General features: G+C 66.1%; 63 protein-coding genes and 1 tRNA gene (2 of these 64 running past the window's edge). 35 read left to right on the forward strand and 29 right to left on the reverse strand.

Features of this window, described 5'->3' with window-relative positions:
• Positions 1-36 carry the 3' portion of a leucine--tRNA ligase gene (gene leuS / locus ACP97_RS12330; RefSeq protein ID WP_049998099.1) on the forward strand. It extends 2,610 nt beyond the left edge of the window, so the window shows 36 of its 2,646 coding nt (coding positions 2,611-2,646); its start codon lies beyond the left edge, outside the window; the stop codon is at positions 34-36.
• Between the two features lie 186 nt (positions 37-222).
• Positions 223-537: a hypothetical protein gene (locus ACP97_RS12335; RefSeq protein ID WP_237561159.1), complete on the forward strand. Its 315-nt coding sequence runs from the start codon at positions 223-225 to the stop codon at positions 535-537.
• Between the two features lie 21 nt (positions 538-558).
• Here ACP97_RS12335 and ACP97_RS12340 read toward each other — a convergent pair whose 3' ends face one another.
• Genes ACP97_RS12340 through ACP97_RS12350 form a run of 3 tightly spaced genes read right to left on the reverse strand, consistent with a single transcriptional unit; the run spans position 559 to position 2,083 of the window.
• Positions 559-978, reverse strand: coding sequence for an Hsp20/alpha crystallin family protein (locus ACP97_RS12340; protein ID WP_049998100.1), 420 nt, complete (start codon positions 976-978; stop codon positions 559-561).
• A gap of 40 nt (positions 979-1,018) precedes the next feature.
• Entirely contained in the window at positions 1,019-1,825 is an 807-nt protein-coding gene (pheA, locus tag ACP97_RS12345) for a prephenate dehydratase (RefSeq protein WP_049998101.1), read from the reverse strand.
• Positions 1,826-1,882: 57 nt separating this feature from the next.
• Positions 1,883-2,083, reverse strand: a complete 201-nt coding sequence (locus ACP97_RS12350; protein WP_049998102.1) for a DUF7835 family putative zinc beta-ribbon protein — start codon at positions 2,081-2,083, stop codon at positions 1,883-1,885.
• A 234-nt stretch (positions 2,084-2,317) separates the two neighbouring features.
• On the opposite strand from ACP97_RS12350, the gene ACP97_RS12355 reads away from it, so the two are divergent.
• The 3 genes from ACP97_RS12355 to ACP97_RS12365 all read left to right on the forward strand — a co-directional run bounded on the left by ACP97_RS12355 (position 2,318) and on the right by ACP97_RS12365 (position 4,496).
• Entirely contained in the window at positions 2,318-2,848 is a 531-nt protein-coding gene (locus ACP97_RS12355; RefSeq protein WP_049998103.1) for an HIT family protein, read from the forward strand.
• Between the two features lie 39 nt (positions 2,849-2,887).
• Positions 2,888-3,847 carry a cation diffusion facilitator family transporter gene (locus tag ACP97_RS12360; protein WP_049998104.1) on the forward strand — a complete coding sequence of 320 codons (960 nt, stop codon included), beginning with the start codon at positions 2,888-2,890 and terminating at the stop codon, positions 3,845-3,847.
• A gap of 238 nt (positions 3,848-4,085) precedes the next feature.
• Entirely contained in the window at positions 4,086-4,496 is a 411-nt protein-coding gene (locus ACP97_RS12365) for an SHOCT domain-containing protein (protein ID WP_049998105.1), read from the forward strand.
• A gap of 1 nt (position 4,497) precedes the next feature.
• Here the strand turns inward: ACP97_RS12365 and ACP97_RS12370 are convergent, their stop codons facing one another.
• Positions 4,498-5,214 carry a glycosyltransferase family 2 protein gene (locus ACP97_RS12370; RefSeq protein WP_049998106.1) on the reverse strand — a complete coding sequence of 239 codons (717 nt, stop codon included), beginning with the start codon at positions 5,212-5,214 and terminating at the stop codon, positions 4,498-4,500.
• A 130-nt stretch (positions 5,215-5,344) separates the two neighbouring features.
• On the opposite strand from ACP97_RS12370, the gene ACP97_RS12375 reads away from it, so the two are divergent.
• Both ACP97_RS12375 and ACP97_RS12380 read left to right on the forward strand, forming a co-directional pair.
• A complete protein-coding gene (locus ACP97_RS12375; protein WP_049998107.1) occupies positions 5,345-6,502 on the forward strand; it encodes a glycosyltransferase family 2 protein in 1,158 nt (385 codons plus the stop codon).
• A gap of 67 nt (positions 6,503-6,569) precedes the next feature.
• On the forward strand, positions 6,570-7,832 hold the full coding sequence (locus tag ACP97_RS12380; protein ID WP_049998108.1) for a glycoside hydrolase family 26 protein: 1,263 nt from the start codon (positions 6,570-6,572) through the stop codon (positions 7,830-7,832).
• On the opposite strand, the gene ACP97_RS12385 is transcribed toward ACP97_RS12380, so the two are convergent.
• Positions 7,829-8,797, reverse strand: a complete 969-nt coding sequence (locus ACP97_RS12385; RefSeq protein WP_049998109.1) for a glycoside hydrolase family 26 protein — start codon at positions 8,795-8,797, stop codon at positions 7,829-7,831. The genes ACP97_RS12380 and ACP97_RS12385 overlap by 4 nt on opposite strands.
• A gap of 129 nt (positions 8,798-8,926) precedes the next feature.
• On the opposite strand from ACP97_RS12385, the gene ACP97_RS12390 reads away from it, so the two are divergent.
• Together ACP97_RS12390 and ACP97_RS12395 are read left to right on the forward strand one after the other, a co-directional pair.
• Complete coding sequence (locus ACP97_RS12390; protein WP_049998507.1) at positions 8,927-10,015, forward strand: DUF7282 domain-containing protein; 1,089 nt, start codon at positions 8,927-8,929, stop codon at positions 10,013-10,015.
• Between the two features lie 45 nt (positions 10,016-10,060).
• Positions 10,061-11,065: an AAA family ATPase gene (locus ACP97_RS12395; RefSeq protein ID WP_049998110.1), complete on the forward strand. Its 1,005-nt coding sequence runs from the start codon at positions 10,061-10,063 to the stop codon at positions 11,063-11,065.
• On the opposite strand, the gene ACP97_RS12400 is transcribed toward ACP97_RS12395, so the two are convergent.
• The gene (locus tag ACP97_RS12400) at positions 11,066-12,040 is read right to left on the reverse strand and encodes a methyltransferase domain-containing protein (RefSeq protein ID WP_049998111.1); all 975 of its coding nucleotides are present in this window, start codon (positions 12,038-12,040) and stop codon (positions 11,066-11,068) included.
• Between the two features lie 123 nt (positions 12,041-12,163).
• Between ACP97_RS12400 and ACP97_RS12405 the strand changes: the two genes are divergently transcribed.
• A complete protein-coding gene (locus ACP97_RS12405) occupies positions 12,164-12,733 on the forward strand; it encodes a TATA-box-binding protein (protein WP_049998112.1) in 570 nt (189 codons plus the stop codon).
• Here the strand turns inward: ACP97_RS12405 and ACP97_RS20465 are convergent, their stop codons facing one another.
• Positions 12,734-12,904 (reverse strand): hypothetical protein, encoded by a 171-nt coding sequence (locus ACP97_RS20465; RefSeq protein ID WP_202593608.1) that lies wholly within the window; start codon positions 12,902-12,904, stop codon positions 12,734-12,736.
• A gap of 105 nt (positions 12,905-13,009) precedes the next feature.
• Between ACP97_RS20465 and ACP97_RS12410 the strand changes: the two genes are divergently transcribed.
• Positions 13,010-13,384, forward strand: a complete 375-nt coding sequence (locus ACP97_RS12410; protein WP_049998113.1) for a DUF7473 family protein — start codon at positions 13,010-13,012, stop codon at positions 13,382-13,384.
• Here the strand turns inward: ACP97_RS12410 and hisG are convergent.
• Both hisG and ACP97_RS12420 read right to left on the reverse strand, forming a co-directional pair.
• A complete protein-coding gene (gene hisG / locus ACP97_RS12415) occupies positions 13,381-14,226 on the reverse strand; it encodes an ATP phosphoribosyltransferase (protein WP_049998114.1) in 846 nt (281 codons plus the stop codon). The genes ACP97_RS12410 and hisG overlap by 4 nt on opposite strands.
• A 24-nt stretch (positions 14,227-14,250) precedes the next feature.
• The gene (locus ACP97_RS12420) at positions 14,251-14,655 is read right to left on the reverse strand and encodes a hypothetical protein (protein ID WP_049998115.1); all 405 of its coding nucleotides are present in this window, start codon (positions 14,653-14,655) and stop codon (positions 14,251-14,253) included.
• A 152-nt stretch (positions 14,656-14,807) separates the two neighbouring features.
• Between ACP97_RS12420 and ACP97_RS12425 the strand changes: the two genes are divergently transcribed.
• Positions 14,808-16,097, forward strand: coding sequence for an amidohydrolase (locus ACP97_RS12425; RefSeq protein ID WP_049998116.1), 1,290 nt, complete (start codon positions 14,808-14,810; stop codon positions 16,095-16,097).
• Here the strand turns inward: ACP97_RS12425 and ACP97_RS12430 are convergent, their stop codons facing one another.
• Complete coding sequence (locus ACP97_RS12430; RefSeq protein ID WP_049998117.1) at positions 16,098-17,627, reverse strand: PQQ-dependent sugar dehydrogenase; 1,530 nt, start codon at positions 17,625-17,627, stop codon at positions 16,098-16,100.
• A gap of 141 nt (positions 17,628-17,768) precedes the next feature.
• Here ACP97_RS12430 and ACP97_RS12435 point away from each other — a divergent pair, with 141 nt between their 5' ends.
• Together ACP97_RS12435 and hjc are read left to right on the forward strand one after the other, a co-directional pair.
• Entirely contained in the window at positions 17,769-19,043 is a 1,275-nt protein-coding gene (locus tag ACP97_RS12435) for an adenosylhomocysteinase (protein ID WP_049998118.1), read from the forward strand.
• A gap of 2 nt (positions 19,044-19,045) precedes the next feature.
• Entirely contained in the window at positions 19,046-19,471 is a 426-nt protein-coding gene (gene hjc / locus ACP97_RS12440) for a Holliday junction resolvase Hjc (RefSeq protein ID WP_049998119.1), read from the forward strand.
• Between the two features lie 166 nt (positions 19,472-19,637).
• Here hjc and ACP97_RS12445 read toward each other — a convergent pair whose 3' ends face one another.
• Entirely contained in the window at positions 19,638-20,297 is a 660-nt protein-coding gene (locus ACP97_RS12445) for a potassium channel family protein (RefSeq protein ID WP_049998120.1), read from the reverse strand.
• A gap of 157 nt (positions 20,298-20,454) precedes the next feature.
• On the opposite strand from ACP97_RS12445, the gene ACP97_RS12450 reads away from it, so the two are divergent.
• Positions 20,455-21,234, forward strand: a complete 780-nt coding sequence (locus tag ACP97_RS12450; protein WP_049998121.1) for an NAD-dependent epimerase/dehydratase family protein — start codon at positions 20,455-20,457, stop codon at positions 21,232-21,234.
• Between the two features lie 44 nt (positions 21,235-21,278).
• On the opposite strand, the gene ACP97_RS12455 is transcribed toward ACP97_RS12450, so the two are convergent.
• Together ACP97_RS12455 and ACP97_RS12460 are read right to left on the reverse strand one after the other, a co-directional pair.
• Positions 21,279-21,350: transfer RNA gene (locus ACP97_RS12455), tRNA-Thr, on the reverse strand.
• 43 nt (positions 21,351-21,393) lie between these two features.
• Positions 21,394-22,041, reverse strand: coding sequence for a DUF7114 family protein (locus tag ACP97_RS12460; protein ID WP_049998122.1), 648 nt, complete (start codon positions 22,039-22,041; stop codon positions 21,394-21,396).
• A gap of 59 nt (positions 22,042-22,100) precedes the next feature.
• Between ACP97_RS12460 and ACP97_RS12465 the strand changes: the two genes are divergently transcribed.
• Complete coding sequence (locus tag ACP97_RS12465; RefSeq protein WP_049998123.1) at positions 22,101-22,790, forward strand: enoyl-CoA hydratase/isomerase family protein; 690 nt, start codon at positions 22,101-22,103, stop codon at positions 22,788-22,790.
• On the opposite strand, the gene ACP97_RS12470 is transcribed toward ACP97_RS12465, so the two are convergent.
• Both ACP97_RS12470 and ACP97_RS12475 read right to left on the reverse strand, forming a co-directional pair.
• Positions 22,787-23,629, reverse strand: coding sequence for an NAD+ synthase (locus ACP97_RS12470; protein WP_079977627.1), 843 nt, complete (start codon positions 23,627-23,629; stop codon positions 22,787-22,789). The two genes, ACP97_RS12465 and ACP97_RS12470, sit on opposite strands and share 4 nt — an antisense overlap.
• A gap of 82 nt (positions 23,630-23,711) precedes the next feature.
• The gene (locus tag ACP97_RS12475) at positions 23,712-24,554 is read right to left on the reverse strand and encodes a DUF63 family protein (protein WP_049998124.1); all 843 of its coding nucleotides are present in this window, start codon (positions 24,552-24,554) and stop codon (positions 23,712-23,714) included.
• Between the two features lie 80 nt (positions 24,555-24,634).
• Between ACP97_RS12475 and deoC the strand changes: the two genes are divergently transcribed.
• Positions 24,635-25,258, forward strand: coding sequence for a deoxyribose-phosphate aldolase (gene deoC / locus ACP97_RS12480; RefSeq protein WP_049998125.1), 624 nt, complete (start codon positions 24,635-24,637; stop codon positions 25,256-25,258).
• Here the strand turns inward: deoC and ACP97_RS12485 are convergent, their stop codons facing one another.
• Positions 25,259-25,534, reverse strand: coding sequence for a hypothetical protein (locus tag ACP97_RS12485; RefSeq protein ID WP_154020004.1), 276 nt, complete (start codon positions 25,532-25,534; stop codon positions 25,259-25,261). It abuts the gene before it with no gap.
• 110 nt (positions 25,535-25,644) lie between these two features.
• Entirely contained in the window at positions 25,645-26,520 is an 876-nt protein-coding gene (locus ACP97_RS12490; protein ID WP_049998127.1) for a DUF7351 domain-containing protein, read from the reverse strand.
• A gap of 107 nt (positions 26,521-26,627) precedes the next feature.
• On the opposite strand from ACP97_RS12490, the gene ACP97_RS12495 reads away from it, so the two are divergent.
• The 4 genes from ACP97_RS12495 to ACP97_RS12510 all read left to right on the forward strand — a co-directional run bounded on the left by ACP97_RS12495 (position 26,628) and on the right by ACP97_RS12510 (position 30,234).
• On the forward strand, positions 26,628-27,122 hold the full coding sequence (locus ACP97_RS12495) for a dual specificity protein phosphatase family protein (RefSeq protein WP_049998509.1): 495 nt from the start codon (positions 26,628-26,630) through the stop codon (positions 27,120-27,122).
• A 74-nt stretch (positions 27,123-27,196) separates the two neighbouring features.
• Positions 27,197-28,441 carry a tRNA (N(6)-L-threonylcarbamoyladenosine(37)-C(2))-methylthiotransferase gene (locus ACP97_RS12500; RefSeq protein WP_049998128.1) on the forward strand — a complete coding sequence of 415 codons (1,245 nt, stop codon included), beginning with the start codon at positions 27,197-27,199 and terminating at the stop codon, positions 28,439-28,441.
• A 167-nt stretch (positions 28,442-28,608) separates the two neighbouring features.
• Positions 28,609-29,526 (forward strand): ribonuclease Z, encoded by a 918-nt coding sequence (gene rnz / locus ACP97_RS12505; protein ID WP_049998129.1) that lies wholly within the window; start codon positions 28,609-28,611, stop codon positions 29,524-29,526.
• 30 nt (positions 29,527-29,556) lie between these two features.
• Positions 29,557-30,234 (forward strand): carbonic anhydrase, encoded by a 678-nt coding sequence (locus tag ACP97_RS12510; protein ID WP_049998130.1) that lies wholly within the window; start codon positions 29,557-29,559, stop codon positions 30,232-30,234.
• 15 nt (positions 30,235-30,249) lie between these two features.
• Here ACP97_RS12510 and ACP97_RS12515 read toward each other — a convergent pair whose 3' ends face one another.
• Positions 30,250-30,522 (reverse strand): hypothetical protein, encoded by a 273-nt coding sequence (locus ACP97_RS12515; RefSeq protein WP_079977628.1) that lies wholly within the window; start codon positions 30,520-30,522, stop codon positions 30,250-30,252.
• 100 nt (positions 30,523-30,622) lie between these two features.
• Between ACP97_RS12515 and ACP97_RS12520 the strand changes: the two genes are divergently transcribed.
• Positions 30,623-32,599, forward strand: coding sequence for a DUF460 domain-containing protein (locus ACP97_RS12520; RefSeq protein WP_049998131.1), 1,977 nt, complete (start codon positions 30,623-30,625; stop codon positions 32,597-32,599).
• Here ACP97_RS12520 and ACP97_RS12525 read toward each other — a convergent pair.
• Positions 32,596-32,784 carry a DUF7470 family protein gene (locus ACP97_RS12525; protein ID WP_049998132.1) on the reverse strand — a complete coding sequence of 63 codons (189 nt, stop codon included), beginning with the start codon at positions 32,782-32,784 and terminating at the stop codon, positions 32,596-32,598. The genes ACP97_RS12520 and ACP97_RS12525 overlap by 4 nt on opposite strands.
• Positions 32,785-32,865: 81 nt before the next feature.
• A complete protein-coding gene (locus ACP97_RS12530; RefSeq protein WP_049998133.1) occupies positions 32,866-33,933 on the reverse strand; it encodes a zinc-dependent alcohol dehydrogenase family protein in 1,068 nt (355 codons plus the stop codon).
• Positions 33,934-34,127: 194 nt separating this feature from the next.
• Here ACP97_RS12530 and ACP97_RS12535 point away from each other — a divergent pair, with 194 nt between their 5' ends.
• The 5 genes from ACP97_RS12535 to ACP97_RS12555 all read left to right on the forward strand — a co-directional run bounded on the left by ACP97_RS12535 (position 34,128) and on the right by ACP97_RS12555 (position 37,054).
• Positions 34,128-34,664: a hypothetical protein gene (locus ACP97_RS12535; protein ID WP_049998134.1), complete on the forward strand. Its 537-nt coding sequence runs from the start codon at positions 34,128-34,130 to the stop codon at positions 34,662-34,664.
• Positions 34,665-34,705: 41 nt separating this feature from the next.
• Complete coding sequence (gene eif1A, locus ACP97_RS12540; protein WP_049998135.1) at positions 34,706-34,990, forward strand: translation initiation factor eIF-1A; 285 nt, start codon at positions 34,706-34,708, stop codon at positions 34,988-34,990.
• A 102-nt stretch (positions 34,991-35,092) separates the two neighbouring features.
• On the forward strand, positions 35,093-35,944 hold the full coding sequence (rio1, locus tag ACP97_RS12545; protein ID WP_049998136.1) for a serine/threonine-protein kinase Rio1: 852 nt from the start codon (positions 35,093-35,095) through the stop codon (positions 35,942-35,944).
• Positions 35,945-35,969: 25 nt separating this feature from the next.
• A complete protein-coding gene (locus tag ACP97_RS12550) occupies positions 35,970-36,461 on the forward strand; it encodes a GNAT family N-acetyltransferase (protein ID WP_049998137.1) in 492 nt (163 codons plus the stop codon).
• Positions 36,462-36,505: 44 nt separating this feature from the next.
• A complete protein-coding gene (locus ACP97_RS12555; RefSeq protein ID WP_049998138.1) occupies positions 36,506-37,054 on the forward strand; it encodes a KH domain-containing protein in 549 nt (182 codons plus the stop codon).
• Here ACP97_RS12555 and ACP97_RS12560 read toward each other — a convergent pair.
• Positions 37,051-37,680, reverse strand: a complete 630-nt coding sequence (locus ACP97_RS12560; RefSeq protein WP_049998139.1) for a TetR/AcrR family transcriptional regulator — start codon at positions 37,678-37,680, stop codon at positions 37,051-37,053. The two genes, ACP97_RS12555 and ACP97_RS12560, sit on opposite strands and share 4 nt — an antisense overlap.
• Positions 37,681-37,735: 55 nt before the next feature.
• Here ACP97_RS12560 and ACP97_RS12565 point away from each other — a divergent pair, with 55 nt between their 5' ends.
• Entirely contained in the window at positions 37,736-38,743 is a 1,008-nt protein-coding gene (locus ACP97_RS12565; protein ID WP_049998140.1) for an ABC transporter ATP-binding protein, read from the forward strand.
• Positions 38,740-39,621, forward strand: a complete 882-nt coding sequence (locus ACP97_RS12570; RefSeq protein WP_049998141.1) for an ABC transporter permease — start codon at positions 38,740-38,742, stop codon at positions 39,619-39,621. The genes ACP97_RS12565 and ACP97_RS12570 overlap by 4 nt, the downstream gene beginning before the upstream one ends.
• Here the strand turns inward: ACP97_RS12570 and ACP97_RS12575 are convergent, their stop codons facing one another.
• Positions 39,622-40,440 carry an MBL fold metallo-hydrolase gene (locus ACP97_RS12575; protein ID WP_049998142.1) on the reverse strand — a complete coding sequence of 273 codons (819 nt, stop codon included), beginning with the start codon at positions 40,438-40,440 and terminating at the stop codon, positions 39,622-39,624.
• 2 nt (positions 40,441-40,442) lie between these two features.
• Entirely contained in the window at positions 40,443-41,795 is a 1,353-nt protein-coding gene (locus ACP97_RS12580) for an ATP-binding protein (RefSeq protein ID WP_049998143.1), read from the reverse strand.
• A 114-nt stretch (positions 41,796-41,909) separates the two neighbouring features.
• Between ACP97_RS12580 and ACP97_RS12585 the strand changes: the two genes are divergently transcribed.
• Positions 41,910-43,046: a thiolase family protein gene (locus tag ACP97_RS12585; protein WP_049998144.1), complete on the forward strand. Its 1,137-nt coding sequence runs from the start codon at positions 41,910-41,912 to the stop codon at positions 43,044-43,046.
• Positions 43,047-43,221: 175 nt separating this feature from the next.
• On the opposite strand, the gene ACP97_RS12590 is transcribed toward ACP97_RS12585, so the two are convergent.
• From ACP97_RS12590 to ACP97_RS12605, 4 genes are all read right to left on the reverse strand, one after another.
• Entirely contained in the window at positions 43,222-43,647 is a 426-nt protein-coding gene (locus ACP97_RS12590; RefSeq protein ID WP_049998145.1) for a universal stress protein, read from the reverse strand.
• Positions 43,648-43,925: 278 nt separating this feature from the next.
• A complete protein-coding gene (locus ACP97_RS12595; RefSeq protein WP_049998146.1) occupies positions 43,926-45,803 on the reverse strand; it encodes a cation:proton antiporter domain-containing protein in 1,878 nt (625 codons plus the stop codon).
• 75 nt (positions 45,804-45,878) lie between these two features.
• A complete protein-coding gene (locus tag ACP97_RS12600) occupies positions 45,879-47,810 on the reverse strand; it encodes an AMP-dependent synthetase/ligase (protein WP_049998147.1) in 1,932 nt (643 codons plus the stop codon).
• An 85-nt stretch (positions 47,811-47,895) separates the two neighbouring features.
• Positions 47,896-48,798, reverse strand: coding sequence for an MBL fold metallo-hydrolase (locus tag ACP97_RS12605; RefSeq protein ID WP_049998148.1), 903 nt, complete (start codon positions 48,796-48,798; stop codon positions 47,896-47,898).
• Between the two features lie 80 nt (positions 48,799-48,878).
• On the opposite strand from ACP97_RS12605, the gene serS reads away from it, so the two are divergent.
• Entirely contained in the window at positions 48,879-50,258 is a 1,380-nt protein-coding gene (gene serS / locus ACP97_RS12610) for a serine--tRNA ligase (protein ID WP_049998149.1), read from the forward strand.
• A 54-nt stretch (positions 50,259-50,312) separates the two neighbouring features.
• Positions 50,313-50,660, forward strand: a complete 348-nt coding sequence (locus tag ACP97_RS19935; protein WP_154020005.1) for a hypothetical protein — start codon at positions 50,313-50,315, stop codon at positions 50,658-50,660.
• A 1-nt stretch (position 50,661) separates the two neighbouring features.
• Here the strand turns inward: ACP97_RS19935 and ACP97_RS12615 are convergent, their stop codons facing one another.
• Entirely contained in the window at positions 50,662-50,982 is a 321-nt protein-coding gene (locus ACP97_RS12615; RefSeq protein ID WP_049998150.1) for a nuclear transport factor 2 family protein, read from the reverse strand.
• 85 nt (positions 50,983-51,067) lie between these two features.
• On the opposite strand from ACP97_RS12615, the gene ACP97_RS12620 reads away from it, so the two are divergent.
• Positions 51,068-52,072, forward strand: coding sequence for a hypothetical protein (locus ACP97_RS12620; protein WP_049998151.1), 1,005 nt, complete (start codon positions 51,068-51,070; stop codon positions 52,070-52,072).
• On the forward strand, positions 52,069-52,575 hold the full coding sequence (locus tag ACP97_RS12625; protein WP_049998152.1) for an FxLYD domain-containing protein: 507 nt from the start codon (positions 52,069-52,071) through the stop codon (positions 52,573-52,575). The genes ACP97_RS12620 and ACP97_RS12625 overlap by 4 nt, the downstream gene beginning before the upstream one ends.
• A 95-nt stretch (positions 52,576-52,670) precedes the next feature.
• Here ACP97_RS12625 and ACP97_RS12630 read toward each other — a convergent pair whose 3' ends face one another.
• Positions 52,671-52,913: a ferredoxin gene (locus ACP97_RS12630; protein ID WP_049998153.1), complete on the reverse strand. Its 243-nt coding sequence runs from the start codon at positions 52,911-52,913 to the stop codon at positions 52,671-52,673.
• 81 nt (positions 52,914-52,994) lie between these two features.
• Here ACP97_RS12630 and ACP97_RS12635 point away from each other — a divergent pair, with 81 nt between their 5' ends.
• On the forward strand, positions 52,995-53,651 hold the start of the coding sequence (locus tag ACP97_RS12635) for an ATP-dependent DNA helicase (RefSeq protein WP_049998154.1). Its footprint extends 1,572 nt past the window's final position; 657 of the gene's 2,229 nt are visible here — the first part of the coding sequence; the start codon lies at positions 52,995-52,997; its stop codon lies beyond the right edge, outside the window.

The raw sequence follows: 53,651 nt of genomic DNA on the forward strand, positions 1-53,651 counted from the left end.
CCCGGTCGGCCCGCCATCGAGATCCACGAGGACTAACCTCTCACCAGTCGAAAACCATAGGAGCTGCTCGATCAACTCTTCGTCGATGGGTTCGTTCACCACCGTGGTCCAATCGCGCCTCCGCGGGCGTCTCGCCACCTTTCGGCCGCGATTCGGCTGGCAGACCGAACGGTACATCGCTGGCACGCCGGGTGTACAGACGATCACGCCGCCCTCGTCGAGTTGGAGTGGCGGCGGGCCGACCCGGCGGACAACACCGCGAAACTGTTCCGACATCTCGCCGAGGAGACGCTCGCTGCCGGCTCCATCGACGTGTTTCAGGTGTTCACTGACTACTACGACCTCACGAACGGTGGCGTCTCGTCGAAACGACTGAACGCCGAGTTCGTCGGGGAAATCGGTGCCGACGCGCTCGACTCGTTTCGCTATCACGCCGTCGAGTTCGCCCTCGACCCGCCCAAACGCGGCGGCGACCGACCCGCCGGCTGGGAGGACGTGACCGACGAGACGGCTCGAAAGATCGCCGAACGGCTCTGAAACGAGGGAAATCGGACTCTCTCAGTCGATGTCGATGCTGCGCGAGTCCCCGTCGCCCGTGGCCTTCGGGAGCGTCACCGTCAGCACGCCGTTGGTGTAGGCGGCGCTGGCTGCGTCCTCTTCGACCTCCTCGGGCAGCGAGAGCGAGCGACTGACCGACCGGCGGCGGCGCTCGCGGCGGAGATAGTTACCCTCGCCCGCCTCGGTGGATTCGTCGCGCTCGGCGCTGATTCTGAGAGTTCGGTCGGCCACCGAGAGGTCGATGTCCTCGCGCTCGTAGCCCGGCAGGTCGGCGGTGACCTCGAAGCTGTCCTCGTGGTCGGCGAGGTCCACCGAGAGCGACTGGGTCGCCGGCATGGACATCTCGTCGAACTGGCCGAACTGGTCGTTCATCCGCTCGAACATCCGCTCGATCTCCTCGAAGGGGTTGCGTCGGGACATTCACCACGAGTTACGGCCGCGACGGCCTTAAATCTCACACTCACTCGACGACGTGTTCGACGTCGTACGAACCGAGCCGGCGCACCCAGCCCTCCGCGGCGAGGTCCTCGACGACCGCGATGGCCTCCTGTGTGCGTTCCTCGTACAGGCCGGCCTCGACGTCGATGTGGAAGACGTAATCGCCGAGGCGCTCACCGCTCGGTCGCGACTCGATGCGCGTCATGTTGATGCGCCGGTCGGCGAACGGTTCGAGTAGATCGAGCAGGAGTCCGGGGTAATCGTCGTTCGGGTAGACGATGAGCGAACTCTTGCCGCCGCCCGTCGAGCGCTCCTCGATGGGGGCGACGACGACGAACCGGGTCGCGTTCGAGGTGCGGTCCTGAACGTTCTCGGCGAGTACCCTGAGTTCACCGCCGGCCGTGTCGGGATGGCCGATGGCCGCTACCGCCGAATCCTCACGGGCGCGTTCGACGCCGCGGGCGGTGCTCGTGACCGATTCGAGCGCCACCTCGGGATATTCGGCGTCGAGATAGCTTCGACACTGCGCGAGCGCCTGTGAGTGGCTCGCCACCGTGGTGAACTCCTCGTGCTGGGCGAGCAGCGCGTGGCGAACAGGAGTAATGAGTTCGCGCACGACCGCCACCTCGTACTGGGCGAGTGCGTCGAGACTCTCGGTCACGGAGCCTTCGATGCTGTTCTCGACCGGGACGATGCCCCGCTCGGCGTCACCCGCGGCGACCGCCTCGACGATGCCGGTGACGGATTCACGGAAGTCGATGTCGTCGCCGACGGCCTGCGCTGCGCGGTGGGAGTACGTGCCGGCCGGCCCGAGCGTGACTGCCTCCATTGGCGGCATCTGTTTACCGCCGGGTAAAAGTTCGTCGTGTCGGCGGACCGAAAGCCACTACGCGTTGTTCATCCGCAGCGCCGTCTCGCTGCCGCAGGCCATACACTCGGTGATGCGGTAGGGTTCACGCGAGAACTCGCGATTCTCGTGTTTGTCGCTCTCGGTGCGCAGCTCGATCGAGACGCTGTGAGGGGTGTCGTGGCCGCAGTCTTCGCAGGCTTCAGTGAGGTCGCTTGCCGATCGCGTCTTGGTTGACATCACCCGTCTCTCGGGTCGAGACCGGCATAAACACCGGAAGCCGTTCGCCTCGGTTTCTTTCGGTTTCAACGGGTCATCGCAAGAAAGCCACGTAGAGCCGCGGAAACACCCGATCTCGACGAACCGTTTTCGTGGCGTGAACGGTGGAACGATCGCAAACGGCCAAAAAACTTATTACAATTGGATTTCGGCCGCGATACCAGCGGTTAAATCGCTCCCTTGGATACGGCGTGCATGGACGAACTGTTCGCGCCGTGGCGCATCGAATGGGTCGAGCGCGAGGACAACGCCGACGGCTGTGCGTTCTGTGCCCTCCCCGAGCGCGGCGCGGACAGGGAGTCGAGAATCGTCGCCCGGAGCGAGCACGCCTTCTGCCTCCTGAACAACGCACCCTACAATCCGGGTCACGCGATGGTGATTCCGTACCGTCACACCGGTGAGTACGCGGACCTCACCGACGAGGAACTGCTCGACCACGCGCGCCTCACCCAACGGACGTTGCGAGCCATCGAGGAGGGTCTCGACCCCGACGGCGCGAACACGGGCATGAACCTCGGGAACGCGGCCGGCGGCTCCATCGGCGACCACCTCCACACGCACGTCGTCCCGCGCTGGGCGGGCGACACCAACTTCATGGCGGTCGTCGGCGAGACGCAGGTCATCGTCGAGGCCATCGCGGACACTTACGACCACCTCCACGGGGCGTTCGCCGACCAGGAGGGCACTCGCGTCGACGGGGCCGACGACGCCGTCCGTATCGCGTAGGCCGAAGCGTCTTTGTCCGCGCTCGCCAACCTCACGGTGATGAGCCGTGCGAGTGCGGTGCGGCGGATCGGTCTCGTCGTGCTCGCCGCGAACGTCGTGCTCGCCGCCGCCAAGGGCTGGGTCTGGCTCGGTACCGGGAGCCTCGCGGTCGGTTCGGAGGCCGCCAACAGCCTCGTCGACGCCGTCTATGCGACCGTCGTGCTCGCCGGACTGTATCTCACGACCCAACCGCCCGACAGCGAACATCCTCACGGCCACGAGCGCATCGAACCGTTCGTCGCGCTCGCCATCGCGCTCGGTATCTTTCTGACCGGCGGCACGGTCCTTTTCCAATCGGTGTCGGCCATCCTTTCGGACACCGTGACCGCCACCGAGAGTCCGACCGCGATCGCGGTGCTCGGCGGCGCGGCGCTCGTAAAGGCTGGACTGTACCGCTACTCCCTCTCGGCAAGCAACACCCACGACTCGCCGGCGCTCGCGGCGACCGCGCTCGACAACCGCAACGACGTGCTCACGGCGGGGGCGGCGCTTTTCGGCGTGCTCGGCGCGCGCTTCGGGGTTCCACTGCTCGACCCGCTCGCGGCGGCGCTCGTCTCCGTCGGAATCCTCTATACGGGTGTCGAGGTCGTCCGGGACAACGTACCCTATCTGGTGGGCGGCGCACCCTCCGAAACCCTCCAGCGGCGCATCCTCCGACGCGCGCTCGCTCACCCAGATGTTGAGGGTGCTCACGACGTCATCGCCCACTACGTGGGGCCTGAAATCGACGTGAGCCTCCACATCGAGGTCGAGGGCGACCGCACGCTGCGGGAGGCTCACGCCATCGAGAGTGCGGTCGTCGAATCGATCCGCGCGCTCGAACGCGTCGACGACGTCTTCGTCCACATCGACCCGAAGGAACTCGGCGAATGGAAACGCGACCCGACTACCGACAGACTGGTTCGCGGGACCGACGAGCGACCGGACGACGAACCAAAGGTCGACGGCGGTCGCGGATAGTCGTCGTTCCTCTGCAATCCATACGGTTGCGGTCGACGCGCGCCCGTGTACGTGGTCTGTCCGAACGGGATCGCTCGAAACGGCGAAGTCACTTCGTGATGGGGCGGAATATCTCCCGTTCTGGCTGCAAGTCGGGCTTTACTCGGCGACGAAAGACGGTTCGCGTCCGAAGCATACGTCGACCCGAGGAGTGATCCTGGGGGTGTAGATTTTTGTTCTCCAGTCGAAACATAGGGGTATGAGTACCGTTCGCGAACGCGCCGTCGAGAACGCGACCGAGATCGCCTCGATGATCGTGCTCGGTCTCGGGTTGCTCGCGCTGTTCACCGGCTGGCCGCCGATCCCGTTCTGGCTCGTCTTCGCCGTCGGTTTCGCGGTGGTCGTGCCCATCGTCGCCGTTCTCGCCGGCGAGGACGAATCCGATGGGGAGGAGGGCCGTGACGACCGGTGGGCGAACGGCGACAGCCACCGCGAGGACTCGTCCACTGGGACCGACGGGGACCCACTCGAAACGCTGCGCGAGCGCTACGCGCGCGGCGACCTCACGGACGAACAGTTCGAGCGCAAACTCGACGCGCTGTTCGAGACCGACAGCCCGGAAAACGCCGCCGAGTGGCGAAGTCGCGACCGACTCGAAGAGGAATCGTAGGCTACTGTCCGGCGGCGATCTCGATCACCCACCCGGCGCGCTGGGCGATGCGGCGGACGGTTTCGAGGCGTGACTCGCCACGGATGGGGGTGTTGAGCGACTGGCGCACCAGCCAGCCGAACGATTTCCCGTCGAGTCGCCACCAGCGCACGTCCGCCCGCCCGAGCAGGTAGGACTTTTCGACGTAATCACGGAACGACTCGACGTAGGTGTGTTCGACGAGCAGTTCGGGCACGTACTGCATGCGGTACTCCCGTCCGATGCGCTCGGCGAGCTCCGACTCCTCGTGGCCCCAGTCGAAACTCTCCTCGTCGAAACCACCGACCGAGTCGAGGACCTCCTTTCTGATCGCCATGTTGCAACCCGGCAGCATGTCCGTGGGTTTGGTCTCGTCACCCTGGTCGTACCACGGCAGTTCGAGGTCGGCAAAGGGGGCGTCCGCGGGCTGGCGCACCCGACCGGCGACGGCGGGATAGGCGTCGAGCGCCACGCTCGCCGTCCGGAGAAAGCCTGGACATGGTATGGAATCGTCGTCGAGGAAGACCAGTTTCTCGCCGCGTGCGTGTTCGATGGCGACGTTGCGCGCGTGGGCCGCGCCCTCCTCGCGGCGGACGAGCACCTCGTAGTCGTCGAACGAATCGCGCGCGAGGCGTTCGACCGGCGCTATCGTCGCTCCTTCGGGCAGCGTCGTCGGGACGACGACGCTCACTGCGACCATTACTCGCCGGTTCGTGAGCCATCGGAAAGCCCTTGCGAGTTACGCGCGACTCGGTGGACGATATGCGGGAGACTCCCGCGGAGCGCGCAGTCAGCAACACTTAATGTGTCGGCTGGCGTTCATTGTGCCAATGGTCGGACAGGTAATCGAGACCGTGCCGATGGTGCTCTCGGTTATCCTGTGGTTAATCGTTCTGCTGTCTGTCTGTTCGGTCGCCTACTGGACGTATCTACTGGTCGTCGTCGGTCGGGGCTACGAATCGCCGCCGCCCGAACACGGCCCGTCGGCGGTACAGGTGCGGATCCTAACTGTGGATTCGGCGGCCATCGTCCAGGAGAGCGTCGATGCGATCCCCGATTCGATCACCGACCGCCACGTCGTCGCCGAGGAACCGATGGAGATCACCGGCGCGACCGTCCACGTCGTCCCCGAGGCGTTCGAGTGCGAGGCCATCCGGAAGGGTCGCGCACTCGAATGGGCACGCCGGAACGTCCCCTGCGAGCGCGAGTACGTCCTCTATCTCGACGAGGACAGCATCATGACCGACTTCGAGGGCATCCCCGACGCCGACGTTGTGCAGTTCAGGGAGCGCCCGCGCCGCAGCGGCTCGTGGCTCACCTACCTCGCCGAGATCTTCCGCATGGGCTTTCAGGTCGAACAGCGCGCCTTTCCATCACTGTCCGTGCCGCTGTACGCCTGGGGCGGCGGCATCGCCATCAGGAACGACCTCGAAGGCTCCATCACGTGGGAGACACCGACGATGATCGAGGACACCACCTTCGTCTGGAACGCGGCCGCCGGTGGTGGCGTGGACTTCGCGCTCGCCCGCGCCAAATTCGACACGCAGGCCCCGCCGACGGTGCGCGCGATGATCAGCCAACGGAGTCGCTGGCTGGCCGGCTCCCAGCAAGAGAGCGGGCTGCTCGCGCCGGCCTACCGCCTGCTCACCACCGTTCGCAACCTCGCGTGGGCGCTCTCGCCGGCGGTCCCCTTCCTCACGCTCGTCCCGCTGTTCGTGCCGGGAACGATCGCCTTCGAGGCGGCGTTCCAGGTCGTCTCGGTGGTCGTCTTCAGTTTCGTCCTCGTCTGGTCGGCCCTCGGCGTGCGCTACTACGACGAGTCGTGGCCCGTCGGGGCGGCGCTCGTTATCCTCTCGCCGATCGTCAGCCTGCTGCACTCGCTGGGGGCGTTCGTTGGGTTCGTCTCGCCGCCGACGGACTTCTCGGTGACGCGGAAGGTGAAGCCCGAACTCGTCGAGCGCACCGAGCGCGAGGCCGAGGGCGACTGATTTCGTTCATCGATCTCCCGTGTATCACAATGTTTAACCGAACCGCCGGCAATCGCCAAGGCACTAGATGAATCGCCGGACGTTCCTTCGGACGACGGGTGTGGCCGCCATCGCCGGCGCGAGCGGCTGTTCGACGCCGTTCGATTCGTTGCCGATACCGAACGCGAGCGACAGCAACGGCTCGGGCGAGACGCCGACGCCGGAACCGACGCCGACGCCCGAACCACCGGAGACCCGGTCGGGAGCGGCGCTAACGGGTGTGTACGCTGGCGGCGACGGTCTCGCGGCGAACCTCGGAGCCTACAGCAACTGGCTCGGTCAGAAGCCGGCGGTCGCGGTCGTCTTCGTCGATGCCTTCGGCCCGACCAGCGCGAAGCGCGGGTTCGTCGAGGGCGCGCTGACGAACATCTGGAAGGCGGGCCACGTCCCGCTGCTGTCGTGGCAGCCCTTCGAGGCGAAGAAAAACCAGACCAGCGAGACCATCGAGCGCGCCATCGCGAACGGCGAGTACGACGACCAACTCGACGAGTGGGCGAGCCTGCTCGAAGAGTGGGCGCGACCACGCGGCGGGAAGACGCGCGGGCGGCGGTTCTACCTCCGGCCGGCCCACGAGATGAACGGCACGTGGTTCCCGTGGAGCGCCGTCGATTCGACACGCATCGAGGCGACTGCCGCGCCCCAGCCGGGCAACGCGAGCGGCGAGAACCCCGCGGCGGGCACGCCCGACGACTACGTGAAGATGTGGCGACGGTTCCACGGGGCACTCGGCGAGACCGCACTCGACGAGTCGGACGTCCAGTGGATCTGGTCGCCGAACGCCGACGAGATCGGCGGTATCCGTGCCGAGCGCTACTACCCCGGCGACGAGTACGTCGACTGGGTGGGTCTGGACGGGTTCAACTTCGGCGGCAGCCAGTCCTACTCCGAGTGGCGCACGCCGGAAACGCTGTTCGATCCGATGTTGACCCGGATGCGCGAACTGACGGACAAACCCGTGGCGCTGACCGAGTTCGCCTCCTCGTCGGTTCCCAACTCCGGTAACGGCTATCAACCGGAGAAAAAGGCCCAGTGGGTTCGGGACGTGTTCGCCTACATCAACGAAAACGACATCAAGATGGCCTGCTGGTTCAACGTCGACAAGACTGGGGCCGACGAGACCGACTGGGCGGTCTTCGGCGGTACGCGCGGTACGTCCCGCGTCACCATCGGCGGCGAGAAACATCCGGTCTACGAGAGTTACAAGGGGACCGTTTCGTCCAACGAGTATCTCGCCGCGCTGACGGACTATCCACCGCTCCTGACCGACGACGAGTTCGCCGGGACGTTCTAACGACCGCGGAAGGTCGTCTCGTCGATGGGTAGGGCGGTCGATGCACGCCCGGCCAGCGCCTCGCGGTAGGCCGGGTAATACGCATAAGAGTCGCCACCGGCGGCGACGCCCTCGGTGCCACGTTCCCCGCCGAAAATCGCCCAGTCGGTCTCCTTGTCCTCGTTGAACCAACAGCAAAGCTCCGCCCGACCGTCGAAATAGTCGAAGGCGTCGCGTATCCACTCGGCCTTGCGTGCGGGGTCGTGGCCGTCGGCGGTGAGCGACGAACAGCCGACCTCGGGCACGCAGAGCGGCTTTTCGAACGTCTCCAGTCGCCCGATCATCTCCCCGAACACCGCTTCCGGCGTGCGCCAGTCAGACCACTCCCGACTCGCTCCCCAGTTGAACCCGTCGATGCCGACCCAGTCCACGTACTCGTCGCCCGGATAGCACGCCTCGGCGCTGTAATCGCCGACGTCGTCGTGGTTGACACACCACACCCACTGGAGTTGCTCGGGGCCGATTCCCGCGCCGGTGAGCGCGTCGTGGACGTGTCGCCACATCTCGACGTAGTCGGCGGGCGTCGAATCGCCGACGGTCGGACTCCACGGATACCAGTCGCCGTTCATCTCGTGGGCGAGCCGGAGGTAGCACCGGCGATCGGCGGCGCTCTCTCCGCCGGCCAGCCAGTCGGCCAGCCGCCTCGCCCAGTCGTCGAGATAGGCGTCGAACTCGCCGGCGGCGATGCGGCGGGCGATATCGGGGCGGGTATCGGCGGCGAGATAGGGTTCCCACGTGAGCAGCGGCACGCGCCCCGAATCCCAAATCCGGGGCAGAAGGCGCTCGAACAGCCCGTCGAGGGCATCGCGTCGCCACGGCGTAAAGAAGGTTTGAACGGCGTGACGCGTCCCGAGCCAGCGTTCCATCGCGTCGAGGAGGTCGGTTCGATCGGGGTCGGTATAGACGCCGTACAGCGGCGCACTCATCGCCGACCCGCGGAGACGGCGTTCGGGCGGTGCGTGTGGTATTTGCGGGACATATCGCCGTGTTTTTATCCGCGCCGCGCTTGAGGCTGCTGATTGGGTCTGCGGCGGTCCACGACGTCGAGAAAGTACATGAACGCCCTCCATCGGAGCGTCGTCCTCCTGGTCGCCCTGCTCGTAGCGACTGCGCTCGCGCCCGGTGGTGCCGCTGACGTCGTCTCGGGACCAGTAGGCGGCGACGGTTCGCCCCAGCAGGGAGCGGCGAACGCGAGCGCGAACGTCTCGGTGACGCTCGAAAACCAGACGCGCGCCGGACGATCGGTGTTCGTCGACCGGGCGACGCTCCCGGAGGGTGGGTTCGTCGTGCTCTCGGAACCCGGCCCCAACGGAAGCGTCGTCGGCGTGAGCCTGCCGCTCGCCGCCGGCACCCACGAGGGGAAGGTGACGCTGCGTGGCGTCCCCGGTAGCGATCTGAACCGCACTCGACTGGGTGCGAACACCACGCTCGTCGCCACCCTCCATCGAGATTCGAACGACAACGGCCGCTTCGACGGATTGCTCGCGCCGGGCACCGACGAGCAGTACACGAACGACACGACCGCCGTCGCCGACCGCGCGACCGTCTCGATACCCGACGAAGAGCGCCCGACGAACGCCTCGGTGGCGCTCTCGAATCAGACCTCGAACGGCACTGCGGTCACCGTGGACGCGGTGACGTTGTCGGAGGGGGGCTACGTTGCCGTCCACGACGGCGACCCGAACGCGACCGAGACGGTGGTCGGTACGACCGACTACCTCGCCGCCGGCAGCTACGAGAACGTCACGGTGGCGCTCGACGGTGACGAGAACGACCCCGCGCTGACCGACTCCGGGCGTGTGAGCGCCGTCGTCCACGAGGACACCGACGGCGACCGGGCGTTTCAGTACGTCTCGTCGGGCGGCGTCGAGGACCAACCGGCGCTCGAAAACGACTCCGTGGTGGCCGACACGGCATCGATCGTCGTCGAGCGGCCATCGACGCCCACGCCGACCGCGACGCCCACACCGACCGCGACGGCGACGGAAACGCCCACTGCGACACCGCGACGGGAGATCGGAAACGAGGACACGCCCTACGGCGGCGAGAGCAAGGGTCGTGAGGGGATCCTGGAAAACCCGCTCTTCCCGCTGCTCGCGGGCGTGTTCGCGCTGTTCGCCGTGCTCGCGGCCGTCAAGCGCTAACGTCGAATCGACCGATTCATCCTTCTCGCGGGCGTACGGTCGACAATGGACGGGCCGCTGTGGACCGACGAACACGCACCGGCGCTCGCGGACCTGCCCCAATCGACCGTCCGCGAATCGCTCGACCGGGCCGTTGCGGAGCCGCTGAACCTGATTTTGCACGGGCCGCCCGGAGCCGGCAAGACCGCCGCCGTACGCGCACTCGCTGACGAAATCCACGCCGACCCCGACAACGACCTCGTGGAACTCAACGTCGCGGACTTCTTCGATAGGACGAAAAAGGAGGTGAGCGAGGACCCGCGATTCGCCTCGTTCATCACACCGAAACGCCGCCGGAACTCCTCGAAGGCCGACCTCATCAAGCACGTCCTGAGTGAGTCGGCGAGCTACGCACCCGTCGCGGGCGAGTACAAGACCATCCTGCTCGACAACGCAGAAGCCATCCGTGAGGACTTCCAGCAGGCGCTCCGGCGGGTGATGGAGCGCCATCACAAAACCGCGCAGTTCGTCGTCACCACGCGCCAGCCCTCGAAGCTCATCCCGCCGATCCGCTCGCGGTGTTTTTCTATCCCTGTTCGCGCGCCGACGACCGACGAGATCGTGCGAGTCCTCGAGGGCATCGTCGCCGCGGAAGAGGTCGCACACGATTCGAACGGATTGGAGTACGTCGCGGGCTACGCCGACGGCGACCTCCGGCGGGCAATTTTGGGCGCACAGACCACGTTCGAGGCGGAGGGCGAAATCACGATGGACGCCGCCTACGAAGCCCTCGGGAGTGTGGGCAACGACGAGCACATCGAGGAGATGATTCTCGCGGCCGAAGGCGGCGAGTTTCAGGACGCCAGAAAGACGCTCGACGACCTGCTCGTCGAGGAAGGGTTGAGTGGGGACGAAGTGCTCGACGACGTCCTTCGGGTTGCGCGCTCGCGCTCGGTCGGACCGCCGCCCGCGGAACTCCACCGCCTCGCGGGCGAAGTCGACATGGACCTCGCCGAGGGGACGAGTGACCGCCTACACCTCTCGCATCTGCTGGCCGAACTCGGCCGGTAGTCACGAAAGCACCGCGATATGGCGGGTTAGCGATCGATGAACGCGGCGTTCGAAGGTTTCTTCGACCTCCCAGCCCGCAGCGCGTGCCGCGTCGGTCCACGGGCGGTCGCCGACGATCACTGTCCTTGGGGCGACCCGGTTGGCTTCGGCGAGCGCGCCCCGGACTACCTCGTGGAGGTCGCCCTCGATCTTCGACTGGCGGCCGTAGGGCGCGTCGAAGACGACCCCATCCACAGCGTCGTCGGCCAGCGGGAGGTGCGTCGCGTCGGCCCGTCCGGTGGCGAATTTCGACCCCGACTCGCCATCGAGGTAGTGGGCGAGGTTCGTCGCCGCGCCGCGAGCCATCTTCGACTGGGCGTCGAAGCCGACCACTCGCGCGCCGACCAGTCCCGCTTCGACGAGAATACCTCCAGTGCCGCACATCGGGTCCAGTACGACCGAACCGGGTCGTGCGCCGGCGATGTTCGCGAGTGCGCGCGCGAACAGCGGTCCCATCGATCCCGGCTGGAAGAACGGTTTCTCGGTGGGTGCGCGCGATCCGAACCCGCGCTGGCTCTCGGCGGCGAGCCAGCCCACGGTACAGGAATCGTCCGCGAAGAGCGCGCGCAGTTCGTTGTCGGGGGCGTCGAGATCGACGGTGTAGCCGCGATCGGTGAGCACGCCGCCGAGGCGGCGCTCGGCACGCTGGGTGTCAATGTCGGTTGTTCGGCGCACGTCGCGTGCACGGACTGCAACGGTCCCATCGCGGTCGAGCGGGGCGTCTTCGAGCAGCGCGCGGGCGCTCTCGACGGTCGCCTCGCCTCGCCCGACGAGTCGACTCACCCGGAGCGTGTATGCAAGCGTTCGGAGGCGCTCGGGATCGACTGCACGGGCAAGTGCGAGGCCGGTAGCGAGCGACTCGATCCCCTCGGCAGCGCTCGCGGCCTCGCACGTGGCGAAGGCGTCGTCCTCGCCGCCGAGTTCGAGCACGTACACCCGTTGACGTTCGCGCTCGCGGGCATGTCGCTGTCGGTCGCCACCGATACACCTCGAATTTCGTATGTGTCAAATGAAAGCACCAACCTTTATAAGTCTTAAATACGAGTTTTAAGACGAGTCATGTCTGCCCAGGACCCGAAGGAGACAATCAACATCGAAAACGTCGTCGCCTCGACTGGCATCGGTCAGGAACTCGACCTCCAGAGCGTGGCGATGGACTTGGAGGGTGCGGACTACGACCCCGAGCAGTTCCCGGGACTGGTCTATCGCACCCAGGAGCCCAAATCCGCCGCGCTGATCTTCCGCTCGGGCAAGATCGTCTGCACCGGAGCCAAGAGCACCGCGGACGTCCACGAGAGTCTGGAGATCGTCTTCGATAAGCTCCGCGACCTCGAAATCGAAGTCGAGGCCGACCCCGAGATCGTCGTCCAGAACATCGTCACGAGCGCCGACCTCCAGAAAACCCTCAATCTCAACGCCATCGCCATCGGTCTCGGATTGGAGAACATCGAGTACGAACCCGAGCAGTTCCCCGGACTCGTCTACCGTCTCGACGACCCCGAGGTGGTCGCGTTACTCTTCGGGTCGGGCAAACTCGTCATCACGGGCGGGAAGGAACCCGCCGACGCCGAACACGCGGTGGACAAGATCACCGACCGCCTCGACGAACTCGGACTGCTCGACGGGTAGTCACTCCCGGAACGCCGGATCGATTATCTCGGCGACGGCGACCACGTTCGTTCCACCACACTCCGGACACCGCTCACCCTCGACCAGCGACCCACAGTCCGCACAGCCACGCCGCCCCCAGTCGTCGGCCTCCACACTCGACTCCCGTCTGAGCTCGTCCGCGGTTGTCATATGTGAACACGATACGTCGTGTGAGAGCAATACCCTTTCGGCCCCGCAACGGCCGTCGTCGCCCCGAAAGGGCAGACACAAACCGAGTCGGCGACAACGGCCACTATGACCGCGAGCGCACTCGCGCAGGTCAGCCCGGCGGCGGGGAGCGCGCTCGCCTACGTGGGCACCTTTCTGCTCGCCGCGGGCGTCTACTCGCTGACCGCCCACATCGCAGCCCGGAACGTCCTCGGCGACGTCCCGCCGAAGCGGGCGCTGTTGGTCGGGCCGGTGCCGGCCGCAATTTCACTGCTGCTCCAGCAATATGGCCCGCTGGCCTTCTTGCTCGCTATCGCTACCGATTTCGTTCTCATTCGCTACGTCTATCGGCTCAAGATCCGGACGACGGCGCTCGTGACGTTCGTCCACCTCGTCGTCAGCATCCTCGTGTTGTTCGTCGTCCTGAGCGCCTACCGGCTCGCGGGCACCGCTCCGGGCTAGTCGACGAGACGCTCGATCTCGGTCACCAGAACCCCGCTCGCGCCGAGTTGCTTCACGTCGTTGATCGTCTCGAAGACGTCACGCTCCTCGACGACCGCATGCACCGCGACGCTCCCCTCGCCGGCGATGTTCATAACTGTTGGTCCGCCGAGCCCCGGAATCACGTCCCGTATCTCGTCGAGTCGGTCTTCGGGTGCGTTCATCATCAGATACCGCTTGCCCTCCGCCGAGAGCACCGAGCGAAGCGCCGTCTCGACCTCCGCCAGTTTAGGGTCGTCGGCCGCGTCCTCGCGGGCGAACAGGTGGGCCGAACTCGACAGGACCTCCTCGATGACGTCGAGCCCGTTGACCCTGAGCGTGGTGCCCGTCGAGGTGATGTCGATGATAGCGTCGGCCATCTCGACGTGGGGCGTGAGTTCTGTGGCCCCCGACACTTCTACGACCTCGGGGTCGATGCCGTGGTCGGCGAAGAACGTGCGGGCGATGTGGGGGAACTCGGTGGCGACGGTCTTCCCGGCGAGGTCGGCGACCGACTGCAGCGAGCTGTCGTTCGGTGCGGCGAGCACCAGCCGACAGCGGCCGAAGCCCAAGTCGAGACGTTCGTCCAGCGCGACGCCGGCCTCGCGGACCTGGTCCAGTCCGGTGACGCCCGCATCGGCCGCGCCGTCGGCGACGTACTCGGGGACGTCGGCGGCACGGACGAATAAAACTGTGACGTCGGGGTCCACGGTGGAGGCGTAGAGTTGGCGCTCGGCACCGTTCTCGATGTGGAGACCGGCGCGTTCGAGGAGATCGATGGTAGGGTCGTGCAGGCGGCCCTTGTTGGGCACGGCGAGGCGCATATATCCGAAGGGGGTGATGACGGCTCAACTGCCTTTCGTTACCGCGCGAGCCACGACGCCGAGGAGGTGTCCAATCGTCCCGAACAGCGTGCCGTAGCCGACGGCGACGCCGAGCGCCGTGAGCAGTCCGTAGGATGGGTCAAGCGCCAGAAACGACGTGTAGCCGGCGATCGGCGAAGCGGCGAGCGCACAGCCGACGATAACGCCACCGCGACGGGCGGCGTTCAGCCCGGCGACCGCGACCGAGAGCGAAACGGTGGCGAGACCGCCGGCGACGAGGACGGCGGGGAACAGCCCGCTCTCGTGGGCGAGCGCGACCGCGAGCAGTTCGGCCAGCCAGAGTGCGGGCACGAGCGCGAGCGACCGCCGGGCGGTGGGGCCGTCGCCGACCAACACCTGTCGGAGCGAGAGCCGTTCCGCCATGGCCATAGCGAGCATAACACGTCTGTTCAAATAATTTCTCGGATGGTATGAACGATTTACTGATACGGCGAATTCGTCTTTCGACGGAGCGAAACGGCGTCCACGATGCGGGCAGCGTGAACCCGTAGATTCACGCCGTCGGGCACGAATCACGGACCATGACGACGCTCGAAATCAGCGGCGGACGGCTGCTCCGACCCGATATGACCGTCGAGCGCGGCGACGTGCTCGCGGACGAGGACTCCGGCGAGATTCTGGCCGTCGGCGAGACCTCTGCTGGCGATGAGACGCTCGACGCGAGCGGCGGTCTCGTGATGCCCGGCCTCGTCAACGCCCACACCCATATTGCGATGGCGCTACTGCGGGGCTACGCCGACGACAAACCCCTCCACGAGTGGCTGCGCGAGGACGTCTGGCCGGTCGAGGGCGTGCTCGAACCCGGGGACGTCCGCGCGGGGGCTGAACTCGGACTGCTCGAAAGCATCGAGTCGGGAACCACGGGACTGTGCGACATGTACTTCCACGTGCCCGCAATCGCCGACGCCATCGAACGGGTCGGGCTTCGCGCCCGCGTCGGCCACGGCGTCGTCACCGTCGGGAAAGACACGGACGAAGCCCGCGCGGACTTCGAGGAAGGGCTGGCCGTCGCACGCGCGCAGGACGGCGCGGCGGGTGGACGAGTGTCGACGGCGTTCATGCCCCACAGCCTCACCACCGTTTCGGGCGCGGAACTCGACGAATTCGTTCCCGAGGCCCGTGACGCCGGCATACCTATCCACCTCCACGCGAACGAGACGCGCGATGAGGTCGCCCCCATCGTCGACGAACACGGCGAGCGACCGCTCGAATACGCCGCCGCGCACGGACTGCTCTCATCTACTGATTTCATCGCCCACGGGACCCACCTCGATGCGACCGAAATCGAGCTGCTCGCCGAGACGGGGGCAGGCGTCGTCCACTGCCCGGCCTCGAACATGAAGCTCGCGAGCGGCATCGCCCCCGTTCAGGCGATGCTCGATGCGGGTGTCACGGTTGGACTCGGTACCGATGGCGCGGCCTCAAACAACGACCTCGACATGTTCGACGAACTGCGCGACGCCGCGATGGTGGGCAAGCTCGCCGCCGAGGACGCCAGCGCCGTGGACGCTGTCACGGCGGTGCGGATGGCGACGGCGGGCAGCGCCGACGTGCTCGGGTTCGAAACGGGGAGAATCGCCGAGGGGAAGAAAGCCGACATCGCCGTGCTCGACCTCGACAAGTCCCATCTGACACCCGAACACGACCTCGTGAGCCACCTCGCCTACGCCGTCACCGGGAGCGACGTGCGCCACACTGTCTGCGACGGGGCGGTGCTGATGCGCGACCGCGAGGTGCTCACGCTCGACGCCGAACGGGTGCGAAAAGAGGCCGAAAAGCGGGCAACGGCGGCCGTCGAGCGCGCCGGCTGATCACTTGAGCGCTCGTGCGCCGAGAGCTGCCAGTCCCGCAAGCGCCGCGAGCACACTGAAACCCGGTCCTTCGGTGCTGCTCGTGCCGTTCGCCGCACCCGTCGCATTTGTTCGATTCCCCCTGGCTGCGGTCGGCGCGCCGGCGGTCCCGTTTCGTGTCCGGTTCGCCGCCGATGCGGGGACGAGTTTGTGGACCCCGCCGCCGAGGTCACCACCGGCAGTCAGCGCGTAGAGCTCGCCGGCACCGTCGCGACCGATCGCGATGAGGTGGGCGTTCAGTTCGCCATTCCTCGCCCCGGCGATGCGGAGTTTCTCGAACGACCGCAGCCCGTTTTGGCTCGGATCGGCGACGAACAACGATCCCTGGGGCTTGCCGGCGCGGATGCTGTAATCGCCGAAAACGTACTGGCCATCGAGCGCGTCGACGCTGCCCGTCGAGACGTAACCGCCGATGACCGAACTCCCGATCGGTTCGTCGTTACGCATGTGGGGATACTCGATGATGGGGCCGACGAGTCGTTCGCCACCGCGGACGTCCGGCGGCGTTTCGGTGGGACAGGAGGTGATGTCGCCGTTCGGGCTGAAACAGTGGGTTCCCTCGCGGACGTTCCAGCCGTAGTTCTTCCCCTTCTCGACGACGTTGACTTCCTCGTAGCGGTCCTGTCCGACGTCGGCGACGTAGAGTGTGCCGTCGGAAAATCCCATCCGCCACGGGTTGCGCAGCCCCCACGCGAAGTGCTCGTCCAATCCCTCCTTACCCACCAGCGGGTTGTCGTCCGGAATCCCGTAGGGTTTGTCGCCCGTTCGGCTATCGACGTCGATGCGGAGCATGCTCCCCAGGAAGTTCTCGGTGACGTCCTGGCCGTTGCCGCCGTCGAGTGCGCCGTACCAGTCGCTCGCGTGGCCGGTGCCCATGTCGTTTGCCGCGCCGCCGTCGCCGAAGGGCACGTAGAGATAGTCATCGGGTCCGAACGCGACTGCGCCGGCGTTGTGGTTGCTCTGGGGTTCGGGCACTTCGAGCAGTCGGCGCTCGGTGTCGGGCCGGCCCGCACTCAGGTCGTCGGTGGCACGAAATTCCGCGAGCACCGCGACGTGTGAGTGGGTCGTCGGGGTGTCGTCGGTGGGTGGTCCGCTGTATCGTAGATAGAACTTCCCATTTTCCCGAAAGTCGGGATGAAAAGCCAGTCCCAACAGTCCCTGTTCGCCCTCGACGGGCGTCATGCGGTCGCTGACGTCGAGGAACGGTTCGCCCTGTGCGTTCGATGCGACCGTGTACATCCCCCCGGTGCGTTCGAGCACGAACCGGCGGTCGCCGCCGGGCTCTGGAGCGAAGTCGATGGGCTGTTCGAACCCGTCGGCGACGGTGTCGAGACCGACCGTCGGCCCGCGCGGGACGGGCGACCGTTGCTGGAAGGAACTCGCGCGCGCACGACCGCCGGCGAGCGTGAGGGCGGCCGTGCCCGCCGTGAGACCGAGAAAGCGGCGGCGTGACGCCGACGTGGGGGCTTGGTCGGGTGTGTACTCGTCCATCGTCAGTTGTCGTCCGTGAGGAGTGCCCGCGCGGCTAAAGTCCTGCCGACAGGCCGCCACGTCGACGCGCCGCGGTGGGTCGTTCTCGACCGTCCGATGGGCTTCGGTAGCGTTTTGAGCGCGCTACCATTCGATACGGACATGACTACGGAGCCGATCACCGCACGCCTCGCAGAGCCCGAGAGCGCGCGCGAGTCCGGCCGTCAGAAGATCGACTGGGCGCGCCAACACATGCCGATCTGCGCCGCGCTGCGCGAGGAGTTCGAGGAGACGCAGCCACTCGACGGCGAGCGACTCGGCATGGCGATGCACGTCGAGGCCACGACCGCGGTCCTCACCGAGACGCTCGCGGCCGCCGGTGCCGAGGTCGCCATCACGGGCTGCAACCCGCTCTCGACGCACGACGACGTGAGCGCGGCGCTCGACGCACAGGAGGGAATCACTTCCTACGCCGAGCGCGGCGTCGCGGACGACGACTACTACGCGGCCATCGAGGCCGTCATTTCCCACGAACCGACCATCACCGTCGACGACGGGATGGACATGGTCGCGGCCATCCACGACGACCATCCCGAACTGATCGACTCGATTCTGGGTGGCTGCGAGGAGACCACCACGGGGGTCCACCGCCTGCGCGCGATGGACGACGACGACGCGCTCGACTATCCCGTCTTCGCGGTCAACGACACGCCGATGAAGCGGCTGTTCGACAACGTGCATGGCACGGGCGAGTCCTCGCTCGCGGCCATCGCCATGACGACGAACCTCTCGTGGGCGGGCAAGACGGTCGTCGTCGCCGGCTACGGCTTCTGTGGTCGGGGCGTGGCGAAGAAGGCCGCCGGCCAGAACGCGAACGTGGTGGTCACGGAGGTCGACCCGCGGCGGGCGCTCGAAGCCCACATGGAGGGCTACGAGGTGCTTCCCATGGAAGAGGCCGCCGCCGAGGGCGACGTGTTCATCACGACCACTGGGAATCGTGACGTGCTCACGGGCGAGCACTTCGAGCGGATGAACGACGGCGCGCTGCTGGCGAACGCGGGCCACTTCGACATCGAGATCGACCTCGACGCGCTCTCTGAACTGGCCGACACAAGTCGTGAAGCGCGCCCCGGCGTGCGCGAGTACGAACTCAGTGATGGCAGACGTCTGAACGTGCTCGCGGAGGGTCGGTTGGTCAACCTCGCCGCTCCTGTGGCGCTCGGCCACCCGGTCGAGGTGATGGACCAATCGTTCGGCGTACAGGCCGTCTGCGTACGCGAACTCACGAACGAAGAGTATTCAGCAGGCGTTCACGACGTGCCCGACGAGTTGGATCGGGAGGTCGCCGAGATCAAACTCGACGCCGAGGATCTCGCCATCGACGAACTGTCGAGCGTGCAGACCGAGTACATGGGTAGCTGGGATCACGGGACGTAGCCATGTCACACGCCAAGGGCGACCGGCGCGAACGCGAACTCGTCAATCGCCTCGACGCGGCCGGGTTCGCGGTGATGCGTGCACCGGCAAGCGGCAGCGCCACCGAGCGCGAACTGCCCGACGCGCTCGCCGGCGACGGCGAGACGTTCTACGCCATCGAGGCGAAATCCTCCTCGGGGAACCCCATCTACCTCACGGGCGAGGAGGTCGAGGCGCTGGTCTTCTTCGCGCGGAACTTCGGCGCGAAACCCCGGATCGGCGTGCGATTCGACCGCGAGGACTGGTATTTCTTCCACCCGAGCGACCTCCACGTGACCGACGGCGGCAACTATCGCGTGAAAAAGGAGACGGCACTCGAATCGGGAACCGACTTCGACGAACTCACCGGCGGTTCCTCGCGCACGCGCCTCGACGACTACGACCGCTGACGGTTCCCGCGCCGCCCGTCGTGCGCACGTCTGACGTGGAGTTAAGTGCCGGTCGTCCGTCGTCCCGAACGGGCGCGCACCGCCGGTTTCACTCCCCATCCTCCCCACTCGCGCGCCCCACGGTCCCCGCCCCGGCGGCCCTCCCTTTTCGTTTTCCGTTCGAGAGCTACGCCTCGGCTTGGAGCATCTCGCGGACGGTCGTGACCGCATCCGGGCGAGCCATGAGCGCGAGCTGGTCGCCCGCCTCGATCGCCGTTCTAGGTAGTGGAATCGTCATCGACTCGCCCGCCCGCCCGTGGGCGTACACCCGTGCTTCGTCGGGCACGTCGAGGGCGACGACCCGCTCGCCGACGACGGGCGACTCGTCGGGCACGGTGAGCGTGGCCGCCGAGAGCGTCTCGGTGATGTCGGCGAGCACGCTGAAATCCCCGCCCAGGAGGGCGGTCTTCGCGCTGGCTGCGCCGAGCTGTTCGGGGTAGATCAGTTCGTCGACACCCTCGCTGTACTCGCGGTAGACCTCCTCGGAGAACTCCTCGCTGATGCGGAGGACGGTGCGACAGCCGTGGTCGTTGGCGACCGCACAGACCGCGAAGTTGATCTCGGGGTCGCCAGTGAGTCCGCCGACCGCGTCGGCTCCATCGAGGTCGGCCGCCGCCAGCACCTCCGTCGCGGCACCGTCACCCTCGACGACCGTGAACCCGTCCTCGCGGGCGCGTTCGACTTTCGCCGGGTCGTTCTCGACGACGACGACCTCGTGGCCCTCCGTGGCGAGGAGGTCGGCCGTCCGGATGCCGACGCGGCCATACCCAACGATGACATATCTCATGACCAACGTAGCAGGTCGGGGGTGAAAACCTTGTCTGCTCTCGACACCTGAGATCGATCGGCGAGCGTGAGACGGGTGTGGACGACGAACGGGCGATACGCAGGATATGCATATGCCTGACCAAAGGCTATGTATCGACCCCGAGTACGAACGGCCGATGACACGCATCGCCATCACCGGCGCGGCGGGTGGAGTCGGTCGAACGCTGCTGGAGGGCTTTTCCGACCACGACGTGACGCCACTGACCTACGACGAGCAAGACGACATGGATAGCATCGTCTGTGACGTTCTCGACCGCGAGGCGTTCACGGAGGCGCTCGCCGGACAGGATGTTCTGATTCACCTCGCGGGCAACGCCTCGGCGTACGCCGACTGGAGCGAGGTGCGCGAGGTCAACATCGACGGCGTCTACAACGCCTACGAGGCCGCCGTCGCCAACGGTCTCGACCGCGTGGTCTACGCGAGTTCGAACCACGCGGTGAACATGGCCGACGTCACCGACCCGAGCGAACCCGAGACCATGCAGCCCGATGCACCGACGGTGTTCGCCGACACCGACGCGCGACCCGATTCCTATTATGGCATCACGAAAGTCGCCGGCGAGGCCATCGGCAACTACTACGCCGTCCGCCACGGCATCGAAGCCGTCCACGCCCGCATCGGCTGGCTGATGGATCGCGAGGAGCTGGTGGATACCCAAGAGAACCCCGACCACGAGTATCCGGAGGCGTACGCCCGCTTCGCCCGCGCGATGTGGCTCAGTCCGCGCGACTGCCGGGACCTCATCGAACGGGCCGCCACGGCGGACCTCCCCGAGAACCCAGTGACCGCTCACGGCGTCTCCAGAAACGACGAACGGTATCTCTCGCTGACCGAGACCCAGCGCGCGCTCGGCTACCGACCACGGGACAACGCTGGCGAGGCGCTCGACGGCTGACGAAGCGCCGCTGTCTGTGAATTAGAGTCTGCGCCGCAGGCGCAAGCCTAGGCCGGGATTTGAACCCGGGGTCTCGTCCTTACCAAGGACGCGCTTTACCGCTAAGCTACCCAGGCAGGCATTCCTGCCTACCGCCGAGCCGTCTTTATCCGTTTCGGTTCACGAGTCGGTCGCCGACGTGCGCGCACCGGTATCGGCCGACTCGAACGCTGCGCTCGCCCGCCGGGCGAGTGCGTCGCGCGTCGCGGCGTCGAACAGCGCCTCGGCGGCGGGAAGGTGGGTCGAATCCTCGGCAGCGAGGTTGGCGACGAACTCGCGGTAGTTGGCCGACGGATGGCCGTCGACGGCCGTGGTGCCGGCGACGGCGGCGAGGCGGAAGACGTCGGCTTCGAGGCGGTGCTCGTCGAGCCCACTGGTGCGGTCGCGGCCGAAATTCCGTACTGTTTCGACGGCGCTCCCGGCGGCCTCCGTGCGTGCGAGCAAGGAGAACCCACGGGCGACGAGCACGTCGGCGGCGAGCACCGCCACGTTGGCGTCGTCGCTTTCGTCGCTCGCCCACGGCACCTCCCTGGCGAGTCGGCGCGTCAGCCGCAGGCCCTCGTAGATGAGCTGCGTGCCGGCGGCGCGCTCGGCGACGGTCTCGAAGTCGAGCGCGGAATCGAGGGCGCGTGCCGAGAGCACCACCAGAACGCCGGGGGCCATCGAGCCGGTGTCGAGGGCGGCCGTAACGCTCTGGTTGAACGGTTCGGGGTCGATATCACGGACGGCCTCCCGCGCTGCGGACCGGACGTGGGAGGCTTCCTCCATCGACAAATCGTAGGGCCGCGGAGGGCAAAGGCCTTTGGAAACGGGCCGTACGTTCGCCCGTGATTACGACCAGTATCGACGGTTCGGTCGCCACCGTCACCCTCGACCGCCCCCGCAAACGCAACGCGCTCTCGCCCGCCGCGCTCGCCGACCTCGAAGCCACGGTCGCAGACTTCGACACACCCGTCGTCCACCTGCGCGGCGCTGGCCCGGCCTTCTGTGCCGGTGCCGACCTCGGCGCAGTTGCCGATCTCGACGGCGAGGCTGCCCACGAGTTCGCCCGCAGCGGCCAGCGCGTCGCAAACGCCATCGAAAGCACCGAATCGGTGTTCGTCGCGGGCATCGACGGGGCTGCTCGTGGGGGAGGGGTCGAACTCGCGCTCGCCTGCGACATCCGTCTCGCCACCCCGGACGCGACCTTCGCCGAAACGGGTGTGCGGCTCGGACTGTTCGGCGCGTGGGGCGGCACGCATCGGCTTCCCGAGGTGGTGGGAGCGGGCAACGCGCTCGATCTCGCGCTCTCGGGCCGTACCATCGACGCCGAGGAAGCGCTTCGGATGGGGTTGATCTCCAGAGTCGTCGAGGACCCTGCGGAAGTGGCCGCGACGATCGCCGGCCACGATTCCGATGCGCTCGCCGCTTTGAAGGAGCGGATGCGCGACGACGCCCCACCCGAAGAACAGGACCGACGTGAGGCGGACACGTTCGCCGGTCTCGTCGAGCGCGCGGACCTCACGGAGTACCGCTAATCGAACCGGGCGAGCGGGGCTGGCGCAGGCGGCGTGTGGCGCTTGTGCTCGCTGCGGGCGACCAACCTCTCGACGCGCTCGACGGTATCAGTATGGATATCGAGTTCGCGCGCCGTCGCCGTCCGCGAGAGCGGGCCGTCGACCCGCAGCGCGAGCACGGCGTCGAGGACGTCGTAGCCAACGCCCATCTCCTCCTCGTCGGTCTGACCGACCCACATTCCGGCCGTAGGCGTTTTGTCCACGAGGTCGTCGGGGACACCCACGTGACGAGCGAGTTGGCGGACCTGTCCCTTGTAGAGATTGCCAATGGGATGACAATCGACCGCGCCGTCGCCGTACTTGGTGAAGTAGCCGACGAGCGCCTCGCTGCGGTTGCCCGTACCGAGAACCATCATACCCTCCCGGTTGGCGACGAAGTAGTTGCACACGGCCCGCACCCGCACGCGGAGGTTGCCGACGGCGGTTCGGGCGGGTTCGCCGTCCGGAGAATCCGGGAAAGCATCGAGGAATGCTTCTACTATCGGCTCGATTGCGAGCACGTCGTAGTCGATGCCGAGGTCCTCGGCGACCCGCTCGGCGTCGCTCATGTTTTCGTCACTGTTGACCTCGCTCGGCAACACCAGTCCGTGGAGTCCATCGGTACCGAGCGCCTCGACGGCTAAGTACGCCGTCAGGGTGCTGTCGATACCGCCCGAAATGCCGAGCACGCCGCCGGTCGCGCCAGCGCTTGCGACGCGCTCGCCGATGAACTCGGTGATGTGTTCGCGGTGGGCGTCGAGTTCCGCTTCCGAGAGCGAGAGATCGAACGGAACGGTCGCCATCGTTTCGGAATCTGCCATTGCGGCCCCGTAGGCGGTCGCGTCACTAATACTCACCACTCGCGACGGGGAACCGACTGCTCGGTCGTTTTCGCAAGGAAGCCTACGGAGTGGCGATGGTGAACAAGAGGAGGTTGTGCGCGCCCGGTCCGAGACCGACCGCGGCGACCGCCCCGAGCAGGAGATAGCCCTCGGCCGGTTCCTCGCGGACGTACTCGCTCAGGAAGACGACGACCGCCGCCGCGAGCGCGAGCTTGACGAGTACGAAGAGCCAGCCCGCGCCGATGAACGGGGTCGTGGGCAGTCCGGCAGCGAACTCGATGACCGCCCGCGAGACCGGCGAGCGCTCGCCGAAACCCAGAACATCGATTCCGACGGCCGTCGAGACGCCGTCGAGCGCGTGCCCGAACACCGCGAGCGCGCCGACCGCGCCCGCACACTCGGTCTTCGGCACCGCTCGGCGCAGCCCGCCCCAGACGACCGCCGCCAGAACCGTTGCGACGACCGCTCCCACGGCGGGCCACGCGACAGTGAGGCCGGGCGCGCCGACCGAAAGCGCCCAGCCCACGGCCACGACGGCGAGCACGCCCCCGAGAAGGGCGACGACGCCCGGCACCGATGGCGGTCGCCAGCGGTCCGTGGGAAGTTCGGCCGCCGCCGTGACGGCCCAAACACCACCGGCGACGGCCGCGACCGAGATGTACACCGTGGGCGAGCCGAAAAACGGTCGCAGGATGGGGGGAACGCCGTCGACCTGATACAGCACATAGAGACTCGACCCCAGCATCATCCACGGCGCGAACGCGACGACCACCCGGTCGGTGACTCGTGGACCGAGCCGGCGCAGCGAGAGGGCGACGGCGACGAACACGACTCCGAGAACGAGGAGATAGCCGACCGGCGGGAGCGCCGAACCGGCGGGCAGCAACTGCGCGGGCACCTGCATACTCGACGGGTGGTCGGCCCGGGCGAAAGCGTTCCGGTCGACGGGGGCGGATTTATCCGCGGCGCTCCCGCAGGCTCGGCATGGACCGCGCTACCTTCGCCGCGAGCATCGATCACACCGTTCTGGGTCCCGAAACCACGCCCACAGACGTCGAGCGCGTGCTCGGCGAGGCGGCCGAATACGGGATGAACGCCTGCATTCCGCCCTGTTTTCTCGATAGCGCCGAAGGGGCGGTGACCGTCGCCACCGTTATCGGCTTCCCACACGGCCAGCACGCTCCCGAGGCGAAACGCGAGGAGGCGGTCGCCGCGTGGGAGGCCGGGGCCGACGAACTCGACGTCGTGATCAACGTCGGGCGGCTTCGGGCCGGAGAGGACGAACGGGTCACCGAGGAACTCGCCGACGTGGTGGCCGCCGTACCGGTTCCAGTGAAAGTCATCATCGAGGCTCCCCTGTTGAGCGACGACGAGAAGCGCCGCGCCTGCGAGTGTGCGGTCGATGCCGACGCCGACTTCGTGAAGACCGCCACCGGCTTCGAGGGCGGCGCGACGGTCGAGGACGTCGAACTCATGAGCGAGTATCTCCCCGTGAAGGCGAGCGGTGGCATCGGCAGCTCCGAGAAAGCCACGAAAATGTTGTCGGCGGGAGCCGAGCGCATCGGCGCGTCGAGCGGCGTCGCGCTCGTCGAGGGCTTCGACGACTGATTAGCGCTCGATGGCGCGGACGACGCCGGTGACGACGAGCCACGGGACCACGACGAGCGAGCCGAAACCGACCACCGAGGCGGCGAACAGCCACGCCAGGGCCGGCAGCGAGACGGCGAACCAGAGGGCCACAAAGCCGAACGTCAGGGCCGCGAGTACCGCCGCCGCGAGCATCGTCGCGCGTTCGGCCGTCCGCCCCCGTCGTGCGCGCGCACCGGCGCGCCCGTTCCTGTGCAGTACCGCTCGTCCGGCGTCAGCAGAACTGTCGTAGTTCATTCTCGTCCGTTCGTAGGCCACCTACCTGGATAAGTGTTATCTGAAGAACATTTCTGTAACGTCGGTTACCGAAATCTGCTTCAGTAATCGGTCGGGAAAGTGCGAGCCGTTCACTCGCGTGTCGCGTTGAGAACGCTCGCCTCGCCGTCGATAGTCACAGTGAGAGCGGCGTCGTCGAGTGGGATTTCCAGTTCGACCCGCCACGGGTCGGTGCGCTCGACGGTCAGATAGTCGTCGCTCCAGAGGAAGGGTAGCTCCCACGAAGGGGTTTTCGAGATATCGATGCCGTGGTCGTAGAGGAAGGCGATCACGGCGGGGTGATTCTGGAACGTTTCGCCCACGGTGGTCGTCATGTCGGCGCTACAGCGCTCGCAGGTGTGGACGACGTGCACTTTCGGGTCCGCCGGCGACTCGCCCGCGCGGAGTCCGGTCGTCCGGCGGCCGAAACACCACGTGCAGAGACCGTCGGCCGAGAGGGCTGTCTGTGAGCGCATCCACCCATCATAAATCGAGAGCAGTTCCTCGCGGCTCCGCCCGGCGAGCGTGCCCGGCGGAAAGGGAAAGTCGTGGAACTCGATACCGCAGTTCGGACAGCGGATGACGACGTACTCGTAATCGTACTGGGCGGCGAGCGTCGCCCCGCAGTTGTAACAGTCGCTGTCGAGGTCGAACGGCGCGACGCTTCGCTTGTCGGTGTCGAGCGCCGCCAGCATCGACCGACAGACCGCCAGCCCGCTAAACAGGAGGCCATAGCCCTCCTCGGTGCGGTAGATGAACGTGCCGGTGAGCTGCTTGAGGTGGTAGTTGAACCGGCCGCTGTCGCCGAGGCCGACGCGCTCGTTGAGCGCCGAGAACGGAATCACCTGTTCGGGAGCCTCGTACAGCGCGAACAGGATTCGGACCCGGGTCTCGTTGGCCAGCAGGGAAAAGGCTTCCTCCAAGCGGCTCTCGGTGGTCCAGTCGGTCGCGGTGTCACCGCGTTTCATCGTTCCTCCGCGGTGCAGAGTGGCGCATGATGGCGCGTGGGTCCCGGTCGTGATAAGCGCATGGCGCACGGAAAGCAGTTATCCCCGGGGACACTCTCGTGGAAACCGTGGTTCCGAACGAACCGAGACCCGTTCGTGGTGAGAATGGCCCATCAGAGCCACTCGTCCGCCCGTTCGGGTACGTGGCGGACGAACCGGTCATCCGTCGTCTTGGCGACCGGGAGCTGTATCTCGGAAACTGGCGTGCGGCCGACGGCGCACGTCACGACAGGGAGTTTCGGTACGTGCTGTCGGTCACCGAAAACGAGTACCCGCTGACGACCCACCATCGCCCGCTCGACGATGGTCCCGACAACGACTGGCTCGCGTTCGAGGGAGCCGTCGATACCGCTCGAACGCTCTTCCGTCGGGACGGCTCGGTGCTGATTCACTGTACTGCCGGCATCTCGCGGAGCAGCACGCTCGTTGCGACGACACTCGCCGCCGAGGAGCATCGACGGTTCGACGACGCGCTCGCCATCGTCCATGACGCGCGGCCGCACGCGCTTCCGCACCCGGCGCTCCACGAGTGGGCGGTGGTGTATCTCGCCGCACGGTCGTAGTCGCGCAATCGAACGGTGAGTCGGCGTCGAGCCGTCGCGTTTTTGCCCGCGCGCGCCGGAACAACGGTAAGCGGATGGCCAGCTATCACATCGAGACCTACGGCTGCACCGCGAACCGTGGCGAGAGCCGCGCCATCGAGCGGCGGCTCCGCGACGGCGGCCATCACCCCGTCGACGGCCCCGCGAACGCCGACGTGGCCATCCTGAACACGTGCACCGTGGTCGAGAAGACCGAGACGAACATGCGCCGCCGGGCCGAGGAACTCGACGCCGAGACTGCTGACGTCGTCGTCACCGGCTGCATGGCGCTCGCACAGGGCGAACAGTTCGCCGACCTCGATGCAACTGTGTGTGGCTGGGACGAGGTCCCCGAGGTCGTCCGCAACGGCGAGTGCCCGCGCCCGACGCCCGACGCCGAACCGGTGCTCGACGGCGTGGTGGGGATTCTCCCCATCGCCCGCGGCTGCATGAGCGATTGTTCCTATTGTATCACCAAGCACGCCACCGGCAAGATCGACTCGCCACCTGTGGAAGAGAACGTCCGGAAGGCGCGCGCGCTCGTCCACGCCGGCGCGAAGGAGATTCGCGTCACGGGCCAGGATACAGGGGTGTACGGCTGGGACACCGGCGAGCGCAAACTCCACGAGCTACTCGAACGCATCTGCGCCATCGACGGCGATTTTCGAGTACGGGTAGGGATGGCCAACCCGAAAGGAGTACATGGGATCCGCGAGGAGCTCGCGGACGTCTTCGCCGCCGAAGAGAAACTCTACAACTTCCTCCACGCACCAGTCCAGTCGGGCAGCAACGACGTGCTGGGCGACATGCGCCGCCAGCACCAGGTGAGCGAGTTCCGCGACGTCGTGGAGACGTTCGACGACCGACTCGACCACTGGACGCTCGCCACGGACTTCATCGTGGGCTTCCCGACCGAGACCGACACCGACCACGAGCAGTCGATGGCCCTGCTCCGTGAGACGACCCCCGAACGGATTAACGTCACCCGATTCTCGAAACGACCCGGTACCGACGCCGCCGAGATGAAGGGGCTCGGTGGCACCCTCAAAAAGGAGCGCTCGAAGGCGATGAGCGACCTGAAGATGGACGTCGTGGGCGATGCCTACGAGTCGATGGTTGGCGAGCGCCACGAGGTGCTGGTCGTCGAACCCGGCACCGCGGACTCGGTGAAGTGCTACGACGAGGCCTACCGTCAGGTGATCATCCAGGACGCGCCCACCCACGGCGTCGAACCCGGCGATCTCGTCGACGTCGAGATCACGGGCCAGAACACCGTGTACGCCTTCGGAAACCCCGTTTAGGGGGTTTTGGAGGCGCGACGTTTCGCCGATCGACGGGGAGCGGCGACTCCCGCGGGTTTGATTCGGGAGTGATCGGCTCGACGACGATTTCTACCGGTAATGAGGGACTGCGACCGCACCCGCGGGGGTTCCGAAGCGGCTATCCCGGCGGCCCGGCGAGGCGAGGTATGCAGGTGACGTTTCTCGGGACCGGCGGCGCAGTCCCGACGACCCGGCGCAACACGAGCGCCCTCATGGTTCGCCGCGAGGGCGAGCGCCTCCTCTTCGACTGCGGCGAGGGCACCCAGCGCCAGATGATGCGCTTTGGCACCGGCTTTTCGATCTCCCATATCTTCGTGACCCATCTCCACGGCGATCACGTGCTCGGATTGCCGGGGCTCTGCCAGACTCTCGATTTCAACGACCGCGAGCAGGCGCTCGCCATCCACACGCCGCCGGGTACCAAGGCCACGGTCGAGAACCTCGTCGGCGTCACCGGCGCGCGCCCCGGCTATCCGATTCGAGTCCACGAGGCACAGCCGAGCGGGGTCGCGCTTCGCGAGGACGAGTACGAGGTTCGTGCCTTCGAGACCGATCATCGAACTCAGTCGGTCGGCTACGCGCTCGTCGAGGACGACCGGAAGGGGCGGTTCGATCGCGAGCGCGCCGAGGAACTCGGCGTTCCGGCGGGCCCGCTGTTCTCGGAGCTCCACGAGGGGAACGCGGTCGAACTCGACGACGGTCGAACGATCGACCCCGACCAAGTGGTGGGATCGCCCCGCCCCGGACGGCGAATCGTCTACACCGGCGACACCCGGCCTACCGGCGCGACCGTCGAGGCCGCTGCCGACGCCGACCTGCTGGTCCACGAGGCGACCTTCGGCGAGGACAGGTCCGAACGCGCCGGGAAAACCGGCCACTCGACCGCGCGACAGGCCGCCGACCTCGCTGTCAGGGCGGGTGCGAAACGCCTCGCGCTCACGCACGTCTCGTCGCGCTACGCCGGCGAGAGCGACCGACTCGCGGTCGAAGCCCGTGAGATCTTCGACGACGCCTTCCTGCCCGACGACGGCGACGACATCGAGATCCCCTATCCGGACGGATAGCGTTTTCCCGGCGAGTGCCGTGGCTCGGATATGCCGAGTGCGACAGCCGCCGAACTACTGGCTCGCAACCGTGACCACGTCGACCAGCTCCCGGACGATTACTTCGACGACGTGCTCGACGCCCAAACGCCCCCCGTGGTATCGCTGTGCTGTGCGGACTCGCGGGTCTCACAGGAGAAGATGTGGAGCGTCGATGAGCCGGGCTGGCTGTTCACGCCCGCGAACATCGGCAACGTCGCGTGGGATGTCGACGACTCCTCGACCGTCGACGGAAACCTCCTCTATCCGGTCGCCAACACCGACACCCGAACGGTGGCCGTCGTCGGCCACACCGGTTGCGGTGCCGTCACCGCCGCCTACGAAGCCGTCACCGACGGCTCGCTACCCAACGAACCCGGCATCAGAAAGCGCGTCGAGCCGCTCGTGCCCGTCGTCGAGGACGCACTCGATGGCGGCGTCACGGACGACGAGAACGTCGTCGACCGCCTCGTCGAGTACAACGTCCGCGAGCAGGTCGCCTTCCTTGACGGGAGCGACGAGGTGCCCGACGACACGCTCGTCCTGGGGTTCGTCTACGACTTCCACGAGAGCTACGGCGACACGCCGGGACGCACCTACCTCGTCGCCGCCGACGGCGAGACCGACCCCGCAGCACTCGGCGAGCGGGTCGATGGCGACGACGAGATTGCCGTGCAATCGCTGCTGTGACTCTCGGGGAACTCTTCACCGTGACTGCCGCTCGGCTTCCGACAGCTCTTCGGCCTGCTGTTGAACGGCGGCGATCTCGCGGTTCGCGTCGGCCTTCTCGACGTCGTAGACGTAGCGCCACGAGGCGAGCGGAGTGCCCACCGCGCCCTCCTGCTCGTGTTCTGTGTCGTCGGACGAGGATTTGACGTCCCACCGATAGACGAACCCAGCGAGAACGGCGAGCACGACGAGAGCGGTGCCTGTGCCCGCGAGGACCTCCATCTGAACGACAACCGATGGCACGGTCATGTCGATAGCTTGTCTCCTGTGCGACTAAAACGTTTGTCCGGCTCGACCGTTCCTTCGAACCCCGCCGTGGATTTATGCCCGAAGGACCCCTATCCGGTGCGTGAGCAGTCGCATCAGCGCGCTCGATGCGGTGGTGTTCGGCGTCGACGTCCAGAGCGGGGACGTCCGTGGCGACGCGCCCTCCTACGCCGTGGTGGCCTTCGACGGCGAGAACCTCGACCGCGACGTGGTCTCGTATCGAAAGCTTCGGCGGCTCGTCGATCGCGAGGAGCCGGCCATCGTCGCCACGGACAACGTCTTCGAACTCGCCGCCGACAAGGACGCGCTCGTCCGCCTTCTGGGAAGCCTACCCGACGAGACCAAACTGGTGCAGGTCACCGGCGACGAACAGCCCGAACCCCTCTCGCGGGTGGCCTCCCGTCACGGGGTTCCGTACGGCAAGAAACCCATGAAGGAGGCCGAAGCCGCCGCCCGTCTGGCCGCCGCCAACGTGGGCTGTGAGGTCTCTGCGTTCACCGACACGACCGAAGTGAAGGTCGCGCGCGGGCGCTCGACGGGCAGCGGCGGCTGGTCCGAAGACCGCTTCACGCGCCGGATTCACGGTTCAGTGAAGCGCCGGGCCAGAGAGGTCGCCTCCGCACTCGACGAGGCGGGACTCGACTACGAGATGGACGAAACCGAGAAGTACGGTGGCTACTCGAACGCCGTCTTCACCGTCGAGGCCCGGCCCGCCGATATTCCAGTCTCGCGGAACCGCTCGGGCGACACCAGAGTCGAAATCGGGCGCGTCAGGCGCGACGGCATCGAGTTCCGCCCGCTCGCGAAACGCCGCGATCACGTGCTCGTCGGCATCGATCCCGGAACGACCACGGCGGTCGCCATCGTCGGACTCGACGGCCAAGTATTGGATGTGCTGAGCACCAGAACCGCCGACACGGCGGCGGTCATCGAGTGGATAATCGAACGCGGGCGGCCCGTCGTCGTGGCCGCCGATGTCGAACCGATGCCCTCCACCGTGGAGAAGATCAGGCGGAGTTTCTCTGCAGCGGGCTGGGTGCCCGAATCGGATTTGCCGGTCGACGAGAAACAACACCGCACCCGCGAGGAGGGCTACGACAACGATCACGAGCGCGACGCGCTGGCGGCCGCTCTCCACGCGTTCGACGACTACGAGGATACCTTCGAGCGCATCGGGGGGAAGGTTCCGGCGCGCATCGAGACCGGCACGGTCGTCGCGCGCGTGGTCGCCGGCGAGGAATCCGTCGAAGCGGTTCTTTCCGACCTCGCCGAGAACGATGGTTCCGAGGAGGACGAAGAGAAACACGAGCCGCGCGAACTCACGGCCGAGGAAAAGCGCATCAAACGCCTCGAATCGCGCGTCGAGCGCCTCGATTCGCACGTCGACGACCTCGAAGCCACCATCGAGGAGAAGGACGACGAACTCGCCGAGTACGAGCGCGAACTCACCGACGCCAGACGAAACGAGCGCCGCGAGGCCAGAGAGCGCCGCGAGGTCGACAGGCTAAAGCGCGAAAACGAACAGTTAGAGCAGAAACTCGACGCCCAGCGCGAGGCGACCGAGCAGGTCGAGGCGAAGCTCGACAGACTGAAAGAACTCTGGCGGCTCGACCACTCGAACTTCGCCGACGTGGCGGCGAAACGACAGGGTCTCACACCGGTCAAACCAGTTGCAAAGTTCACCACGAGCGCGCTCCGGGCGGCCGACGAGCGCTGGGAACTCGCACCGGGTGACGTCGTCTATCTGCGCGACGCGAGCGGTGCGGGTCGCTCGACCGCCGAGACGCTCGCCGAGCGCGAGCCACGAGTCGTGCTCAAATCGGGCGGTCTCTCCGAAATCGCTCGCGAGGTGCTGTTCGACCACGAGATACCGACCGCGCCCGCCGAGGAAGTGACCATCGAGGAACTCGACGACCTCGCGGTCGCACGCGAAAGCGAAGTCGAGGCGGCCATCGAGGGCTGGCGCGAGCGCGCCAGAGAGCGCCGGAAATCACAAACCGGCGAGATGGTCGACAAACTCATCAGCGAACATCGAGCCGACCGCGGCGAGAGCGACTAGATCATTCCGTCCATTCCAAAGGCCGAGAGCATTCCGGAGAGCAGGCCGCGTAGGACGAGCACGAGACCGACCAGCACGAGCGCCAACCCGCCCGCGACGACCGGCGCGACGTACGCGATGACGGCCAACCCGCCGAGACAGCAGAGGACGCCGACGATGCCAGCGAGGCCGAGTTTATCGAGCATACTCGTGTGTCCGCCGTCGGCGAGTTAAAGACGATGACTCGTGGCGGCTGGCGGGCCACGACGGGTTTCGACGGGCCGGATTCAGAACTCGTTACAGACCGGAATCCCGACGTTGTCGTACTCGCCGAAGGCGGCGACCTTGTCGGGGACCTCCTCCAGCGAGATGGTCTCGGTGACGATGCGACCGGGATCGAGTTTTCCGCGACTCATCATTCGGAACATCTCGTCGTACTCGTGGGGTGGCATTCCGTACGAGCCGTAGAACTCGCGTTCGTCCTGCACTATCGTGTCCACCGGTAACGAAACCTCGCCGCCCTCCTCGGATGTCGTCAGCCCGATCTGGAGGTGCTGGCCGCCCGCCATCAGGCTGTTGACGGAGTTCCGGCAGGTCTCGGCGATGCCCAGGGCATCGACGCTCACCTCGACGCCGCGGCTCGACTGGGTGAACCCCTTGACCTGCTGGGGCACGTCCTTCACCTCGTCGGCCTTCACGACTTCGTCCGCACCGAGGTCTTCGGCCTTGTCGAGCGCCTCCTGATTCAGATCGACGCCGATGACGTTCGCGCCGAGCGCGTCGGCGACGTGGATCGCCGAGAGTCCGACCCCGCCACAGCCGTGCACCGCGACCCAATCGCCGGGGTCGACGTCGACCTTGTGGGCCACCCCATGGAACGCCGTGGCGAACCGACAGCCGAGGCCGGCGACGTCGACCGAATCGACCCCGTCGGGGAGGACGATGGCGTTCTGGTCGGCGACTCTGACTGGGTACTCCTCGGCGTAGGCCCCCTGCTGGAAGTCGAGAAAGCCCATCGGCACCGAGCGCTCGCAGATGTTCGCTCTCCCTGCTCGGCAGTGGACGCAGGTGCCGTCGCTCATGTTGAAGGGGTTCGTCACGCGATCGCCCTCCCGGATGCGCTCGACGTCCTCGCCGACCTCCACGACCGTGCCCGCGGGTTCGTGGCCGAAGACCAGTCCGGGGCGCATCATCAGCCCGATCCAGTCCCAGTCGCCCTTCCAGGCGTGCCAGTCCGACCGACAGACCCCACAGGCCTCGGTCTCGACGACGATCCCATCGGAATCGGGTTCGGGTCGGTCGATGTCCTTGATCTCCATCGGTTCCTCCGGTCCCTGAAAGACTACGGCGCGCATCGTCGCCCCATGCCGGGCCAGCGACTTAAACCATTGGTACAGCATATCATAGCCCGGTTGACGCCGGTTTCGCGGTTATCCCTCTTCGTGATTCGTCGCGATGGATTCGACGACGAGTCGAGAACAGGGGGAGCATAAAAACGGCCCGTCACCGGCGGAGGAACGCTTTTTATCGGTGGCGGCGAGTCCGATCTATGGCGACCGACACCGGTTCGGGGACGCGCATGAGCGGCGACGGGATACTGGCGGTGATCGCGGGGAGTTTCGTCGGCGCGATCCTCGTCGGTCTCGTCCTGCAGGCGGGTCTCGGCCGTGGTGGCATCCTCCAGTTCGGCGCGCTCGTCGCGCGGCCCGAATACAACGTCAGCTGGGCGCTGCTGTTCGTCCTGAGCACGCTGTTCACGCTTCTCTTCGTGCGCTTCGTCTCCCGCTCGATCAACTCCTTCGTCAACCGCGTCATCGGCCTCTCGCGACGCAACGAGGTGTTCAAAGAGATCCTCGTGCCGCTGCTCCAGCGCTCTGCGCTCACCGTGACGACGAACGCGCTCGGGATCATCTACGGGTTCGCCATCTGGCTCGTCGTGTATGTACTGTTCATCCCGCTCTGGCTCGCGTTCGTCATCGGCGTCGAGCAGGTGACGATTCCGAACCTCCAGTTCGCGGGTCTGCTCGCATGGCTGGGCTACGGCGCGCTCGTGGGCTTGCTCTACGGACTCATCATGGAGTCGTGACCTGCTGGAAGATTTAAACCGCTCGCTGTCGAAGCCACGGTATGAGCGACGGCAATCAGAAAAGTCTCCGGATGCCCGAGGAGGGCGAGGTGTTCGCCGTCGTCACGGGCATGCACGGGGCCAATCGCGTGGGGGTTCGGTGTATGGACGGCACCGACCGCACCGCACGGATTCCGGGCCGGATGCAAAAGCGCGTCTGGATCCGCGAGGGCGACGTCGTGCTCGTCTCGCCGTGGGATTGGCAGGACGAGAAGGCCGATATCGAGTGGCGCTACGACAAGGGCGATGCCGACCGACTGCGAGAGGAGGGTCACGTTCAGGAGTAGCGTGACACGCTTTCATCCGTCCAGTGCGCTCTGCGCACTCCCGCGTCCCGTCCGCTTGCATCGCGCCGCGACCGCTCCGTCTGTGTCGGGGGTCGATACTCCGTGAGCGACGAGTACGGCCTGCTCGACGAGGAGGCGACCGACGCGCCGGGCGACGAGTGGGAACACCTCGACGTTTCGGACACCGCAGTCGACCGCACCGCCCGCACGCAGGACCGCGAATTTTCGAAGTTCCGCGAGCGCATCAAGGACGCCGACCAGTTCAAAGTCGAGGGCGGCGTCTTTGACGAGGCGACGCTGGGCGCGCTCTACACGCTGGTCCAGCACGGCCACATCGACGCGCTTGGCGGGCCGATCTCGACTGGAAAAGAAGCGCACGTCTTCCTCGCGAGCGCCGGCGAGCGCGACGTCGCGGTGAAGATCTACCGCATCAACGCGAGTGACTTCACGCAGATGCGCCGGTATCTGGAGGGCGACCCGCGCTTCGAGGAGATCGGTGGCAAGAAAAAGAAGGTCGTACTCGCGTGGACGAAAAAGGAGTTCGCCAACCTCAAGCGAGCACAGGCGGCGGGTATCAGGGTACCCAACCCGCATGCGGTCGAGCGCAACGTCCTCGTGATGGAGTTCCTGGGCACCGACGGCGAGCGCGCCAGACGTCTCGGCGAGGTCCACCTCGAAAACCCGGAGACGGCCTACGAAGTCGTCCGCGAGTACATGCGCCGGCTCCATCGTGCCGGACTGGTCCACGGCGACCTCTCGGAGTACAACGTTCTGGTCCACGATTCGCAACTGTGGTTCCTCGACCTCGGGCAGGCGGTGACGGTCCACCATCCCAATAGTCGAGAATTCCTCGAACGCGACTGCGAGAACGTGGCGAACTTCTTCGCCCGGCAGGGTCTCGCCGTCGATGGTGAGACGCTGCTCGGGGACGTGACTGCCGTGCGCGAAGACTGATTATCACGGGGGGCGTTCACACGGTATGGAACCCACAGTCAGGGAGGCGACCGACGAGGACATCTCCGGCATCCAGCGTGTCGCGCGCCGCAGTTGGCCCGAGACCTACGGGAAGTTCCTGACCGAGGCGGCCATCGAGACCATCCTGAACGATTGGTACGCGGCCGACGAACTCGACGGTCAGATCGCCACACCGGAGAACGTCTATCTCGTCGCCGAGACCGACGACATCGGCGGTTACGCGAGCGCCGCGCCGACCGCCAACGAGGAGGCCCAACTCTATGCGATCTACGTCGACCCCGACCACTGGGACGAGGGTCTCGGCACGGCGCTGCTCGACGGCGTTCGTGACCGTCTCGACGACCACGGCATTCGGCGGCTGCGCGTCGAGGTGCTCGCCGAGAACTCGGTGGGTGTCTCCTTCTACGAATCGCGCGGGTTCGAGCGCACCAGCGAGCGCGAGCGCGAGGTCGGCTCGCAGACGCTCGTCGAGTACGTCTACTACCGCGACGTGTGAGGTGCGTGCGAAGAGTTGAAATCGTCGGGTTTCGTAGGGCGAATATGCGACACGTGACGATTCCGCAGGACCGCATCGGCGTCCTCATCGGCGAGGGCGGCGCGACGATGCGCGACATCGAGGAACGCGCGGGCATCCGTCTCGATATCGACTCCGAGACCGGCTCGGTCGGCGTCGAATCGGTCGACGACCCGGTACAGGGGCTGAAGGGTCCCGACATCGTCCGGGCCATCGGCCGCGGCTTCGCGCCCGAGGACGCCCTCACCTTGCTCGAAGACGAGATGATGCTGCTCGAACTCATCGACATCGAGGCCGCCACACGAAACGACAACGACCTCACGCGCAAGAAAGGCCGCCTCATCGGCGAGAACGGCCGCACACGGCAACTGATGGCCGAACTCTCCGGCGCGTCGGTCGTCATCTACGGCACCACCGTGGGTGCTATCGGCACGCCAGAGGAGGTCGAGGTGGTCAGAAACGCCGTCGAGATGATCCTGGATGGTGCGCCCCACGGCGCGGTCTACTCGTACCTCGAACGCAAGCACAACGAACTGAAGAGTCCCGGCATGGAATACCACCAGTACACCGGCTAAGAACCGTCTTCAACGCCTCTACCGTTTTCTTCGACGACCAATCGTGATTCGATATACGCGTCGAGTTCGTCGAGCACGGGCGTCACCGACGCGTCGGTCGTCACACGGGTGAGCATCGCCCCGTTGACTGCCGTCATCAGCATGGTGGCCACCTGTTCGGGGTCGACCTCGTGAAAGACGCCCCGTTCGATGCCAGCACGCACGACGCTTGCGATGCACTCGCGGAAGAACGCGTCCGTCTTTGCGAACTGCTCGCGGAACGCCGGGTCGTGGGTCGCCTGCGCCCGGAGTTCGGTGAGGGCGCTCGTGAATTCACGGCGGTCGGCCGCGAGCGGGCCAGTGCGCACGCCGGCAAGCGACGCGCGTAGCTGTGCGCGCGGGTCCTCGCCGTCCTCGACGGCGACTTCGGTTCGGAACTGGTCGAGCATGTAGCCCAGGAAATCCACCAGCAGGTCGTCCTTGCCGTCGTAGTGGTGATAGACCAGCGAGACGCTCTTGTCGAACTCCGCGCCGATGTGGGCGATGGTGAGATCCGCGTAGCCGTGTTCGCACAGCGCACGGTAGGTCGCGGCCATGATCGCCTCGCGAGTCCCGTCCGGCTCCTCGCCGAAGGGTTCCGACTTCATGTTGAGTGAATACTCATTCAACAGCTATATACGCTCGCATCATCATTGAGAGACAATGAATGCCATCGAAGCCACGGGTGTCGAACTCACCTATTCCGATGGGACCGAGGCGGTGCGTGGCATCGACCTCGCGATCCCGGAGGGCGAGTTCTTCGGCTTTCTCGGGCCGAACGGTGCTGGCAAGACGACAGCCATCAAGACCTTCACCACCCTGCTCTATCCGACCGCCGGCACGGTGACGGTCAACGGGTTCGACGTCATCGAGGAGGCCCAATCCGTTCGGGAGACCATCGGCTATATGGCTCAAGAGACCAGCGTCGACGAGGAACTCACCGCCCGCGAGAACATCAAGTTCGCCTGCGAGGCCTACGGCGTCTCCCGGGACGAGCGCAAAGCGCGCATCGACGAACTGCTCGATCTCGTGGATCTGGCCGACGTCGCCGACAAGGAGGCGACGGAGTTCTCGGGCGGGATGAAAAAGCGCCTCGACGTGGCGACCGCGCTCGTCCACGAACCACCCCTCGTGTTTCTCGACGAACCCACAACGGGACTGGACCCCAAGGCCAGGATCCGCCTCTGGGAGTACTTCCGCGAGATCAACGAGCAGGGGACGACCGTATTCCTCACGACGCAGTATCTGGAGGAGGCCGACGAACTCTGCGACCGGCTCTCGGTGATCCAAGATGGGAAGATCGTCGCCACGGACGCGCCCGACACGCTGAAATCCGAGGTCGGCGGCGACGTGCTCGCCATTACGATCGACGACGCGAGCGAGGAACGGCGAGCGCGCGCCGAGGAGGTCGCCCGCGAGTCGGGGCTGTTCGCGGACGGCACGGTCGAGCGCACCGACGACGGCATCAGCGTCGCCTCCGAGCACGCCCGCAGCCGCGGGACCGACCTGTTGGTGGCACTCCGTGACGCCGGCTTCACCGTCACGGGATTCGACGTGCGCTCACCGACGCTGGACGACGTGTTCCTCGCCATCACTGGCGAACCGGCGAGCGAGGACGAGGAAACGAGTGCCGACATCGAGCAATCGGCCGCGCCGGAGGCCGCCCGATGAGCACCGTCGAGGCGGGCAACAGCAACGGCTTTCTCGTCGACGTCTGGATAAACCTCAAGCGCTGGCTGGTCAAAACCACCCGCAACCCGTTCGTCGTCGTCGGCTCGCTCGTCCAGCCGGTCATCTTTCTGGTGCTCTTTACCGAGGTGTTCGGCGGCGCGGTCGGCGGCGCGCTCAGTCAGGCGCTCGGTCCGGACATTTCCTACGTGACCTATCTTACTCCTGCTATCATCATCCAGTCGGCGCTCGTCGCCGCAGCCGGTTCGGGCATCGGACTCGTCGACGACATGGAGAACGGCATGTTCGAGAAGGTGCTCGTCTCGCCCATCAACCGCGCGGCGATGTTCCTCGGGAAGTCGCTCTCGGAGATCGTGCGCATCATCGTCCAGACGCTCATCATCCTCGCGCTCGGCTACGTCCTGCTCTGGTTCGATACTGGAGGAGCCGTCGGCACCTACATCGAGACCGGAATTTTGGGCGCGCTCGGCATCATCCTCATCGCCATCGTCTTCGCGGTCTGGTTCACCGCCTTCTCGAACATCGTCGCGCTCGTCACCGAAGACCAGGAGTCGACCATCATCGGCGCGAACCTGCTCCAGTTCCCGCTCCTGTTCGTCTCCAGCGCCTTCCTGCCGGTCGATATCCTGCCGAACTGGGTCCAGACCGTCGCCACGTTCAATCCCATCACCTACGGCGTCGACGCCGCCCGCGCGCTGATGCTCGGGCGCGATGTCTTGACGGTGATCGACGTGACAGCCTTCGGCGGCATCTGGAACACCCTGATCCCATCCTTTGCCATCCTGCTCGCGCTCGATGTCGCCCTCGGCGCGATCGCGGTGCGATTCCTGAACCGGGCGTCGAGTTCGAGCGCGCAGTAATCAGAGGTCGTACCGTTCGCCATCGACCGCGAGTGGCTCTTCGAATGCCTCGTCGGCGGGAAAGAAATGTGAGACGTGGACCAACCGCGTTCTCGTGGCTCCGAGTTCGTCGGCCAACGAGAGCGCCCCCTCGCGGGTCATGTGTTTCGTGCCGAAGGTTCGGGGCACGTCCCCCGAATCGTGATGGCCGCCGCCGAGCGGGTGGTGTTCACAGAACGCCGCCGGCGCGATGGCGTCGGCGAGCAGGAGGTCCGGGTCGGCCAGTTTCTCGCGCGATGCGTCGGGAATCGCGTAGCTCGTGTCGCCGGTAATCGAGAGCTTTGCGTCCGCCCTCTCGATGACGACCCCATAACAGACGAGCGGCGGGTGGGATACCGGAACGAGCGTCACGTCGAAGCCACACGCCTCGAACGATTCCAACGGACGCTGCCCGTGTACCGAGAGCGCGTCGAGGTAGTCGTACTTTCGACTCACCGTGTCAGCGACGCTCTCGCCCGTTTTGGGGTCGGTCTCGTCCGTGGCATGGACCGGCAGCTCCGAGAAGAGTCGGAAGGCGTTGCCCAGTCCATCGAGATGGTCGAAGTGGATGTGCGTGACGAGCACCGCATCCGGGAGCCGTACATCGGTATCGAGGAACTGCTGGCGAAAGTCGGGACTCACGTCGACGAGTAGCGACTCGTCGGTTCGTTCGTTGCGCACGTGGACGGAAAACCGACTGCGCTCGACGTCCTTCTCGCGGGCGGCGGTGCAGGTGTCGCAGTCACAGCCGACGGTCGGTGTGCCGGTCGTGTCGCCGGTTCCCAGGAGCGTGACCTCCACGATCAGTGGTCGTGTGCGTGGTCGTCGGCACCGTGGTCGTGACCGTCGGAGCCGCCATCGGCGCTAATGTCGCCGCCGGCCACGAGCGCGTCGTGGTCACCCTCGATCATGTCGAGATCTTTCAGGCTGTCGCGCTCCTCGAAGTCCCTGACAGCGGCTTCGAGGTCGTCCTGTGTCAGGGTGGTGCGCTCCTCGGTGAGCGCATCCAGGACGGCCTCGCGGAGCACGAGCCGGAGGTCACTTCCGGTGAGTCCTTCGGTGTCGGCGGCCAGCGCCTCGGGGTCGAACTCCTCGATGTCCATGTTCCGGGTGACGATGCGGAGGATGTCAGCCCGCATCAGCGAGTCGGGCTTCGGGAAGTTGACGATCTCGTCGAAGCGCCGCCACGCCGCCGCGTCGAGCTGGTCGGGGTGGTTGGTCGCGCCGATCAGGAGGACTTCGTCGTTGATGAGGCTGATCTCGTCGATTGATTTGAGCAGAGTGTTCACCGCGCGCTTCAGGGCGGCGTGCTCGTCGGAGTTGCGGGTCTTGGCGACGAAATCGAACTCGTCGATGAAGAGGATACACGGCGAGAGCCGTTTGGCCACCTCGAAGGTCTTCTCGACGTTTTTCGCGGTTTCCCCGAGATACTGGCTCGTGACCATCGACAGCTTCACCTCGACGAAGGGGAGGTCGAGTTCGTGGGCGAGCGCTCTGGCCGTGGTCGTCTTGCCCGTCCCCGGTGGCCCCACGTACAGAAGTTTCCCGATCTCGCGCAGGCCGATGGTGGCGAGATACTCGCGGTGCTCGATGGCCTTCATTATCTTCACGATCTCGTTTTCCTGATCAGCCGTGAGCACGAGGTCGTCGAGAGTCATCTCGACCTCTTCGGGCGCGCGCACGTCCACGAGGTCGAGCATCTCGTCGTCTTCCTCGTCGTCCTCGTCGAAGTACTCCGCCAGCAGGCTGTCTATCCACACCCGATCGGCTCGTACCGGCCTGTTGGCTTCGCGGGCAGCCTCGTAGTCACCTTCTTCGAGGACGGCTGCGAGCGTCGGGTTCTCGTCGATGCGCTCGCCGTCGGCGCGCTCCGTGAACCACTCTCTGGCCATGTCGGGTTCGGTCAGCGACAGCGACCCCGAGAACTCGTCGTGATCGGTGAACATCAGCCCCGAGACGGCGCTCCACGGGTCCGCGATCTCGGTGGCCTCCCGTGCGGTGCTCTCGGTGGCAGCGAGCGGTCGTTCGATGCCGTCGTCCGACCAGAACGCGCGGCGGTAGCGTGGCGGCAGGTCGTCGGCGTCGCGCTCACGGTCGTCGTTGTAGACGTGTGTCGTGAGCAGGAATTCCACGACGTCCAGTTCCGGACTGCTCATTCCCGACTGTGTAGGTCACCGGGACGAATAAGACCGTCGAACTCCTCCCGGAAACCTCGATGAAAGAACTGGGGGTTTGCGTGGGTTTAACCCGACACGGGACCGACGGCGCGCATGGTCGATACGACCCCGGTCGTCGCGGCGGCGTACCGCACCCCCCAAGGCAAGGAGGACGGCGTCTTCTCGGAGGTCAGGAGCGAGGACCTCTCGATCCCCCTCATCAACGAGATCCTCGCCGACACAGGGTTGGCGGGCGAGGACGTCGACGACCTGATGTGGGGCTGTGCCCAGCAGCGCGGCGAGCAGGGCAATAACGTCGCGCGGGTCATCTCGCTGCTGTCGGATCTGGGCGAATCCGTCCCGGCGACCACCATCAACCGCTGGTGTGCCTCCTCGGCTCAATCGATCATCTCGGCCTCGGACGCGATCCGGGCCGGCCAGCGCGACGCCATCATCGCCGGCGGCGTCGAGAACATGAGCCGGACGAAGATGGGCCAGAACTCACAGAACGTCCATCCCCGGCTGAACGAGGCCCACAACGTCGCCGCGCTCCAGATGGGGATGACCGCCGAGGAGGTCGCCGAGCGCTACGACGTTTCGCGCGAACAGCAGGACGAGTACGCCGCTCGCAGCCAGCAGCGCGCCGTCGAGGCCACCGAAGACGGCCGTTTCGACGACGAAATCGTACCCATCGACAACGGTGAGGACCAAATCGACACCGACGAGGGACTCAGACCGGGCACCACGGCCGAAAAGCTCGCCGACCTCCCGACGGTATTCAAATCCGACGGAACCGTCACACCGGGCAACGCCTCGCAGGTCTCCGATGGGGCCTCCGCGACGCTCATCACGAGCCGCGACTTCGCCGAGGATCACGGCCTCGACGTGCTCGCCGAAGTCGGCTCGAACAACGTCGCGGGCGTCGAACCCGAAGTAATGGGAATCGGTCCCGTGCCCGCCACCGAGGGACTGCTCGAACGCACGGGGAAGAATATCGACGACTACGGTCTCGTGGAACTCAACGAGGCGTTCGCCTCGCAGACGCTCTACTGCCAGCGCGAACTCGGTATCGACGACGAGATATTCAACGTCAACGGCGGCGCGATCGCCATCGGTCACCCGCTCGGCGCGAGCGGCGCGCGCCTGCCGGTGACGCTGATTCACGAGATGGAAAAGCGCGGCGTCGAGCGCGGGCTCGCCACCGAATGCGTCGGCTTCGGACAGGGTGCAGCCATCGAGTTTTCGCGCTGAGTGACGGCCAGCCACCGCGAGCGACATTGGGTCCGAGCGGGCCGAGGAACCTCCGGAGGGGGTGACGACGGCTTTTGATCCAGCTTTTGCGAGGGAGCGCACAGCGACCGTAGCAAAAGGTGGTGGTGCAGCCATCGAATTTTCGCGCTGAGCGGGGCGTGCGGCGTGCTCGACGTTATTCGTGTCCGTCCGGCAGCACCACGACCGGCCGCTCGCTGTCGGTGACGAGCGCGCTCGTCAGGTCACCTGAGAGGAGTTTGAGCCAGCGGCCGCCGGCGCGTGGCGTGAACGCGATGGCGCTGGCGTCCACCTCGTCGGCCACGGCGAAGACGACCTCGGGGATCGATTCGCCGTATTCGAGACGCGTCTCGACGGTGACGTCGCCCCCACCGAACGCCTCGCGGGCGGCTGCGAACGTCTCTGCGGCGTGTTCGGGGTGTGTACCGTCGGACGGCGCAGTACCTTCGATGACGTGGACGACGATCGCGCGCCCGCCCGCTCGGCGGAGGTGGGCCGCCGCGCCGGCGCAGGTGGTGCGTGCGTCCTCGGCGCTCGCCACCGGCAACACCACGACCTCGAAGAGGTCTCTGGCCTCGCTCACGAATCATCACCGCCGCCGGAATCTTGCGATCGTCTCACAGGCGAGCGACGGTGCGATGGCTCAAAAATGTAGGGTCAGCCGCGGGGACGGCTGCGTACCCGCGCGCCGCCCGATGCGGCTTGCGGTTGCGGAGGGGACACCTATCCCATCGCGAGCGAACGGAGTGAGCGAGCGGGCCGCGGAACCCCCGGGAGTGAGGGGGTGACGAAGGCTTTTGATCGACATTTTGCGAGCGAAGGAGCGACCGCAGGGAGCGACTGAGCGTAGCAAAAGGTCGGTTAGTCGGCAGGGTGGAACCGTTCGAGAGCGTCTTGGACCGATTCGTTGAGACCGACGAGCGTGATGCGGTCACCCTGTTCGAGTTCGAAATCCCCATCTGGAACCTTGTTCTCGCCATCGCGGCTGACGAGTGCGATGAGACAGCCTTCGGGGATGGCGCTCGCGAGTTCGGCGATGGTCTTGCCGGCGACGTCGGCAGCGGTGACCTCGAACTCCTGGACGTCGCCCGAGCGGCCGAGTTCGGTCATCCAGTTCCAGAGTGCGGGCCGCTCGATGCGGTTGTCGATGGCCCACGAGGTGGCGATGGGCGAGGAGATGGTCTCGACGTCGAGTTCCTCGAAGGCGTCCTCGTTTTCGGGCTGGTTGACCCGTGCGATGACCTGCTCGGTGTCGAAGGTGGTGGCCGCTAGTTGGGCCACGAGCAGATTCACGTCGTCGTCGCCGGTGGTCGCCACGACCGTCGAGGCTTTCTCGGCTCCCGCCGACTGGAGGACGTCGCGGTCGGTCCCGTCGCCGATGTGAACCGAGAATCCCTCCCTTCGGGCGGTCTCGACGTTCTCTTCGTCGTGTTCGACGATGACGACGTTCTCGCCGCGGGCATCGAGGCGCGTGGCGAGGTCGCGTCCGACTTTGCCGCCGCCGACGATGATGGCACGCATGGGAATCACGTCGAGATACTCCGCTATGTATCTGGCTAACCCGCCCTCGACTAGAACTGTGGCGAAGATGACGAGGAAGACGGTGCCGACGAGCGTCTCGGCGGCCGCACCCATCCCCTCGGCCTGGAGGCGCACGGCAAAGAGCGTCGCCACGGAGGCGGGGATGATGCCCCGCGGGCCGATGGCACTCATGAACACTCGCTCCTCGCGGGTGAACCGCCCGCCCGACGTCGAGAGGAAGACGACCAGCGGCCGGAGCACGACCATCACAGTAATGACGACCGCCAACCCGCCGAGTCCGAACGGGAGGTCCGAGAAGTTGAGCAGTGCGGCGAGCGCGATGAACACGAACGAAAGCACGATGAGCGTGATGTCGCCTTTGAAGTCGGTGATGTCCTCTTCGTAGGGAATGTCGAGGTTGCCGACGATGAGACCGGCGGTGGCGACGGCGGCGATGCCCGCCTCGGAGGCCCAGACGTTCGCCAGCCCGTAGGCCACCAGCGCACCGGCGAGCACGAGCAGGCGGGCGTTCCGGGGTGCGTTGCCCGGCGAGAGGTCGACGTAGCGGATGAGATACCAGAGCGCGATGGCGACCGCCGTGCCGACGACGATGCCGACGCCGAGTTTGATGGCGAAGACGACGAGGATGGCGGTGATTCCCGCCGAGGCCTCGAAGACGACCTCGAAGACGACGACCGCGAGGATCGCCGCCGTCACGTCGTTGACGATACCCTCGGTTTCGAGCGTGGTCGCCACGCGGTCGCGCACCGGCACCACCTCCAGGATCGGCGCGATGACCGTTGGTCCTGTGGCCACCAGTAGCGCGCCGACGAGAAAGGAGACGTCCCACGGGGCCGTGAGCGCGTAGTGGACGACGACTGCGGTGCCGACCAGTGAGATGGCCGCGCCGACGGTGGCGAGCCGTATCGTCGCCGACGAGGTCTGCCTGAGGTCCTCGATGCGGAGGTGGAATGCCCCCTCGAAGACGATGATGGCGACCGCAAGCCCGACGATGGCCGGCAGCGCGCCGCCGAATGTGTCGGCGCTGATGACCCGCGAGGGGAGTACCAGCCCCGACACCGGACCGAGCACGAGACCCGTCGTCAGCAGGAAGATGATACTCGGCACGCGAAAGCGATCGCCGAGGACCTGCGAGGCGATCCCCAGGGCGATGATACCCGCGACGAGCGCTATCAGCCCCGCTCCGCCAGATGCCACTCCCGACCCTCCATATGCGAACTGATACGCAACCACGTTATATAAGCGCGTTCACTTCCGGCGACGCGAGAGGTCTCAGTCGGCGTACAACGAGTCGATTTCGTCGTCGTAGCGCTCCCGGATGTCCCGGCGTTTCTTCTTCATCGTCGGCGTCAGCAGGTCGTTGTCCTCGGTGAACTCCTCGGGCACGAGCGCGAACTTCTTGATACGCTCGTGGGACTCGAAGTCCTCGTTGACCGCCTCGACCACCTCGCTAACGTGTGCCTGTACCCGCTCGTTCCGACAGATCTCTTGTGAGTCGTCGGGCAGGTCGATGCCCTCCCCGTCGGCCCACTCGCGGACGCGCTGCTCGTTGGGCACGACGAGCGCACTCACGAACTTCTCGCCATCGCCGAGCACCATCGCCTGCTCGACCAACTGCCGCTGGGCGAAGGCGTCCTCGATGGGACCGGGCGCGACGTTCTTGCCCGTCGAGAGCACGAGCAACTGCTTCGAGCGCTCGCGGAAGGCGATATACCCATCGGGACGGAGTTCGACCACGTCACCCGTCCGAAACCAATCGTTCTCGAAACTGTCCTCGGTCGCCTCGGGGTTCTGCCAGTATCCCTCGGTGACGTTCGGCCCGCGCACGAGGAGTTCGCCCACCTCGCCGTCGGCGTCGAAGTCGTCGGGGACGACCGTCGAATCGACTTTCACTTCCTCGTCGGAGACGGGCGGGCCGATCGTCCCGATTTCGGGTGCTTCGGGCGGATTGACGGCCACGACGGGCGCGGTCTCGGTGAGACCATAGCCCTCGAGGATGGGCAGTCCCATCCCGTCGAACAGCCGGCCGAGTTCGGGCGAGAGGCTGCCGCCGCCGCTGATGAAGAAGTCGATGTTGCCGCCGACACCCTCGCGGACCTGCCCGAATACTAGCCTATCGGCGAGCGCGCGCTTGGCTCGCAGGGAAAGTCCGGGCGCATCGCGCTCTTGGTACCGCTGTCCGACGTCGACGGCCCACTCGAAGATGCGCTCTTTGACCGCGGATTCGCTGGCCTGCTCGCGGATGGAATCGTACAATTTTTCATAGACTCGGGGCACGCTCGTGCCCGTCGAGGGGTTCACGAGCGGGAAGTCCTCCTGCAGGGTGTCCGGACTCTCGGCGTAGGCGACGGTCGCGCCGGCGGCGAACATCATGAAATGCCCCGCAAGCCGCTCGAAGACGTGTGCGAGCGGGAGAAAGGAGAGAGTGCTCGCGCCGGGACCGATGGTCGGGAGGTCGCCCTTGTCCTCGCGCGGGCCGAAGCGGCGATAGACCTGGTCGACGTTCGACTTGAAGTTGCGGTGGCTGAGCCGGACGCCCTTCGGCCGTCCGGTGGTTCCCGATGTATAGACGAGGCTCGCGAGGTCCCCGGGGTCGCGCGCATCGAGCCAGCTTTCGTACTCGTTGGGATCGAACGCGCCGACGCCACGCTCGTGGACCTGCGCGAGCGTCAGCACGTCCTCGCGGTCGCCGTACCCGTCGAGTTCGTCCATCGAGACGACGAAGTCGAGGTCGAGTTCGTCCTCGACTTCGAGGACGCGTTCGAGCAGTTCCTGATTTTCGACGATCACTCCCGTGGCCCCGGGATCAGAGAGGAGATACTCGACTTGGTCGGGCGAGGAGCTCGTATAAACTGTGGTGACGACGCCGCCGGCGGCGAGCACGGCGAAGTCGGTCTGTGCCCACTCCATGCGCGTATTGGCGAAGAGACCGATTCTGTCACCTGCCTCGACGCCGAGGCTGCGAAAGCCCGCCGCGAGGCGCTTGACGATCCGGTGCATCTGTCGGTAGGTCAGGTCCGCGAACTCGCCGTCGGGTGCGCGCGGGACGACCGGCCCGGCCAGCGAGCGGTCGTAGATGCCCCCTTTGTACTGCTGGGCGATCTCCTCGTCGTGGCGCGTCGCGCTCCGTGCGAACATCGCTGACAGCGTCCTGTCGCCGAGCACCTCGCTCTCGAAGTTCGCCTCCGCCTCCTGCCAGTCCATGCCCCATCACCGGCTGGCTCGGTAATAAACATCGGCCATCGGATTTCCAGCCGGCTGACGTCTGGGGCGGGATGGATTCGGCGGTCTACCGCTGGTCGAGATACGCGAGTACGCCCCGAACGTTCAGGCGCTCCTCGGCGCTAGCCTTGCGCTCGGACCACGCATCGGCCATCTCGCTCTCGGTGATGAAGTGGTCGATGACCGCCTCGTCACTATCGAGTTCGGCGCGTGCGTCCTCGATGTCGCCGACCCACTCCTCCAGCACCCGCGCGTACTCGTCCATCAGCGCGTCGTCGTACTCTCGGGGACCGAAGTGGCCGAAGCACAGTACCTCGGGGTCGATGTCGCGGATGGTCTCGATGTCGTCGAGGCAGGCTTCGAGGTCGAAGTTCGAGGGCGGCGAGGTCTGGCGAATCGTCTCGATGCTCGGAATCCAGATGCCCGCCGCGTCCGCCGTGAACAGGGCGTCGCTCTCGCGGTCGTGGAACATCACCTGATGGGGGGCATGCCCCGGTGCGTGATGGACATCAAGCGTGTGGTCCCCGCAATCGATCTCGTCGCCGTCCGAGACTCCCTCGATGCGCGCTTCGGGCACGGGTTTCGGCTCGGCGTAGAACTGCCATTGGCTCTCGACTGCTGCCTTAGTGCCCGCGACCAGTCGCTCCGGGTCGACGAGGTGGGGCACGCCGATGTCGTGGGTCATCACGGTGGCGTTCGGGCACTCGGCTGCGAGATAGCCCGCTCCGCCCGCGTGGTCGAGGTGCACATGGGTGGGAAGGATGTACGAGAGTTCCTCGCGGGCGATGCCTACCTCGGCGAGCGCGTCGAGGATGTTTTCATATCTGGTGCCGATACCGGTGTCGATGAGCGCGGGTTCGTCGGCATCGAGGATGTAGACCGCGCCGTACTCGGGTGTGTCGTACATCCCGGTATCGACGTAGTAGAGATCCGAACAGCCGTCGACCGCGAAGACGTCGCCGATTGCCATGTCTCCGGGAACGACGAGCGCCGTGAAAAACCTCCCGTCGAACAATAGGATTTTGGCACGCGGCGCGCAATCGCCGGCAAATGCTCGACAGACAGTACCTCCGCGAGCACACCGACGAGGTGCGCGCGGCCCTCGACGCCCGCGGGGCCGACGTCGACCTCGACCGCGTGCTCGACATCGACGACCGGTGGCGCGAGGCGAAGAATCGCGGCGACGAACTCCGTCACGAGCGCAACGAGGTCTCCAGTCGTATCGGCGAACTCAAACAGGCCGGCGAGGACGAGGAAGCCGACGAGGCCATCGCGCGCTCGCAGGACCTCAAAGCCGACATCGCAGCGGTCGAGGAGCGCGCCGACGACCTCGAAGCAAAACTGGACGGGGCGCTGCTCGAACTCCCCCAGATTCCCCACGAGAGTGTGCCCGAGGGCGCAGACGAGTCCGAGAACGTCGAAGTCCGCCGCGAGAGGTTCGACGACCTGCGCGACCTGCCCGACGAGGTGACGCCCCACTACGATCTGGGCGAAGAGATGGAGATCCTGGATTTCGAGCGCGGCGCGAAGACGACGGGTGCGGGCTTTTACTTCCTCAAGGGTGACGGCGCGCGCCTCGAACACGCGCTCATCCAGTTCATGCTCGACGTCCACCGCGAGCAGGAGTACGTGGACGTGTTTCCGCCGGTGCCCGTCAACAGCACGTCGATGACGGGCACGGGTCAACTGCCGAAGTTCAACGACGACGCCTACCGGCTCGGCGGGGCTGAACGGGACGACTACGAAGACGACGACCTCTGGCTCTGTCCCACCGCCGAGGTCCCGGTGACAAACATGTACCGTGAGGAGATTCTGCTCGACGACGATTTGCCGCTCAAACATCAGGCTTACACGCCCAACTTCCGACGCGAGGCGGGCGAACACGGCACCGAAACCCGCGGTATCGTCAGGGTCCACCAGTTCAACAAAGTCGAGTTGGTGAACTTCGCCCGGCCCGACGAGAGCTACGACCGCCTCGAAGCCCTGTTGGGCGAGGCTGAGGAAGTGCTCCAGCGACTCGCCCTCCCCTATCGAATACTCGAACTCTGTACTGGCGACCTCGGCTTCACGGCCGCGAAGACCTACGACATCGAAGTCTGGGCCCCTGGCGACGACATGGACGACGGTCCCGAGGAGGGTGGTCGTTGGCTCGAAGTCTCCTCGGCTTCCAATTTCGAGGCGTTCCAGGCCCGACGGGCCGGACTTCGCTACCGCCCCGAACGCCACGAATCGGCCGAGTACCTCCACACTCTGAACGCCTCGGGCACCGCCATCGGGCGCGTGATGGTCGCCATCCTGGAATACTACCAGAACCCGGACGGCACGGTCGAGGTTCCCGAAGCGCTCCGGCCGTACATGGGCGGTCAGGAAATCATCGAGGGCCACGAACCGGTCGGCGAGAGCGCGGTCGGCGCGGGTCGAAAGGAATAGCTAAAATAGACAATTCACCATTTTGACGCCTTTTTTGACCGAAATCGTATATCTATGATTCCTGAAATTTGTTTATTCTTAAGTGTTGGACAATATCTTACTGCACTCGGTCTTGTATTTAATCTCCTCGGTGTGTCTCTAATCACGTTTTCAGGGATAATCGGCCAGAAGCCGATACGCCGTCTTGTTCGTCTCTATCGAGTGGATCAAACTGAATTGGAAGAAGGAGGACCGGTTAGCGATATCGATCTGGAGCGTGTCATCGACAAATCCAGTCACAACATGCCGACAACTGAATCCGGTTACGTCGAACTGAGACGAAAGTTGTTGCGTTTGTTGCTCGGTGCGATTTCTATTGCTCTCGGAATGCTTCTCCAATTGTTTGGTGTGGTTGTTTCGTGATTCAGTCGGTGTAGGTCATGATGTTGGCTATCTTTCCGTCGTCGATCGTGTGGACGTCGACGAATCCGAACAGGCGCTCGTCCCCGCCGAGCAGGCGGCCGCGGACGGCGATCTCGTCGCCGTCGTCGTAGAGCCTGTCGAGTTCGTGGTCCGTCTCGGTTCGCGGGCGGCCCTCGCGCATGAACCCGATGAACGTCTCCCGCCCCTCGAACGTCCGGTCGGGGCGCTCGTGGACGAACTCGGATGTGAGGAGTTCCCGGAGGTCGTCGTAGCGCTTCCCGTCGATGGTCCGGTAGTACGATCGGACGGTGTGGGCGCTCATGACTGGTCTGGGAAAGCGACCGGAAAGAGCCTGCCGGCTCCACGCAGCCCGAGGGCTTTTGTCGGCCACGAGTCTCCCGACGTCAATGAGTGATTCCGGCGCGGGGACGAACAACGGCCGGCTGCGGTCGTGGCTGTTGCTCACCGCCAACCGCGTCGTCATCGCCGCGCTGCTCACGGCTGGGCTGTTCGTCGTGCTCGTCGCCGCCGGTGCGGTCAACACGACCTCGCTGCGGGTGCTCATCCGGCAGGGAACGCACGTCGAGCGGCTGTTCCAGTCGTTCGTCATGTCGCTGGTCACCGGCATCACGCTCGTCGTCACGCTCACCCAACTGGTCCTCTCGCGGGAACTCGGGCCGCTCGGCGAGCAGCGCGACCGGATGGCCGGTGCGGTCGACTTCCGCCAGGACATCGAGGAGCTGAGTGGCTCCGTCGCGCCGCCGGACCCCGCCTCGTTCATGCAGCTGTGCGAGGCGCGCGCGTCGACGCTCGAAGAACGGGTCGCGGACAACGACGACGCGGCGCTGCGCGAGAACGTCACCGACCTCGCCGAGCGCATCGGCGAGCACGCGGCCACCATCGGCGACCAGTTGGCCGACGCCGACTTCGGCGACTTCGACGTCGTCGGCGTCATTCTGAACTACGACTACTCGTGGAACATCTACGCGACCCGGCGAGTCCGTGCGGCCTACGGGGACGCGCTCGGCGAGGCCGAACACGACGCCTTCGAGGACCTGCTTGACGTGCTCTTCCTGTTCGGCCCCGCACGCGAGCACTTCAAGACGCTGTACTTCCGGCGCGAACTGGTCGACCTCTCGCGGGACATGCTCTACGCCGGCGTGCCCGCCCTCGCCATCGCCATCATGGGATTGCTCTATCTCAACCCGAACTCCTTCATCGGCTCGACGCTCGGCATCGAGAACGTCGTCTTCGTCGTCAGCGCGGCCGTCGCGATCGCCTCGACGCCGTTTTTCGTGCTCGTGGCGTACATCGTCCGTCTCGCGACGATCGCCCAGCGAACGCTCGCCATCGGGCCGTTCGTCCTCCGGGACTCACAGCGCTCGCTCGATCTCGGGGTGGAAGACGAATGACGGGCGACCCGGAGGACCCCGCGCACTCGACCCGGCGTCGTTTCCTCGTACTGGCCGGCGCAGGCGTCTCGACCGCTCTCGCCGGCTGTAGCGGCCGACCGGACACCGCCGAGTACGAGTCCAGTGGGACGATCGATCCACCCTCGAAGGACGAACCGAACGCCAGCGCGGCGAGCGCTGCGGCCGCGCGCGCCGAACTCGACGGCCACGACTACGCCGTCCCGCTCGACACGCTCGCGCTCCGGGGCCACGAACTCGACGTCAAGGACGACTACCGCGGCGTCGTGATTCAGGGCAGCGTCGAGAACACCGGTCAGCAACGCCTCGAACTGGTCGAGGTCCGTGCGCGCGTCTACGACACCAACGGCGAACAGCTCGGTCAGTACCTCGACAGTACCCACGATCTCGCGGCCGGCGCGACGTGGAGTTTCGACGTCATCGTGCTCGAAACGCCGAGCGACGTCGGCTCGTACGACATCGCCGTGCTCGGCTCGCTGGCCTGATGCTATGGACGGAAAGGGAATATCGAACGACGGAGACGTCGAACGAACTGGATATTCCGGCCGTGTCTCCGGGCCAGCACCATCCGACAGTATGACTACGGGATGATCTGCTCGCCGTCGTCGTAGACCGTGATGGCGTCGACCGGGCAGGCACGGGCGGCGAACTTCGCATCTAACTCCGCGTCGGCGGGCACCTCCCGGACGAATTTTTCGGGCTCGTCCTCCTCGCCGTCGACCAGCACTGCCTTGCCGGCATCCTCGTCGCGTTCGAAACCCTCCCACTCGGCGACGCACTGGAACATCCCGATGCAGGTCTCGCGGTCGTACTCGATTCGCATACCGTCGCTTCCCCCGGCGCGACCATATGGCTGACGGCGTACTCCGACGGTTTAAACGGCGAGCGGCACACAGAACGGATAATGAACGTCTCGGAGCTGTCGGGCGTCCCCGAGTGGCTGCCCGAGCATCTGCGCGGGGACGGCATCGAGGAGCTGTATCCACCGCAGGCGGAAGCCGTCGATGCGGGCGTCACCGAGGGCGAGAGTCTCGTGGCGAGCGTCCCCACGGCGTCGGGGAAGACCCTCATCGCGGAACTCGCCATGACCGCGAGCGTCGCCCGCGGTGGCAAGGCGCTCTACATCGTGCCGCTGCGTGCGCTCGCCGGCGAGAAGCGCACCGAGTTCGAGACCTTCGAGCAGTACGGACTCACCATCGGGGTCTCCACCGGCAACTACGATTCGGACGGCGAGTGGCTCGCCTCGTGTGACATCATCGTCGCCACCAGCGAGAAGGTCGACTCGCTCGTCCGCAACGACGCACCGTGGATCTCGCAGTTGAGCTGTGTGGTCGCCGACGAAGTCCACCTCGTCGACGACGGCCATCGCGGCCCCACGTTGGAGGTCACGCTCGCGAAACTCCGCCAGCGCAATCTCGGTCTGCAAACGGTGGCGCTCTCGGCGACGATCGGCAACCCCGAGATCCTCGCCGACTGGCTCGACGCCGAACTCGTCGACTCGACGTGGCGACCGATCGACCTGAAGAAAGGCGTCCACTTCGGGCAGGCGGTCCACTTGGAG

It is taken from the genome of Halococcus sediminicola (assembly GCF_000755245.1).
In the GTDB taxonomy this organism is placed as follows: domain Archaea; phylum Halobacteriota; class Halobacteria; order Halobacteriales; family Halococcaceae; genus Halococcus; species Halococcus sediminicola.

Excerpts from the sequence above, each read along its gene's own strand:
- ACP97_RS12340 (WP_049998100.1), bottom strand. The coding sequence starts at position 978 with ATGTCCCGACGCAACCCCTTCGAGGAGATCGAGCGGATGTTCGAGCGG.
- ACP97_RS12405 (WP_049998112.1), top strand. The coding sequence starts at position 12,164 with ATGTCTGCCCAGGACCCGAAGGAGACAATCAACATCGAAAACGTCGTC.
- ACP97_RS12450 (WP_049998121.1), top strand. The coding sequence starts at position 20,455 with ATGACACGCATCGCCATCACCGGCGCGGCGGGTGGAGTCGGTCGAACG.
- ACP97_RS12410 (WP_049998113.1), top strand. The coding sequence starts at position 13,010 with ATGACCGCGAGCGCACTCGCGCAGGTCAGCCCGGCGGCGGGGAGCGCG.
- ACP97_RS12555 (WP_049998138.1), top strand. The coding sequence starts at position 36,506 with ATGCGACACGTGACGATTCCGCAGGACCGCATCGGCGTCCTCATCGGC.
- ACP97_RS12390 (WP_049998507.1), top strand. The coding sequence starts at position 8,927 with ATGAACGCCCTCCATCGGAGCGTCGTCCTCCTGGTCGCCCTGCTCGTA.
- ACP97_RS12630 (WP_049998153.1), bottom strand. The coding sequence starts at position 52,913 with ATGCGAATCGAGTACGACCGCGAGACCTGCATCGGGATGTTCCAGTGC.
- ACP97_RS12570 (WP_049998141.1), top strand. The coding sequence starts at position 38,740 with ATGAGCACCGTCGAGGCGGGCAACAGCAACGGCTTTCTCGTCGACGTC.
- ACP97_RS12355 (WP_049998103.1), top strand. The coding sequence starts at position 2,318 with ATGGACGAACTGTTCGCGCCGTGGCGCATCGAATGGGTCGAGCGCGAG.
- ACP97_RS12550 (WP_049998137.1), top strand. The coding sequence starts at position 35,970 with ATGGAACCCACAGTCAGGGAGGCGACCGACGAGGACATCTCCGGCATC.
- pheA (WP_049998101.1), bottom strand. The coding sequence starts at position 1,825 with ATGGAGGCAGTCACGCTCGGGCCGGCCGGCACGTACTCCCACCGCGCA.
- ACP97_RS12385 (WP_049998109.1), bottom strand. The coding sequence starts at position 8,797 with ATGAGTGCGCCGCTGTACGGCGTCTATACCGACCCCGATCGAACCGAC.
- ACP97_RS12620 (WP_049998151.1), top strand. The coding sequence starts at position 51,068 with ATGAGTGATTCCGGCGCGGGGACGAACAACGGCCGGCTGCGGTCGTGG.
- deoC (WP_049998125.1), top strand. The coding sequence starts at position 24,635 with ATGGACCGCGCTACCTTCGCCGCGAGCATCGATCACACCGTTCTGGGT.
- ACP97_RS12470 (WP_079977627.1), bottom strand. The coding sequence starts at position 23,629 with ATGGCAGATTCCGAAACGATGGCGACCGTTCCGTTCGATCTCTCGCTC.
- hisG (WP_049998114.1), bottom strand. The coding sequence starts at position 14,226 with ATGCGCCTCGCCGTGCCCAACAAGGGCCGCCTGCACGACCCTACCATC.
- ACP97_RS12365 (WP_049998105.1), top strand. The coding sequence starts at position 4,086 with ATGAGTACCGTTCGCGAACGCGCCGTCGAGAACGCGACCGAGATCGCC.
- ACP97_RS12360 (WP_049998104.1), top strand. The coding sequence starts at position 2,888 with ATGAGCCGTGCGAGTGCGGTGCGGCGGATCGGTCTCGTCGTGCTCGCC.
- ACP97_RS12525 (WP_049998132.1), bottom strand. The coding sequence starts at position 32,784 with ATGCTCGATAAACTCGGCCTCGCTGGCATCGTCGGCGTCCTCTGCTGT.
- ACP97_RS12430 (WP_049998117.1), bottom strand. The coding sequence starts at position 17,627 with ATGGACGAGTACACACCCGACCAAGCCCCCACGTCGGCGTCACGCCGC.
- ACP97_RS12585 (WP_049998144.1), top strand. The coding sequence starts at position 41,910 with ATGGTCGATACGACCCCGGTCGTCGCGGCGGCGTACCGCACCCCCCAA.
- ACP97_RS12500 (WP_049998128.1), top strand. The coding sequence starts at position 27,197 with ATGGCCAGCTATCACATCGAGACCTACGGCTGCACCGCGAACCGTGGC.
- ACP97_RS12420 (WP_049998115.1), bottom strand. The coding sequence starts at position 14,655 with ATGGCCATGGCGGAACGGCTCTCGCTCCGACAGGTGTTGGTCGGCGAC.
- ACP97_RS12475 (WP_049998124.1), bottom strand. The coding sequence starts at position 24,554 with ATGCAGGTGCCCGCGCAGTTGCTGCCCGCCGGTTCGGCGCTCCCGCCG.
- ACP97_RS12460 (WP_049998122.1), bottom strand. The coding sequence starts at position 22,041 with ATGGAGGAAGCCTCCCACGTCCGGTCCGCAGCGCGGGAGGCCGTCCGT.
- ACP97_RS12425 (WP_049998116.1), top strand. The coding sequence starts at position 14,808 with ATGACGACGCTCGAAATCAGCGGCGGACGGCTGCTCCGACCCGATATG.
- serS (WP_049998149.1), top strand. The coding sequence starts at position 48,879 with ATGCTCGACAGACAGTACCTCCGCGAGCACACCGACGAGGTGCGCGCG.
- eif1A (WP_049998135.1), top strand. The coding sequence starts at position 34,706 with ATGAGCGACGGCAATCAGAAAAGTCTCCGGATGCCCGAGGAGGGCGAG.
- ACP97_RS12530 (WP_049998133.1), bottom strand. The coding sequence starts at position 33,933 with ATGCGCGCCGTAGTCTTTCAGGGACCGGAGGAACCGATGGAGATCAAG.
- ACP97_RS12375 (WP_049998107.1), top strand. The coding sequence starts at position 5,345 with ATGGTCGGACAGGTAATCGAGACCGTGCCGATGGTGCTCTCGGTTATC.
- ACP97_RS12515 (WP_079977628.1), bottom strand. The coding sequence starts at position 30,522 with ATGACCGTGCCATCGGTTGTCGTTCAGATGGAGGTCCTCGCGGGCACA.
- ACP97_RS12370 (WP_049998106.1), bottom strand. The coding sequence starts at position 5,214 with ATGGTCGCAGTGAGCGTCGTCGTCCCGACGACGCTGCCCGAAGGAGCG.
- ACP97_RS12490 (WP_049998127.1), bottom strand. The coding sequence starts at position 26,520 with ATGAAACGCGGTGACACCGCGACCGACTGGACCACCGAGAGCCGCTTG.
- ACP97_RS12485 (WP_154020004.1), bottom strand. The coding sequence starts at position 25,534 with ATGAACTACGACAGTTCTGCTGACGCCGGACGAGCGGTACTGCACAGG.
- ACP97_RS12605 (WP_049998148.1), bottom strand. The coding sequence starts at position 48,798 with ATGGCAATCGGCGACGTCTTCGCGGTCGACGGCTGTTCGGATCTCTAC.
- ACP97_RS12535 (WP_049998134.1), top strand. The coding sequence starts at position 34,128 with ATGGCGACCGACACCGGTTCGGGGACGCGCATGAGCGGCGACGGGATA.
- hjc (WP_049998119.1), top strand. The coding sequence starts at position 19,046 with ATGTCACACGCCAAGGGCGACCGGCGCGAACGCGAACTCGTCAATCGC.
- ACP97_RS12625 (WP_049998152.1), top strand. The coding sequence starts at position 52,069 with ATGACGGGCGACCCGGAGGACCCCGCGCACTCGACCCGGCGTCGTTTC.
- ACP97_RS19935 (WP_154020005.1), top strand. The coding sequence starts at position 50,313 with ATGATTCCTGAAATTTGTTTATTCTTAAGTGTTGGACAATATCTTACT.
- ACP97_RS12580 (WP_049998143.1), bottom strand. The coding sequence starts at position 41,795 with ATGAGCAGTCCGGAACTGGACGTCGTGGAATTCCTGCTCACGACACAC.
- ACP97_RS20465 (WP_202593608.1), bottom strand. The coding sequence starts at position 12,904 with ATGACAACCGCGGACGAGCTCAGACGGGAGTCGAGTGTGGAGGCCGAC.
- ACP97_RS12445 (WP_049998120.1), bottom strand. The coding sequence starts at position 20,297 with ATGAGATATGTCATCGTTGGGTATGGCCGCGTCGGCATCCGGACGGCC.
- ACP97_RS12395 (WP_049998110.1), top strand. The coding sequence starts at position 10,061 with ATGGACGGGCCGCTGTGGACCGACGAACACGCACCGGCGCTCGCGGAC.
- ACP97_RS12615 (WP_049998150.1), bottom strand. The coding sequence starts at position 50,982 with ATGAGCGCCCACACCGTCCGATCGTACTACCGGACCATCGACGGGAAG.
- ACP97_RS12560 (WP_049998139.1), bottom strand. The coding sequence starts at position 37,680 with ATGAAGTCGGAACCCTTCGGCGAGGAGCCGGACGGGACTCGCGAGGCG.
- ACP97_RS12350 (WP_049998102.1), bottom strand. The coding sequence starts at position 2,083 with ATGTCAACCAAGACGCGATCGGCAAGCGACCTCACTGAAGCCTGCGAA.
- ACP97_RS12435 (WP_049998118.1), top strand. The coding sequence starts at position 17,769 with ATGACTACGGAGCCGATCACCGCACGCCTCGCAGAGCCCGAGAGCGCG.
- ACP97_RS12600 (WP_049998147.1), bottom strand. The coding sequence starts at position 47,810 with ATGGACTGGCAGGAGGCGGAGGCGAACTTCGAGAGCGAGGTGCTCGGC.
- rnz (WP_049998129.1), top strand. The coding sequence starts at position 28,609 with ATGCAGGTGACGTTTCTCGGGACCGGCGGCGCAGTCCCGACGACCCGG.
- ACP97_RS12510 (WP_049998130.1), top strand. The coding sequence starts at position 29,557 with ATGCCGAGTGCGACAGCCGCCGAACTACTGGCTCGCAACCGTGACCAC.
- ACP97_RS12380 (WP_049998108.1), top strand. The coding sequence starts at position 6,570 with ATGAATCGCCGGACGTTCCTTCGGACGACGGGTGTGGCCGCCATCGCC.
- ACP97_RS12565 (WP_049998140.1), top strand. The coding sequence starts at position 37,736 with ATGAATGCCATCGAAGCCACGGGTGTCGAACTCACCTATTCCGATGGG.